Source organism: Pseudomonas sp. 2(2015) (genome assembly GCF_000955865.1).
Taxonomy (GTDB): Bacteria; Pseudomonadota; Gammaproteobacteria; order Pseudomonadales; family Pseudomonadaceae; genus Aquipseudomonas.
In genome coordinates, this window is the sequence record NZ_JYOF01000003.1 from 1,021,504 (window position 1) to 1,079,174 (window position 57,671).

48 protein-coding genes and 2 tRNA genes (2 of these 50 only partly in view) are annotated in these 57,671 nt (G+C 63.8%); 29 read left to right on the forward strand and 21 right to left on the reverse strand.

From position 1 onward, the window contains the following. Positions 1–910: the 3' portion of a beta-1,6-glucan synthase gene (locus UB48_RS07610; RefSeq protein WP_045195443.1), read on the forward strand. 647 nt of this gene lie to the left of the window's left edge; the window shows 910 of its 1,557 coding nt (coding positions 648–1,557); its start codon lies beyond the left edge, outside the window; it ends in the stop codon at positions 908–910. 90 nt (positions 911–1,000) lie between these two features. On the opposite strand, the gene UB48_RS07615 is transcribed toward UB48_RS07610, so the two are convergent. Beyond that, a complete protein-coding gene (locus tag UB48_RS07615; RefSeq protein WP_045195445.1) occupies positions 1,001–1,363 on the reverse strand; it encodes a hypothetical protein in 363 nt (120 codons plus the stop codon). 242 nt (positions 1,364–1,605) lie between these two features. On the opposite strand from UB48_RS07615, the gene UB48_RS07620 reads away from it, so the two are divergent. Both UB48_RS07620 and UB48_RS07625 read left to right on the forward strand, forming a co-directional pair. After that, positions 1,606–2,904, forward strand: coding sequence for a hypothetical protein (locus UB48_RS07620; protein ID WP_045195447.1), 1,299 nt, complete (start codon positions 1,606–1,608; stop codon positions 2,902–2,904). Beyond that, on the forward strand, positions 2,897–3,700 hold the full coding sequence (locus UB48_RS07625; RefSeq protein WP_045195448.1) for a VacJ family lipoprotein: 804 nt from the start codon (positions 2,897–2,899) through the stop codon (positions 3,698–3,700). The genes UB48_RS07620 and UB48_RS07625 overlap by 8 nt, the downstream gene beginning before the upstream one ends. A gap of 6 nt (positions 3,701–3,706) precedes the next feature. On the opposite strand, the gene UB48_RS07630 is transcribed toward UB48_RS07625, so the two are convergent. Further along, positions 3,707–4,864 (reverse strand): patatin-like phospholipase family protein, encoded by a 1,158-nt coding sequence (locus UB48_RS07630; RefSeq protein ID WP_045195450.1) that lies wholly within the window; start codon positions 4,862–4,864, stop codon positions 3,707–3,709. A 103-nt stretch (positions 4,865–4,967) separates the two neighbouring features. Further along, on the reverse strand, positions 4,968–5,900 hold the full coding sequence (locus UB48_RS07635; RefSeq protein ID WP_045195451.1) for a lipid A biosynthesis lauroyl acyltransferase: 933 nt from the start codon (positions 5,898–5,900) through the stop codon (positions 4,968–4,970). A 121-nt stretch (positions 5,901–6,021) separates the two neighbouring features. Between UB48_RS07635 and minC the strand changes: the two genes are divergently transcribed. The 7 genes from minC to UB48_RS07665 all read left to right on the forward strand — a co-directional run bounded on the left by minC (position 6,022) and on the right by UB48_RS07665 (position 12,626). Then, the gene (minC, locus tag UB48_RS07640; RefSeq protein ID WP_093387360.1) at positions 6,022–6,771 is read left to right on the forward strand and encodes a septum site-determining protein MinC; all 750 of its coding nucleotides are present in this window, start codon (positions 6,022–6,024) and stop codon (positions 6,769–6,771) included. Positions 6,772–6,868: 97 nt separating this feature from the next. Then, positions 6,869–7,681: a septum site-determining protein MinD gene (gene minD / locus UB48_RS07645; RefSeq protein ID WP_045195453.1), complete on the forward strand. Its 813-nt coding sequence runs from the start codon at positions 6,869–6,871 to the stop codon at positions 7,679–7,681. A gap of 3 nt (positions 7,682–7,684) precedes the next feature. Next, the gene (minE, locus tag UB48_RS07650) at positions 7,685–7,939 is read left to right on the forward strand and encodes a cell division topological specificity factor MinE (RefSeq protein ID WP_010224188.1); all 255 of its coding nucleotides are present in this window, start codon (positions 7,685–7,687) and stop codon (positions 7,937–7,939) included. A gap of 108 nt (positions 7,940–8,047) precedes the next feature. Beyond that, positions 8,048–8,683: an RluA family pseudouridine synthase gene (locus UB48_RS07655; protein ID WP_045195455.1), complete on the forward strand. Its 636-nt coding sequence runs from the start codon at positions 8,048–8,050 to the stop codon at positions 8,681–8,683. Between the two features lie 121 nt (positions 8,684–8,804). Then, on the forward strand, positions 8,805–10,094 hold the full coding sequence (locus tag UB48_RS07660; RefSeq protein ID WP_045195457.1) for a M18 family aminopeptidase: 1,290 nt from the start codon (positions 8,805–8,807) through the stop codon (positions 10,092–10,094). Between the two features lie 159 nt (positions 10,095–10,253). After that, positions 10,254–10,418 carry a hypothetical protein gene (locus UB48_RS27960; protein ID WP_176794228.1) on the forward strand — a complete coding sequence of 55 codons (165 nt, stop codon included), beginning with the start codon at positions 10,254–10,256 and terminating at the stop codon, positions 10,416–10,418. 48 nt (positions 10,419–10,466) lie between these two features. After that, positions 10,467–12,626 carry a mechanosensitive ion channel family protein gene (locus UB48_RS07665; RefSeq protein ID WP_045195458.1) on the forward strand — a complete coding sequence of 720 codons (2,160 nt, stop codon included), beginning with the start codon at positions 10,467–10,469 and terminating at the stop codon, positions 12,624–12,626. Here the strand turns inward: UB48_RS07665 and phnR are convergent. Then, positions 12,623–13,336: a phosphonate utilization transcriptional regulator PhnR gene (phnR, locus tag UB48_RS07670; RefSeq protein WP_045195459.1), complete on the reverse strand. Its 714-nt coding sequence runs from the start codon at positions 13,334–13,336 to the stop codon at positions 12,623–12,625. The two genes, UB48_RS07665 and phnR, sit on opposite strands and share 4 nt — an antisense overlap. Before the next feature lie 290 nt (positions 13,337–13,626). Between phnR and UB48_RS07675 the strand changes: the two genes are divergently transcribed. From UB48_RS07675 to UB48_RS07700, 6 genes are all read left to right on the forward strand, one after another. Further along, positions 13,627–14,691, forward strand: coding sequence for an ABC transporter substrate-binding protein (locus UB48_RS07675; RefSeq protein WP_045195460.1), 1,065 nt, complete (start codon positions 13,627–13,629; stop codon positions 14,689–14,691). A gap of 97 nt (positions 14,692–14,788) precedes the next feature. Further along, positions 14,789–15,595, forward strand: a complete 807-nt coding sequence (locus UB48_RS07680; protein ID WP_045195462.1) for an alkaline phosphatase family protein — start codon at positions 14,789–14,791, stop codon at positions 15,593–15,595. Between the two features lie 5 nt (positions 15,596–15,600). Then, the gene (locus UB48_RS07685; protein ID WP_176794327.1) at positions 15,601–16,434 is read left to right on the forward strand and encodes an ABC transporter permease subunit; all 834 of its coding nucleotides are present in this window, start codon (positions 15,601–15,603) and stop codon (positions 16,432–16,434) included. Beyond that, complete coding sequence (locus tag UB48_RS07690) at positions 16,421–17,218, forward strand: ABC transporter permease (protein ID WP_045195466.1); 798 nt, start codon at positions 16,421–16,423, stop codon at positions 17,216–17,218. The genes UB48_RS07685 and UB48_RS07690 overlap by 14 nt, the downstream gene beginning before the upstream one ends. Before the next feature lies 1 nt (position 17,219). Beyond that, the gene (locus tag UB48_RS07695) at positions 17,220–18,209 is read left to right on the forward strand and encodes an ABC transporter ATP-binding protein (protein ID WP_045195469.1); all 990 of its coding nucleotides are present in this window, start codon (positions 17,220–17,222) and stop codon (positions 18,207–18,209) included. A 25-nt stretch (positions 18,210–18,234) separates the two neighbouring features. After that, positions 18,235–18,888 carry an HAD family phosphatase gene (locus UB48_RS07700; RefSeq protein ID WP_045195471.1) on the forward strand — a complete coding sequence of 218 codons (654 nt, stop codon included), beginning with the start codon at positions 18,235–18,237 and terminating at the stop codon, positions 18,886–18,888. 80 nt (positions 18,889–18,968) lie between these two features. Here the strand turns inward: UB48_RS07700 and UB48_RS07705 are convergent, their stop codons facing one another. Beyond that, complete coding sequence (locus UB48_RS07705) at positions 18,969–19,931, reverse strand: zinc-binding dehydrogenase (RefSeq protein WP_045195473.1); 963 nt, start codon at positions 19,929–19,931, stop codon at positions 18,969–18,971. A 140-nt stretch (positions 19,932–20,071) separates the two neighbouring features. Between UB48_RS07705 and UB48_RS07710 the strand changes: the two genes are divergently transcribed. Then, positions 20,072–22,159 carry a carboxy terminal-processing peptidase gene (locus UB48_RS07710; RefSeq protein ID WP_177329144.1) on the forward strand — a complete coding sequence of 696 codons (2,088 nt, stop codon included), beginning with the start codon at positions 20,072–20,074 and terminating at the stop codon, positions 22,157–22,159. A gap of 122 nt (positions 22,160–22,281) precedes the next feature. Then, a complete protein-coding gene (locus UB48_RS07715) occupies positions 22,282–24,060 on the forward strand; it encodes a bifunctional diguanylate cyclase/phosphodiesterase (RefSeq protein WP_045195476.1) in 1,779 nt (592 codons plus the stop codon). On the opposite strand, the gene UB48_RS07720 is transcribed toward UB48_RS07715, so the two are convergent. From UB48_RS07720 to UB48_RS07755, 8 genes are all read right to left on the reverse strand, one after another. Beyond that, the gene (locus UB48_RS07720; RefSeq protein WP_010224211.1) at positions 24,036–24,407 is read right to left on the reverse strand and encodes a hypothetical protein; all 372 of its coding nucleotides are present in this window, start codon (positions 24,405–24,407) and stop codon (positions 24,036–24,038) included. The two genes, UB48_RS07715 and UB48_RS07720, sit on opposite strands and share 25 nt — an antisense overlap. Then, positions 24,404–24,742: a helix-turn-helix transcriptional regulator gene (locus tag UB48_RS07725; RefSeq protein ID WP_045195479.1), complete on the reverse strand. Its 339-nt coding sequence runs from the start codon at positions 24,740–24,742 to the stop codon at positions 24,404–24,406. The genes UB48_RS07720 and UB48_RS07725 overlap by 4 nt, the downstream gene beginning before the upstream one ends. 98 nt (positions 24,743–24,840) lie before the next feature. Then, positions 24,841–25,281 (reverse strand): YkvA family protein, encoded by a 441-nt coding sequence (locus UB48_RS07730; protein ID WP_045195481.1) that lies wholly within the window; start codon positions 25,279–25,281, stop codon positions 24,841–24,843. 280 nt (positions 25,282–25,561) lie between these two features. Next, positions 25,562–26,290 carry an FKBP-type peptidyl-prolyl cis-trans isomerase gene (locus UB48_RS07735; RefSeq protein ID WP_045195483.1) on the reverse strand — a complete coding sequence of 243 codons (729 nt, stop codon included), beginning with the start codon at positions 26,288–26,290 and terminating at the stop codon, positions 25,562–25,564. A gap of 220 nt (positions 26,291–26,510) precedes the next feature. Continuing rightward, on the reverse strand, positions 26,511–27,443 hold the full coding sequence (pcaQ, locus tag UB48_RS07740) for a pca operon transcription factor PcaQ (protein WP_045195485.1): 933 nt from the start codon (positions 27,441–27,443) through the stop codon (positions 26,511–26,513). Positions 27,444–27,569: 126 nt separating this feature from the next. Beyond that, entirely contained in the window at positions 27,570–27,935 is a 366-nt protein-coding gene (gene nirD / locus UB48_RS07745; RefSeq protein WP_045195486.1) for a nitrite reductase small subunit NirD, read from the reverse strand. After that, on the reverse strand, positions 27,935–30,493 hold the full coding sequence (gene nirB / locus UB48_RS07750) for a nitrite reductase large subunit NirB (protein WP_045195488.1): 2,559 nt from the start codon (positions 30,491–30,493) through the stop codon (positions 27,935–27,937). Before nirB ends, nirD begins: the two co-directional genes overlap by 1 nt. A 277-nt stretch (positions 30,494–30,770) precedes the next feature. Further along, positions 30,771–34,550 carry a bifunctional nitrate reductase/sulfite reductase flavoprotein subunit alpha gene (locus tag UB48_RS07755; RefSeq protein ID WP_045195489.1) on the reverse strand — a complete coding sequence of 1,260 codons (3,780 nt, stop codon included), beginning with the start codon at positions 34,548–34,550 and terminating at the stop codon, positions 30,771–30,773. Between the two features lie 296 nt (positions 34,551–34,846). Between UB48_RS07755 and map the strand changes: the two genes are divergently transcribed. The 3 genes from map to UB48_RS07770 all read left to right on the forward strand — a co-directional run bounded on the left by map (position 34,847) and on the right by UB48_RS07770 (position 39,117). Beyond that, positions 34,847–35,635 carry a type I methionyl aminopeptidase gene (map, locus tag UB48_RS07760; RefSeq protein ID WP_045195491.1) on the forward strand — a complete coding sequence of 263 codons (789 nt, stop codon included), beginning with the start codon at positions 34,847–34,849 and terminating at the stop codon, positions 35,633–35,635. 90 nt (positions 35,636–35,725) lie between these two features. Then, the gene (locus UB48_RS07765) at positions 35,726–36,421 is read left to right on the forward strand and encodes a DUF1266 domain-containing protein (RefSeq protein ID WP_045195493.1); all 696 of its coding nucleotides are present in this window, start codon (positions 35,726–35,728) and stop codon (positions 36,419–36,421) included. Continuing rightward, positions 36,418–39,117, forward strand: a complete 2,700-nt coding sequence (locus tag UB48_RS07770) for a DUF805 domain-containing protein (RefSeq protein ID WP_045195495.1) — start codon at positions 36,418–36,420, stop codon at positions 39,115–39,117. The genes UB48_RS07765 and UB48_RS07770 overlap by 4 nt, the downstream gene beginning before the upstream one ends. On the opposite strand, the gene UB48_RS07775 is transcribed toward UB48_RS07770, so the two are convergent. From UB48_RS07775 to UB48_RS07785, 3 genes are all read right to left on the reverse strand, one after another. Beyond that, positions 39,111–40,802, reverse strand: coding sequence for a molecular chaperone HscC (locus tag UB48_RS07775; protein ID WP_045195497.1), 1,692 nt, complete (start codon positions 40,800–40,802; stop codon positions 39,111–39,113). The two genes, UB48_RS07770 and UB48_RS07775, sit on opposite strands and share 7 nt — an antisense overlap. Positions 40,803–40,959: 157 nt before the next feature. After that, a tRNA-Asp gene (locus UB48_RS07780) sits at positions 40,960–41,036 on the reverse strand. A gap of 16 nt (positions 41,037–41,052) precedes the next feature. Next, positions 41,053–41,128 (reverse strand) — tRNA-Val (locus tag UB48_RS07785). 160 nt (positions 41,129–41,288) lie between these two features. On the opposite strand from UB48_RS07785, the gene rdgC reads away from it, so the two are divergent. Both rdgC and sugE read left to right on the forward strand, forming a co-directional pair. Then, positions 41,289–42,209: a recombination-associated protein RdgC gene (gene rdgC, locus UB48_RS07790; RefSeq protein ID WP_045195499.1), complete on the forward strand. Its 921-nt coding sequence runs from the start codon at positions 41,289–41,291 to the stop codon at positions 42,207–42,209. Positions 42,210–42,384: 175 nt separating this feature from the next. Then, the gene (sugE, locus tag UB48_RS07795) at positions 42,385–42,702 is read left to right on the forward strand and encodes a quaternary ammonium compound efflux SMR transporter SugE (protein ID WP_038993957.1); all 318 of its coding nucleotides are present in this window, start codon (positions 42,385–42,387) and stop codon (positions 42,700–42,702) included. Between the two features lie 15 nt (positions 42,703–42,717). Here sugE and UB48_RS07800 read toward each other — a convergent pair whose 3' ends face one another. After that, positions 42,718–44,598, reverse strand: a complete 1,881-nt coding sequence (locus UB48_RS07800) for an MFS transporter (RefSeq protein WP_045195504.1) — start codon at positions 44,596–44,598, stop codon at positions 42,718–42,720. Positions 44,599–44,677: 79 nt separating this feature from the next. Then, on the reverse strand, positions 44,678–45,823 hold the full coding sequence (locus UB48_RS07805; protein ID WP_045195506.1) for a TDT family transporter: 1,146 nt from the start codon (positions 45,821–45,823) through the stop codon (positions 44,678–44,680). 164 nt (positions 45,824–45,987) lie between these two features. On the opposite strand from UB48_RS07805, the gene UB48_RS07810 reads away from it, so the two are divergent. Continuing rightward, positions 45,988–47,163: an MFS transporter gene (locus tag UB48_RS07810; protein WP_045195507.1), complete on the forward strand. Its 1,176-nt coding sequence runs from the start codon at positions 45,988–45,990 to the stop codon at positions 47,161–47,163. A 111-nt stretch (positions 47,164–47,274) separates the two neighbouring features. Here UB48_RS07810 and UB48_RS07815 read toward each other — a convergent pair whose 3' ends face one another. After that, the gene (locus tag UB48_RS07815) at positions 47,275–48,465 is read right to left on the reverse strand and encodes an MFS transporter (protein WP_045195762.1); all 1,191 of its coding nucleotides are present in this window, start codon (positions 48,463–48,465) and stop codon (positions 47,275–47,277) included. Positions 48,466–48,556: 91 nt separating this feature from the next. Here UB48_RS07815 and UB48_RS07820 point away from each other — a divergent pair, with 91 nt between their 5' ends. Together UB48_RS07820 and UB48_RS07825 are read left to right on the forward strand one after the other, a co-directional pair. Then, positions 48,557–49,102: a TetR/AcrR family transcriptional regulator gene (locus tag UB48_RS07820; RefSeq protein WP_045195509.1), complete on the forward strand. Its 546-nt coding sequence runs from the start codon at positions 48,557–48,559 to the stop codon at positions 49,100–49,102. A 120-nt stretch (positions 49,103–49,222) separates the two neighbouring features. Continuing rightward, on the forward strand, positions 49,223–52,699 hold the full coding sequence (locus UB48_RS07825; RefSeq protein ID WP_045195511.1) for a PAS domain-containing hybrid sensor histidine kinase/response regulator: 3,477 nt from the start codon (positions 49,223–49,225) through the stop codon (positions 52,697–52,699). Here the strand turns inward: UB48_RS07825 and rmuC are convergent. Together rmuC and UB48_RS07835 are read right to left on the reverse strand one after the other, a co-directional pair. Next, the gene (rmuC, locus tag UB48_RS07830; protein ID WP_176794326.1) at positions 52,671–54,059 is read right to left on the reverse strand and encodes a DNA recombination protein RmuC; all 1,389 of its coding nucleotides are present in this window, start codon (positions 54,057–54,059) and stop codon (positions 52,671–52,673) included. The two genes, UB48_RS07825 and rmuC, sit on opposite strands and share 29 nt — an antisense overlap. Before the next feature lie 183 nt (positions 54,060–54,242). Further along, complete coding sequence (locus UB48_RS07835) at positions 54,243–54,671, reverse strand: tetratricopeptide repeat protein (protein WP_045195764.1); 429 nt, start codon at positions 54,669–54,671, stop codon at positions 54,243–54,245. A gap of 969 nt (positions 54,672–55,640) precedes the next feature. Between UB48_RS07835 and UB48_RS07840 the strand changes: the two genes are divergently transcribed. From UB48_RS07840 to UB48_RS07850, 3 genes are all read left to right on the forward strand, one after another. Next, positions 55,641–55,865 (forward strand): hypothetical protein, encoded by a 225-nt coding sequence (locus tag UB48_RS07840; protein ID WP_045195514.1) that lies wholly within the window; start codon positions 55,641–55,643, stop codon positions 55,863–55,865. A gap of 256 nt (positions 55,866–56,121) precedes the next feature. Beyond that, entirely contained in the window at positions 56,122–56,604 is a 483-nt protein-coding gene (locus tag UB48_RS07845) for a hypothetical protein (protein ID WP_045195516.1), read from the forward strand. A 146-nt stretch (positions 56,605–56,750) separates the two neighbouring features. Continuing rightward, positions 56,751–57,671, forward strand: the 5' portion of a protein-coding gene (locus UB48_RS07850; protein ID WP_045195518.1) for an OmpP1/FadL family transporter. The gene runs 339 nt beyond the window's last position; 921 of the gene's 1,260 nt are visible here — the first part of the coding sequence; its start codon is at positions 56,751–56,753; its stop codon lies beyond the right edge, outside the window.

The window sequence follows — 57,671 nt, forward strand, 5'->3', positions numbered from 1 at the left end:
GCACGTCGGCGAGATCCGCCAGGTGTTCGGCAACCGCTTCGCGCCCAAGGAGATCGTCATTGGCGAAACCGGCTGGCCGAGCGAAGGCCGCCAGCGCGAAACCGCCCTGCCCAGCCGGGTCAACGAGGCACGCTTCATTCGCGGCTTCGTCGCCATGGCCGAACAGCACGGCTGGCAGTACAACCTGATCGAAGCTTTCGACCAGCCCTGGAAACGTGCCAGCGAAGGCGCCGTGGGCGGCTACTGGGGCCTGTATGACGCCGACCGCCAGGACAAGGGCATCCTTGAAGGGCCGGTGAGCAACCTGGCGTTCTGGCCGCAGTGGCTGGGCGCAGGTGTCGTGCTGTTCGCCGCCACCCTGCTGCTGGCCGGGCGCGTACGCGGCACTCGCAGCGCTTTGCTGTTGCCACTGCTGGCGGCCCTGGCTGCGGCCAGCCTGGGCCTGTGGGGCGAGCAGTTGCGCATCAACAGCCGCTTTGTCGGCGAGTGGGTCTGGGCGATTGTGCTGGTGGGCCTGAACCTGCTGGTGCTCGCCCATGCTGCGCTGGCCTTGTCGCAACGCCAGGGCTGGCGCCAGCGGGCCTTCGCCTGGCTCCAAGCGCGTGGCGGCTGGTGGTTGCTGGCGGCGGGTTTTGCCGCGGCGGTGAGCATGCTGGCGCTGGTGTTCGACCCGCGTTATCGCAGCTTCCCCAGCCCCGCCTTGCTGTTGCCGGCAGTGGTGTACCTGCTGCGGCCGGTGGCGGCACGCCGGGGCGAAGCGGCCTTGCTGGCGTTGATCATCGGCGCCGGCATCGCCCCGCAGCTGTACCGTGAAGGGCTGAGCAACCAGCAGGCGCTGGTCTGGGCCGGGGTGAGCGTGCTGATGGTGGCGGCGTTGTGGCGTAGCTTGCGGGTTCGGGTTCAGCAGTAACCGGGGCTGCTTCGCACCCCATCGCTGGCAAGCCAGCTCCCACAAGATCCCTGTGGGAGCTGGCTTGCCAGCGATGGCAGCGCCGCAATGTCAGCTGGAGCGCCGCACCAAGCGCAACCCCGCCAGCACCACTGCAAACACGGCAATGCTCGCGGTGTACAACACCAACGCCGGAATGCCGCACACCAGTGCCGCCACCGCCAGGCGCCAACCCGCGCGCCCTGGCACCAGCATGGCCAGCAGTGCCAGGCCCAGGGCCGACCAGGCCACGATCCTGAAGTGAATCATCAACCCCATCAGCGAACGCGCCTGGCAGCCCCACAGTTGTGCCTGGTCGGCGCAGGTCGCCACCCAGTGGGCATCTTCCATCAGCACATAACGCAGCCCATAGCTTGCCGCCAGCCACAAGGGCAGAAACACCAGCAATGCGATCAGCGGTAAACGGCGGGACATGCGACACTCCAGAAACATGAAAATCGGCGCCCAGCATAATCGTCCGGGGCGTCTATGCAAGGCAAAAGCGCCAGCCTCAGCTACTTTGTCCTGTAGATAAATGGAACCAATTGTTGCGAATCCTCATTGGACGGCGGCAACATCTGGGACGATAAATGCCGGAGCGCCAGGCAACTTTGCCGGGGCCACCATGGTCCTAGCCTGCGTAACGCACTTTGCTGCTGCATTTTTGGGGATCCGTCATGCTTCGTTCTCTGCGCCTCGCTGCCCTGTTGGGTGGCTTTATCTCGAGTGCGTGCGCTTGGGCACAAACCATCGACGCGGCCAGTTACGGCTATCCGTTGACCAACCCGTTCGAGGCGACCATCGCCACGACGCCGCCGGAGCTACGCCCGGAGCTGCCTAGCGACGACGACATCACCCAGTCCGACTACAGCCTGAACATGCGCCCGGAGCGGGCCTTCACCCTGCCCGACAATTTCTGGCCGGTGAAAAAGCTCAAGTATCGCCTGGCCCGCCAGGACCACGAGGCGCCGCTGATTTTCCTGATTGCCGGCACCGGCGCGCCCTACTCCAGCAGCATCAACGAGTACCTGAAAAAGCTCTACTACAAGGCTGGCTACCACGTGGTGCAGTTGTCATCACCGACCAGCTTCGACTTCATCACCGCCGCCTCGCGCTACGCCACCCCCGGGGTGACCAAGGAAGACGCCGAAGACCTTTACCGGGTGATGCAGGGCGTGCGCGCTCAGCACCCGCGCCTGCCGGTCAGCGAGTACTACCTCAGCGGCTACAGCCTCGGCGCCCTGGATGCGGCGTTTGTCAGCCACCTGGATGAAACCCGGCGCAGCTTCAACTTCAAGCGCGTGCTGCTGCTCAACCCGCCGGTCAACCTCTACACCTCGATCAGCAACCTCGACAAGCTGGTGCAGACTGAGGTCAAGGGTGTCAACAACAGCACCACCTTCTATGAGCTGGTGCTCAACAAGCTGACCCGCTACTTCCAGCAGAAGGGCTACATCGACCTCAACGATGCGCTGCTGTACGACTTCCAGCAGTCACGCCAGCACCTGTCCAACGAGCAGATGGCAATGGTCATCGGCACCTCGTTCCGCTTCTCGGCGGCCGATATCGCCTTTACCTCCGACCTGATCAACCGCCGCGGCCTGATCATCCCGCCCAAGTACCCGATCACCGAAGGCAGCAGCCTCACGCCGTTCTTCAAGCGCGCGTTGCAATGCGACTTCGACTGCTACCTGACCGAGCAGGTGATCCCCATGTGGCGTGCCCGCACCGACGGCGGCAGCCTGTTGCAACTGGTCGACCAGGTCAGCCTCTACGCGCTCAAGGACTACCTGCAACAGAGCCCGAAAATCGCCGTGATGCACAACGCCGACGACGTCATCCTCGGCCCTGGCGACCTGGGCTTCCTGCGCAGCGCCTTCGGCGATCGCCTGACCCTGTACCCCCACGGCGGCCATTGCGGCAACCTCAATTATCGCGTCAACAGCGACGCCATGCTGGAGTTCTTCCGTGGTTAAACGCCTACTGATCATTAGCGCGCTGCTGGCCTGCGGCCTGGCCCAGGCGGCTGAAGAAACTGCACCGCGCGCCAGCGTCATCGAAGCCGATCCGGTCGATGCCGATGGCTTCACCGAACCGCTCAAGGCACTCAAGTTCAACCCCGGCCTGGACCAGCGCGAATTCGAACGCTCGACCCTGGCGGCGCTGAACGTCTACGACCCGCTGGAATCGATGAACCGGCGCATCTACCACTTCAACTACCGCTTCGACCAATGGGTGTTCCTGCCGGTGGTCAACGGCTACCGCTACATCACCCCGCACTTTGTGCGCAGCGGCGTGAGCAACTTCTTCAGTAACGTCGGCGATGTGCCGAACCTGCTCAACAGCCTGCTGCAGCTCAAGGGCAAGCGCTCGATGGAAATCACCGCGCGCCTGCTGCTCAACACCACCATCGGCGTCGCCGGCCTGTGGGACCCGGCAAGCAAAATGGGCCTGCCGCACCAGAGCGAGGATTTCGGCCAGACCCTGGGCTTCTACGGCGTGCCGGAAGGCCCATACCTGATGCTGCCGATCATTGGCCCGTCGAACCTGCGCGATACCGGTGGCCTGGCGGTGGACTATGGCGCCGAGAACTGGATCAACTTCCTCAACGTCGCCGAAGTCAGCAGCAACCATCCGGAAGTCTGGGTACTGCGCGCCGTCGACAAGCGCTACACCACCAGCTTCCGCTATGGCCAGCTCAACTCGCCGTTCGAATACGAAAAGGTGCGCTACGTTTACACCGAGGCGCGCAAGCTGCAGATCGCCGAGTAAGCGCCCTCAGCTGGGCGCCGGCAGGCCAAGAAAGCCGCACAGCTCGCGGCGCTTGGCCAGGGCGTCGCGGCGCCCAAGCTCAATCAGTTCGCTGCAATAGCCGGCTTCGAACAGCAGGTAGCTGAGCACCCCGGCGCCGCTGGTTTTGGTCGCCCCCGGGCCACGCAAAAACAGCCGCAGCGCCGCCGGCAACTCACGCCGGTGGCGGGCGGCGATCTCGTCCAGCGGCTGGCTGGGCGCGACCACCAGCACCTCGACCGGTGCCAGGCCCAGGCGCCGGCGTTCCAGGTGCTCGGGCATCAGGTGGCTAAGGTGGTTGAGCCGCTGCAGCAGCTCGATATCGTCTTCCAGGCTGTCAATGAAGGTGCTGTTGAGCATGTGCCCGCCGATCTGTGCCAGGCTCGGCTGCTGGCCGCTGAAGATGCGCTGGCGCATTTCGCCTTCATGGGGCCGCTGCGGGTTGCCGCTGACCCCGACCACCAGTACCCGGCTGGCGCCCAGGTGCAGGGCCGGGCTGATCGGCGCCGACTGGCGCACCGCGCCATCACCGAAAAATTCCTCACCGAGCTTGACCGGAGCGAACAGCAAGGGGATCGCCGAGCTGGCCAGCAGGTGCTCGACGCTCAGGCGGGTCGGCAGGCCGATACGCCGGTGGCGCAGCCAGGGGTCGATGGCGCCCTTGCCCTGGTAGAAGGTCACCGCCTGGCCGGACTCGTAGCCAAAGGCCGTCACCGCCACCGCGCGCAAGTGCTGCTGCTCGATGGCGTGGCCGATGCCGTTGAGGTCCAGGTGCTGGCTGAGCAGTGTGCGCAACGGCGAGCTGTCGAGCAACGCCACCGGAACCGGCGCGCCGAGACCAAGCAGGCTGTGACCGACGAAGCGGCTGGCCTGGCGGATCACCCCGGGCCAGTCGCTGCGCAGCACCTGATGGCTGCGAAAGCCCTGCCAGAAACTGGTCAGGCGGCGGATCGCGTCAGCAAAATGAGTGGCGCCGCTGGCCAGGGTCACGGCATTGATGGCGCCGGCCGAGGTGCCGACGATCACCGGAAAGGGGTTGGCGGCACCGGGCGGCAGCAGATCGGCAATGCCGGCCAGCACACCGACCTGGTAGGCGGCGCGGGCGCCGCCGCCAGAGAGGATCAAGCCGGTGATCGGTTCAGCCATTTTATCTTCCTGGATTTTTGGTGAATTCATCGCGGGTCAAGCCCGCTCCCACAGATAGTTGTGGGAGCGGCGGTGCGACGACTCGACTTGACCCGCGATAGCCTCAACGCCGTTTTTCGTAGAGCTTCGGCGCCCCCGGCGGACGCGACTTGAAGCGCCGATGCGCCCACAGGTACTGCTCCGGGCATTCGCGCAGCGCCGTTTCGATCCACTGGTTGATGCGCAGGCAGTCGGCCTCTTCGGTCTCACCAGGGAAATCCGCAAGCGGCGGATGAATCACCAGCCGGTAACCGCTGCCATCGGCCAGGCGCTGCTGGGTGAAGGGGATCACCCGTGCCTTGCCCAGGCGGGCGAACTTGGTGGTGGCGGTGACGGTCGCCGCTTCGATGCCGAACAGCGGCACGAACAGGCTCTGCTTGGCGCCGTAGTCCTGGTCGGGTGCGTACCAGATGGCACGGCCGGCGCGCAGCAGCTTGAGCATGCCGCGCACGTCCTCGCGCTCTACCGCCAGCGAATCGAGGTTGTGCCGCTCGCGGCCACGGCGCTGGATGAAGTCGAACACCGGGTTGCCGTGCTCGCGGTACATGCCGTCGATGGTGTGTTCCTGCCCCAGCAGCGCGGCGCCGATCTCCAGGGTGGTGAAGTGCAGGGCCATGAGGATGGCACCCTGGCCATCACGCTGGGCGGCCTGCAGGTGCTCGAGCCCTTCGATGTGCGCCAGGCGCGCCAACCGGGCCTTTGGCCACCACCAGCTCATGGCCATTTCGAAGAAGGCGATGCCGGTGGAAGCGAAATTTTCCTTGAGCAGGCGCTGCCGTTCGACGGACGGTAGCTCGGGGAAACACAGTTCCAGGTTGCGCGCCGCGATGTAGCGGCGTTCGCCGGCCACCAGGTACATCAGCGCCCCCAGGGCACGGCCGATCACCAGCAAGGCCCGGTACGGCAGCTGCACGATCAGCCACAGCAGGCCCAGGCCCAGCCACAGCGGCCAGAAGCGCGGGTGCAGAAAGTAACGACGAAAACGCGGGCGATCCATTAAAGATTCCGGAAAGACAAGGGCCGGGCATTCTACAACGGTTCGGCACGGGTTGCGGCCAACCGGTGTTCTCGTTATAAGTCTGGGCACTTTTTCGTAACAAGCCGCCCTAATGCAGACCATGAGCCAAACCCAAACGCCAGACCAAGACCCCGTGTTCCAGCTCAAGGGCAGCATGCTCGCCATTACCGTGCTCGAGCTCGCCAGGAACAACCTCGAAGGCCTCGACCGGCAGTTGGCGGCCAAGGTCGCCCAGGCGCCGAATTTCTTCAGCAATACCCCGCTGGTACTGGCCCTGGACAAGCTCCCGGCCGGCGAAGGCGCGGTCGACCTGCCCGGGCTGATGCGCGTCTGCCGCCATCACGGCCTGCGCACCCTGGCCATCCGCGCCAGCCGTATCGAAGACATTGCCGCGGCGATCGCCATCGACCTGCCGGTGCTGCCGCCCTCCGGTGCCCGTGAGCGGCCGCTGGAGCCGGAGCCGGAAGTGAAGAAGCCCGAGCCTGCGCCCGCCCCCGTGGCGCCGCCGGAGCCGGCCATCCGCCCGACCAAGATCATCACCACCCCGGTACGCGGCGGCCAGCAGATCTACGCTCAGGGTGGCGATCTGGTAGTAGTGTCGTCGGTCAGCCCGGGCGCGGAACTTCTCGCCGATGGCAACATCCATGTGTACGGTGCAATGCGTGGGCGGGCACTGGCCGGGATCAAGGGCAATACCCGGGCGCGGATCTTCTGCCAGCAGCTGACCGCCGAGATGGTCTCGATCGCCGGGCAATACAAGGTCTCCGAAGACCTGCGCCGCGATCCGCTGTGGGGGGCCGGGGTACAGGTCAGCCTGTCCGGTGACGTGTTGAACATCACCCGTCTTTAACGGATACTTGCCGCCATTTTCTGCGCAACTTTTTTCGATGTTGCCGTTTTTTGTATTTTTTGGGACTCGACGTCCTTTTCTTTAGGGGTGAAACACCTTGGCCAAGATTCTCGTGGTTACATCCGGCAAGGGTGGTGTGGGTAAGACCACCACCAGCGCCGCTATTGGTACCGGCCTCGCACTGCGCGGCCACAAGACTGTCATCGTCGACTTCGACGTCGGCCTGCGTAACCTCGACCTGATCATGGGCTGCGAACGCCGCGTGGTGTACGACTTCGTCAACGTCGTCAACGGCGAAGCCAACCTGCAGCAAGCGCTGATCAAGGACAAGCGCCTTGAGAACCTCTACGTGCTGGCCGCCAGCCAGACCCGCGACAAGGACGCGCTGACCCAGGAAGGCGTGGAAAAAGTCCTGATGCAGCTCAAAGAGGACTTCGAATACGTGGTCTGCGACTCGCCGGCCGGTATCGAGAAAGGCGCCCACCTGGCCATGTACTTCGCTGACGAAGCGATCGTCGTGACCAACCCGGAAGTCTCCTCGGTACGTGACTCGGACCGTATGCTGGGCCTGCTGGCGAGCAAATCGCGCCGCGCCGAACGCAACGAAGACCCGATCAAGGAACACCTGCTGATCACCCGCTACCACCCGGAGCGCGTCAGCCAGGGCGAAATGCTCGGCGTCGAAGACGTCAAGGAAATCCTCTCGGTGGCCCTGCTGGGCGTGATCCCTGAATCCCAGGCGGTGCTCAAGGCATCCAACCAGGGCGTACCGGTCATCCTTGACGACCAGAGCGATGCTGGCCAGGCCTATAGCGATACCGTTGACCGCCTGCTGGGCAAAAACGTGGAACATCGGTTCCTTGATGTGAAGAAGAAGGGATTCTTCGAGCGCCTGTTTGGAGGCAACTAACCAATGAACCTTTTTGACTTCTTTCGTGCCAGCAAAAAAGTAAGCACCGCCTCGGTCGCGAAAGAGCGTCTACAGATCATCGTGGCGCACGAGCGCGGTCAGCGCAGTACTCCGGACTACCTGCCAGCCCTGCAGAAGGAACTGGTGGAAGTGATCCGCAAGTACGTCAACATCGGCTCCGATGATGTGCAGGTCGCTCTGGAGAACCAGGGCAGCTGCTCGATCCTCGAACTCAACATCACCCTGCCCGATCGCTGATAGCGTTTTCGGGCACCCTGTGGGAGCGGGCTTGACCCGCGATTGCGATCTGCCAGTCATATCGCGTCGCGGGTCAAGCCCGCTCCCACAGCTATTTTGGAACACGCAATGCCGCTGTCCAACGTACACATCCTGCATGAAGATGACGCCATCCTGGTGGTCAACAAACCGACCCTGCTGCTGTCCGTGCCGGGCCGGGCCGAAGACAACAAGGATTGCCTGATCACCCGCCTGCAGGAAAACGGCTACCCCGATGCCCTGATCGTCCACCGCCTGGACTGGGAAACCTCGGGGATCATCCTCCTGGCCCGCGACGCCGACAGTCATCGCGAACTGTCCCGGCAGTTCCACGACCGCGAAACCGAGAAGGCCTACACCGCACTGTGCTGGGGCCAGCCGCAGCTCGACAGCGGCAGCATCGACCTGCCGCTGCGCTACGACCCGCCGACCAAGCCACGGCACGTGGTCGACCATGAGCAGGGCAAGCATGCCCTGACCTTCTGGCGCATCGTCGAGCGCTGTGGCGATCATTGCCGGGTCGAGCTGACGCCGATCACCGGGCGCTCGCACCAGTTGCGCGTGCACATGCTGTCGATCGGTCATCCGTTGCTGGGTGATCGCCTGTATGCCTGCCCCGAGGCGCTGGCGGCCCATGAGCGGCTGTGCCTGCATGCAAGCATGCTGAGCTTTACCCACCCGGTGTCCGGGGAGCGGTTGCGCTTCGAGTGTCCGGCGCCGTTTTGACGGCGCCAGCGGCAAGCTTCAAGCTTCAAGCAGTCACCCTGCATTGAGTTGCGCCGCCTCTTGCAGCTTGCAGCTTGCAGCTCACCCGCTAAAATGCCGCCACTGCTGTCTGGAGTGACCTATGCGCGATGCACTGAATCAAGGCCTGATCGACTTCCTCAAGGCCTCCCCTACGCCGTTCCATGCCACCGCCGCCCTGGCCCAGCGCCTCGATGCCGCCGGTTACCAGCGCCTGGACGAGCGCGACAGCTGGGCCACCGTGGCCGGCGGTCGCTACTACCTGACCCGCAACGATTCCTCGATCATCGCCTTCAAGCTCGGCCGTCACTCGCCGCTGCTCGACGGCATCCGCCTGGTCGGCGCCCACACCGACAGCCCGTGCCTGCGGGTCAAGCCGCAGCCCGAACTGCAGCGCCAGGGCTTCTGGCAACTGGGCGTGGAAGTCTACGGTGGCGCCCTGCTGGCGCCGTGGTTCGACCGTGACCTGTCGCTGGCCGGGCGGGTAACCTTCCGCCGTGACGGCAAGGTCGAAAGCCAGCTGGTCGATTTCAAGCTGCCGATCGCAGTGATCCCGAACCTGGCTATCCACCTCAATCGCACCGCCAACGAAGGCTGGGCGATCAACCCGCAGACCGAGCTGCCGCCGATCCTGGCCCAGGTGGCTGGTGACGAGCGCGTCGATTTTCGTGCCCTGCTTACCGACCAGCTGGCCCGCGAGCACGGCCTGAACGCCGATGTGGTGCTGGACTACGAACTGAGCTTCTACGACACCCAGAGCGCCGCCCTGATTGGCCTGCATGGCGAGTTCATCGCCGGCGCACGCCTGGACAACCTGCTGTCGTGCTATGCCGGCCTGCAGGCGCTGCTCAACGCCGACAGCGATGAAACCTGCGTGCTGGTGTGCAACGACCACGAAGAGGTGGGTTCCTGCTCGGCCTGTGGCGCCGACGGGCCGATGCTCGAACAGACCCTGCGCCGCCTGCTGCCCGACGGCGACGACTTCGTCCGCGCGATCCAGCGCTCGCTGCTGGTCTCGGCCGACAACGCCCACGGCGTGCACCCCAACTATGCCGAGAAGCACGACGGCAATCACGGGCCCAAGCTCAATGCCGGCCCGGTGATCAAGGTCAACAACAACCAGCGCTACGCCACCAACAGCGAAACCGCCGGCTTCTTCCGCCACCTGTGCATGGCCGAGGAAGTACCGGTGCAAAGCTTCGTGGTGCGCAGCGACATGGGTTGCGGCTCGACCATCGGCCCGATCACCGCCAGCCACCTGGGCGTGCGCACCGTCGACATCGGCCTGCCGACCTTCGCCATGCACTCGATCCGCGAGCTGTGCGGCAGCCAGGACCTGGCGCACCTGGTCAAGGTGCTGACGGCGTTCTATCGCAGTCGCGACCTGCCGTAACTGAGCGGCGCCTGCATCGCTGGCAAGCCAGCTCCCACACGCCGAACCTGTGGGAGCTGGCTTGCCAGCGATGAGGCCCGCCAGCCTGACCCCGATCAACCCCTCGCCGGCGAATCCCGCTATGCTTGAGCCATAACTCTCAAGTAAGGACCTTGCCGCATGTCAGCCTTTGCCTCTCTGTTCCTTCCGGTCATCGCCGGCCTGATCCTGCTGACCGTAGGCTTCAACCTGCGCGATCGCAATATCGGCGTGTTGATGATGTGGGTCGGCACCCTGGGCATGATCGGCATCATGTGCTGGAAGATCCTCGAGAAACTCAACTGACAAATACACTACACTCGGGCGATTGATCGTTTTGAGGTTGATTGTCCGGTGCCTGTCTTTTTCCGCGTTTTTCTCCTGCTCCTGCCCTTGCTCTTCGTTGCGCCCGCGCACGCCGCCGGCCTGCCGGGCCTGCTCGGCGGCGGCAGCAAGGCCCAGCCCGAAGCTAGCGAACCCCTGGGCCAGTCACTGGACGAAGTCATCAAGAGCCTAGAAAACGACCAGCAGCGGGCCAAGCTGCTGGCCGACCTGAAAAAGCTGCGCGACAGCACCAAACAGGCGCAACCCAGCGCCGAACAAGGCGTACTGGGCCTTATCGGCACGACCTTCGGCGAGCTGGAAAAACAGTTCAGCGGTGAGGCCAGCCCGTTCAACCGCTGGACCCGCGAGCTGGAGCTGGCGCAGATCGAGCTCGACGCCCGCCTGGTGCCCTGGCACGAATGGCCACCGATCCTCTTTGGCTTTGCCGCGATCATCGCCCTGTGGAGCCTGCTGGCCTACGCCCTGAACTGGGTCGGCCACCAGGTCCGGCTGCGCTTTGGCCTGACCGAAGAACTGCCGCAACACCCGCGCACCTGGGACCTGGTGCGCTTCGCCCTGCGCAAGCTCGGGCCCTGGCTGGTGGCGCTGGTGATCACCGTGTACCTGAGCTTTGCCCTGCCCTCGTCACTGGGCAAGTCGATGGCCATGGTCCTGGCCTACGCGCTGGTGGTCGGTACCTGCTTCTCGGCAATCTGCGTCATCGCCTTCTCCCTGCTTGACGGCCCGCACCGCCACCGCGCCCTGCACATCCTGCGCCACCAGGCGTTCCGCCCGCTGTGGCTGATTGGCAGCTTCGCCGCCTTCGGCGAGGCCATGAACGACCCGCGCATGGCCAGCGCCCTGGGCGATCACCTCTCGCACACCCTGGCGACCCTGGCCAACATCCTCGCCGGGCTGTCGACCGGGTTGTTCATCCTGCGCTTTCGCCGGCCCATCGCCCACCTGATCCGCAACCAGCCGCTGTCACGACGGCTGACCCGCCGGGCCTTGAGCGACACCATCGAAATCCTTGGCACTTTCTGGTACCTGCCGGCGCTGGTGCTGGTGGCGATTTCGCTGTTTGCCACGTTCATTTCCGCCGGCGACACCAGCACTGCCCTGCGCCAGTCACTGATGTGCACGGTGCTGCTGATCTTGTGCATGGTCATCAACGGCCTGGTCCGTCGCCACGGGCTCAAGCCGCAACGGGCCAACCGCCGCCAGGCGGTGTACTCGGAGCGCTTGCGCAGCTTTGGCTACACCCTGGTGCACCTGGGCATCTGGCTGGTGTTCATCGAACTTGGCTTGCGCGTCTGGGGCTTTTCGCTGATCACCTTCACCGAGGGCGAAGGCCATGAGGTGGCGGTGCGCCTGTTCGGCCTGGCCGGCACCCTGATCGCCGCCTGGCTGGTGTGGATTCTCGCCGACACCGCCGTGCACCACGCCCTCACCCGCTCGCGCAAAGGCCTGGCCAACGCTCGTGCGCAAACCATGATGCCGCTGATCCGCAACGTGCTGTTCGTGACGATCTTCATCATTGCGGTGATCGTCGCCCTGGCCAACATGGGCATGAACGTCACCCCGCTGCTGGCCGGTGCCGGTGTCATCGGCCTGGCCATCGGTTTTGGCGCGCAATCGCTGGTCGCCGACCTGATCACCGGGCTGTTCATCATCATCGAAGACTCCCTGGCCATCGATGATTACGTCGATGTCGGCGGCCACCTGGGCACGGTCGAGGGCCTGACCATCCGTACCGTGCGCCTGCGCGATATCGACGGCATCGTCCACACCATCCCGTTCAGCGAGATCAAGAGCATCAAGAACTACTCCCGCGAGTTCGGCTACGCGATCTTTCGCGTGGCCATCCCGCACAGCATGAACATCGACCAGGCAATCACCCTGATCCGCGATGTCGGGCAGAAGATGCGCAACGACCCGCTGATGCGCCGCAACATCTGGTCGCCGCTGGAGCTGCAAGGGGTGGAGAGCTTCGAGTCGGGCTCGGCGATCCTGCGTGCGCGCTTCAAGACCGCGCCGATCAAGCAGTGGGAAGTGTCGCGGGCCTTCAACCTGGCGCTCAAACGCCAGCTCGACGAATCCGGCCTGGACCTGGCCACCCCGCGCCTGAGCGTGCAGGTGATCACCACCGACGCCAGCACACCGTTCAGCGAAAGCGCGGCCAAGTCCTAACCGGCTTGGGCCTTGATGCGGATTGCGTCATGGCGCCAATACTCAAGGTCACAGTCGATCAGCCGCCCGTGCTGGTCGCTGTTGACCCGGGTAATGTGCAGGCCGGGGCTACCGGCCGAGACCTTGAGCGCCATGGCCGCCGCCACCGGCAAGGCGGTCGGCAGGATCTCGAAGCGCACCCGTCCGTACTCGATGCCGTAGTGGCCGGCATACAACTCGGTCAGCGAGCGGCTCAGGTCGTGCTCAAGAATGCCCGGGAAGTACTCGGGGTTCAGGTAGTGCTCGGCATACAGCACCGCCCGGCCATCGATCCGGCGTAACCGGCAGATCTGGATCACGCTCGACAGCGGCGCCAGTTGCAGCCGCGCGCACACCGCTGCCGCTGCTGGCTGCAGGCGCGCCGACAACAACTCGGTACGCGCCTCGCGGCCCTGCTCGCGGACCATGGCATGAAAGTGGCTGCGCTCGATCAAATCGTAGGTCAGGCGCTCGGGCGCGACGAACCAGCCGCGGCGTTCCTCGCGGTAAATCAATCCCCGCGCCTCCAGTTGCACCAGCGCCTCACGCAGGGTGATGCGCGTGGTGTCGAACACCTCGCTGAGCTTGCGCTCGGCCGGCAGCTTGCAGCCGGGCGACAGGAGGCCATGCTCAATCTGCTCCTGCAGGGCATGACAGATGGCTGTTACTGCTCGCGGTGGCAGTGGCTGCATCAAAGGTTACCTATCTGGACTAGTCCAGCCCCGGTAGCGCCCCAATCTGGCGCCGTAGGGCTATGAGAATAGTGCAAGCCTAGGCACTGCAGATGAATGCCAGATGACAGTGAGGGTGGTCTACGCTTGATTTCCAGGGGCAAAAGCCCGGCCGGGGCAATGCCTGGACATCAAATTGTCATGCAACAGGCCTACCTTGGCTCAGGTATTGCTGACCTAGACCAACCGAACCGCAACAACGTCCAACAACACCTATTGCGTGTTGTACGGCACCCATCAAGGAGCTTCGGATGAAAAAGCTTTTTCTGGCGTCACTGTTAGGCTCGAGTATCGCGATGTGCACAGCGGCCATGGCCGCCGACACTGACCTCAAGGCCCTCGAGGACGCCGCCCGCAAGGAAGGCGTAGTCAACAGCGTGGGCATGCCCGATGCCTGGGCCAACTGGAAAGGCACCTGGGACGACCTGGCGACAAAATACGGCCTCAAGCACATGGACACCGACATGAGCTCGGCCCAGGAAGTGGCCAAGTTCGACGCCGAAAAAGACAACGCCAGCGCCGACATCGGTGACGTCGGCGCCGCCTTCGGCCCGATCGCGGTGGCCAAGGGCGTGACCCAGCCGTACAAGCCAAGCACCTGGGAGCAGGTCCCGGACTGGGCCAAGGACAAAGACGGCCACTGGGCCCTGGCCTATACCGGCACCATTGCCTTCATCATCAACAAGCAACTGGTGAAGGAGGCAGACATACCGAAAACCTGGCATGACCTGGAAAAGGGCAAGTACAAGGTCGCCATCGGTGACGTCGGCACCGCCGCCCAGGCTGCCAACGGCGTACTGGCAGCCGCCATCGCCTACAAGGGCGACGAGACGAACATCGAACCGGGCCTGCAACTGTTCACCAAGCTGGCCCAGCAAAAACGCCTGTCGCTGGCCAACCCGACCATCCAGACCCTGGAAAAGGGCGAGATCGAAGTCGGCGTGGTCTGGGACTTCAACGGCCTGAGCTACCGCCAGCAGATCGACCCGAAACGCTTCGAGGTGCTGATCCCGTCTGACGGTTCGGTGATGTCCGGTTACACCACCATCATCAACAAGTACGCAAAAAACCCCAACGCCGCCAAGCTGACCCGCGAGTACATCTTCAGCGATGCCGGGCAGATCAACCTGGCCAAGGGGCATGCCCGGCCGATCCGTGCCGAGCACCTGAAACTGCCGGCTGAGGTACAGGCCAAACTGCTGCCCAACGAGCAGTACAGCGCCGCGCAGCCGATCAAGAATGCCGAAGCCTGGGAAGCGACCTCCAAGGCCCTGCCGCAGAAGTGGCAGGAGCAAGTGATCATCGAGATGGAGTGAACCTTCAGGGGGTGTCAGGCAATACCTGCTGCCCCCAATCGCTGGCAAGTGGGTGCTGGCTTGCCAGCGATGAGGTCAGCACAATTGCGGAGTTCCTATGAGCCACAACGTCATTCTGGTCCTGCTCGATGGCCTCAACCATCAGGTCGCGCACCACGCCATGGGCCATTTGCATGCCTATGTCGAAGCCGACCGTGCAGCGCTTTACCGGGTCGAATGCGAGCTGCCGTCGTTGTCACGGCCGCTGTACGAATGCATCCTCACCGGGGTCGCGCCGATCGACAGCGGCATCGTCCACAACAACGTCAACCGCCTGTCCAACCAGCGCAGCGTGTTCCACTACGCCCGCGAAGCCGGCCTGGGCACGGCCGCGGCGGCCTATCACTGGATGAGCGAGCTGTACAACCGCTCGCCCTTCGACCCGCTGCGCGACCGCCACACCCACGCCCCCAAGCTGCCGATCCAGCACGGGCTGTTCTATTACGCCGACCACTACCCCGATTCGCACCTGTTCGCCGACGCCGAGTACCTGCGCCGTCGTCATGCACCGAATTTTCTCCTGGTGCACCCGATGAACATCGATGACGCCGGCCACCGCCACGGCCTGGACAGCAGCCAGTACCGCAACAGCGCGCGCAGCGCCGATATCCTTCTGGCCGATTACCTGCGCACCTGGCTCGAAGAGGGCTATCAGGTATTGGTGACCGCCGACCACGGCATGAACAACGACCGCTCGCACAACGGCCTGCTGGCCGAAGAGCGCGAAGTGCCGCTGTTCGTCTTTGGCCAGGCGTTCAGCCTCGACCCGGCGGCCAAGCCGTTGCAGACCGAACTGTGTGGCACCATTTGCGAGTTGCTCGGCGTGCCCCACGACAAACCGGTATGCCGGGAGCTGCTCAAGTGAATTCGATCAAGCGCGGCAAATGGCTGGCCCTGCTCTGCCTGGTGCCTTTCGCGGTGTTTTTCATTATCTTCCAGATCGCCCCGCTGGCCTGGGTCATGCTCCACAGCGTGCAGGTGGAATCTAGCTGGGGCCTGGACAATTTCAGCAAGATATTCAGTTCCAGGTTCTACCGCCAGGCAATCCAGCACAGCCTGGAGATCAGCTTCTGGTCGAGCCTGTTCGGCATCCTCATCGCCATCCTCGGCAGCTACTCGTTGCGCCGGGTCGACTCGCGCCTGCGCGATTTCGTCAACGCCTTCGCCAACATGACCAGCAACTTCTCCGGGGTGCCGCTGGCCTTCGCCTTCATCATCCTGCTCGGCTTCAACGGCGCGCTGACCATGCTGCTGAAGCAGGCCGGGATCATCGAAGACTTCAACCTCTACTCCAAGACCGGGCTGATCATCCTCTACACCTATTTCCAGATCCCCCTCGGCGTGCTGCTGCTCTACCCGGCCTTCGACGCCCTGCGCGAAGACTGGCGCGAGTCCGCCGAGCTGCTCGGCGCCGGCGCCTGGCAATACTGGCGGCACATCGGCCTGCCGGTGCTGACCCCGGCGCTGCTGGGCACCTTCGTGATCCTCCTGGCCAACGCCCTGGGCGCCTATGCCACGGTCTATGCGCTGACCACCGGCAACTTCAACGTGCTGCCGATCCGCATCGCCGCGCTGGTGGCCGGCGACATCTCGCTGGACCCGAACCTGGCCAGCGCCCTGGCGGTCATCCTGGTCGGGCTGATGACCCTGGTGACCTTCGTCCATCAATGGCTATTGAAGCGGAGCTACCATGTCGCGCGCTGAACCGGGCACCTCGTCGCTGTACCACCGCCTGGTGGTCTACCTGCTGTTCATCATCCTCTTGCTGCCGCTGGCCGGCACCCTGCTCTACTCGCTGGCCACCAGCTGGTCGGCGAGCCTGCTGCCCAGCGGCCTGACCTTCAAGTGGTACCTGGCGCTATGGAGCGACCCGCGCTTTCTCGCCGCCTTCGGCCAGTCGCTGCTGGTGTGTATCGGCGCCCTGCTGTTGTCGGTGCTGTTGATATTGCCGCTGCTGTTCGTGGTGCATTACCACTTCCCGCGCCTCGATGCGCTGATGAACATCCTCATCCTGCTGCCCTTCGCGGTGCCGCCGGTGGTGTCGTCGGTGGGCCTGTTGCAGCTCTACGGCTCGGGGCCGATGGCCATGGTCGGCACGCCGTGGATCCTCATCGGTTGCTACTTCACCGTGGCCCTGCCGTTCATGTACCGGGCAATCACCAACAACCTGCAGGCGATCAACCTGCGCGACCTGATGGACGCCGCCCAGTTGCTTGGCGCCAGCACCTTCCAGGCGGCGTTCCTGGTGGTGCTGCCAAACCTGCGCAAGGGCCTGATGGTGGCCTTGCTGCTGTCGTTCTCGTTCCTGTTCGGCGAGTTCGTGTTCGCCAACCTGCTGGTCGGCACTCGCTACGAGACCCTGCAGGTGTACCTCAACAACATGCGTAACAGCAGTGGCCACTTCAACAGTGCCCTGGTGGTTTCCTATTTCCTCTTCGTGCTGGCGCTGACCTGGGCAGCCAACCGCCTGAACAAGGACAAGTCCTGATATGAGCTTTGTCAGCGTACAGAACCTGCAAAAAAGCTATGCCGGCAGCCCGGTGTTCAACGACATCAACTGCCAGATCGAACGCGGCGAATTCGTTACCCTGCTCGGCCCGTCCGGCTGCGGCAAGTCCACCCTGCTGCGCTGCATCGCCGGGCTGACCGCGGTGGACAGCGGGCGCATCTTGCTCGATGGCACCGACCTGGTGCCGCTGAGCCCGCAAAAACGCGGGATCGGCATGGTGTTCCAGAGCTATGCGCTGTTCCCCAACATGACCGTCGAACAGAACGTCGCCTTCGGCCTGCGCATGCAGAAGGTCAACAGCGACGACAGCCAGGCGCGGGTCCGCGAAGTGCTGCAACTGGTCGAGCTGCAGGACTTTGCCCGGCGCTACCCGCACCAGTTGTCCGGCGGCCAGTGCCAGCGCGTGGCCCTGGCCCGCTCGCTGGTCACCCGCCCGCGCCTGCTGCTGCTCGACGAGCCGCTGTCGGCGCTGGATGCGCGGATTCGCAAGCACCTGCGCGAGCAGATCCGCGCGATCCAGCGCGAGCTGGGCCTGACCACCATCTTCGTCACCCACGACCAGGAAGAAGCGCTGACCATGTCCGATCGCATCTTCCTCATGAACCAGGGCCGCATCGTCCAGAGCGGCGATGCCGAAACCCTCTATACCGCGCCGGTGGACGTGTTCGCCGCAGGCTTTATCGGCAACTACAACCTGCTCGACGCCGACAGCGCCAGCCGCCTGCTGCAGCGCCCGGTGAACAGCCGCCTGGCAATTCGCCCGGAAGCCATCGCCCTGAGCCTGAACGGCGAGCTGGAGGGGCTGGTACGCAGCCACAGCCTGCTGGGCAACGTGATCCGCTACCGGGTTGAAGCGCGCGGGGTAGAATTGCTGGTTGATGTGCTCAACCGCTCGTCCGCCGACCTGCACCCGGACGGCCAACGGGTATCCTTGTCGATCGATCCCACCGCCCTCTGCGAAGTCGCCTGAGGGTTGCACAGGAGTTTTTCTGAATATGGCACTCGCGATTTTCGATCTGGACGAAACCCTGATCCACGGTGACTGCGCCACGCTCTGGAGCGAGCAGATGGGCCGTCTGGGCTGGGTCGATCCAGCGTCTTTCATGCGCACCAACAACGAACTGATGGACGCCTACAGCCATGGCAAGCTGCGCATGGAAGACTACATGGCCTTCAGCCTGGAACCTTTGATCGGCCGCACCCCGGAAGAAGTCGAGCACCTTGTAGCGCCCTGGGTGGAAGATTTCATCGAACCGATCATCTTCAGCGACGCCACCAAGACCATCGCCGCCCACCGCAAGGCCGGCGACCGGATCCTGGTGATTTCGGCTTCCGGCACCCACCTGGTCAAGCCGATTGCCGAGCGCCTGGGTATCGATGAAGTTCTTGGCATCGAGCTTGAGGTTGCTCATGGTGTCTATACCGGCAACACCGTCGGTGTGCTGACCTACCGCGAAGGCAAGATCACCCGCTTGCTGGAATGGCTCGACCAGGAAGAAGAGAACCTTGAAGGCGCGAGTTTCTACTCGGATTCACGCAACGATTTGCCGTTGCTGCTGAAGGTGGATTTCCCGCATGTGGTCAATCCGGATCCGGTGTTGCGCGAGCAGGCCGAGAAGAACAGGTGGCCGATTCATACCTGGAAATGAAAAGCATCGCTGGCAAGCCAGCTCCCACAGGTACTGCATACACCTGACCTGTGGGAGCTGGCTTGCCAGCGATTGGCGGACTACACCAGACTCTCGTCGATCACCAGCACCAGCTTGCCCGACACCTGATTGCCGGCAAGCTCGGCAAACGCCGCCTCGGCATCCTTGATCGAGAAGGCCCTGGCCAGTTGCGGCTTGAGCCGGCCTTCGCTGAACAGCGGCCACACTTGCTGGCCGAGGTCGCTGAGCATGTCTGCCTTGAACTGGTCATCGCGGGTGCGCAAGGTCGAACCCAGGACCTGTATGCGCTTGCCCAGCAGTTGCGCCAGGTCCAGCTCGGCTTTGCGCCCGCCCATCAAGCCGATGATCACCCAGCGCCCGTCACGGGCCAGCAGCTTGAGGTTGAGCTCGGCATAGTTGGCGCCGACCGGGTCGAGAATCACGTTGAACGGGGCAAAGTCATTCAGCGCCTCGAGGTCTTCACCGCGAACCACGCCGCCGCTGGCCCCCAGGCCTTCGCAGTAGGCCAGCCGCTCGGCCGAGCCGACGCTGACCCAGCACGGGCTGCCAAAGGCCTTGCACAGCTGGATCGCCGCCGAGCCGACACCGCTGGCCCCGGCATGCAGCAAGACTTTCTCACCGGGCTTGAGCGCGGCCAGCTGGAACACATTGAGCCAGGCCGTGGCATACACCTCGGGGATTGCCGCCGCTTCCTGCAGGCTCAAGCCCTCGGGCACCGGCAGTACGTGGCGGCCATCGACCACCACTTCCTCGGCCATGCCGCCACCGGCGAGCAAGGCACAGACCCGATCGCCGACCTGCCAGGAAGAACCGGCGCCCACTTCGCTGATCACCCCCGAGCACTCCAGGCCGAGAAATTCGCTGGCCCCCGGTGGTGGCGGGTAGAGCCCGGCACGCTGGAGCAGGTCGGCGCGATTGAGGCCGGCGGCGGCCACGCGAATTCGTACTTGACCGATATCGCAAGTTGGACTTGTCGTCGCAACCCACTCCACATGTCCGTCAACGCCTTGCAATGCCTTCACAGTGCCTCCATAGTTGAGTCATGACTGAGCCCGGGAGCTGTAGCCCCGGGCTTTTTGCATTATGCGTCCGGTTTTCATGGAACCGGCGAATTCAAAGACGGCCTAATATGCGTGATCAATTGTCCCTACGTCGAATCAGCATGAAGCATTTTCTGCCAAGCACCACCCTCGCCCTGTTGATCGGTCTGGGCAGTCTGCCATTGGCGGGCAGTGCATGGGCCGCCAACAGCTGGGATAAGCTCCAGCCCGACCGCGATGAAGTGGTCGCCAGCCTGAACGTGGTCGAGCTGCTCAAGCGCCACCACTACAGCAAGCCGCCGCTCAACGATGCGCGCTCGGTGATCATCTACGACAGCTACCTCAAACTCCTTGATCCTGCGCGCAGCTACTTCACTGCCAGCGACATCGCCGAGTTCGACAAGTGGAAGACCCAGTTCGACGATTTCCTCAAAAGCGGCAATCTCGACCCCGGCTTCACCATCTACAAGCGCTACCTGGACCGGGTCAAATCGCGCCTGGACTTCGCCCTCGCCGAGCTGAGCAAGGGCGTCGACAACTTCGACTTCACCACCCATGAGACCTTGCTGATCGATCGCAAGGACGCCCCGTGGATGAAGAACCAGACCGAGCTCGACGACCTCTGGCGCAAACGCGTCAAGGATGAAGTGCTGCGCCTGAAGATCGCCGGCAAAGAACCCAAGGCAATCCAGGAACTGCTGACCAAGCGCTACAAGAACCAGCTCACGCGCCTGGACCAGACCCGCGCCGAAGACATCTTCCAGGCCTATATCAACACCTTCGCCCAGTCCTACGACCCGCACACCAACTACCTGTCGCCCGACAACGCAGAAAACTTCGATATCAACATGAGCCTGTCGCTCGAAGGTATCGGCGCCGTACTGCAAAGCGACAACGACCAGGTCAAGATCGTGCGCCTGGTGCCGGCCGGCCCTGCGGCCAAAACCAAATTGGTAGCTCCGGCCGACAAGATCATCGGCGTGGCCCAGGGCAACAAGGAAATGGTCGACGTGATCGGCTGGCGCCTGGACGAAGTGGTCAAGCTGATCCGCGGGCCGAAAGGTTCGGTGGTGCGCCTGGAAATCATCCCGGCCAGCAACGCCCCTAACGACCAGACCACCAAGATCGTGCCGATCACCCGTGAAGCGGTGAAACTCGAAGAGCAGGCGGCGAAAAAGTCGGTGCTCAAGCTCAAGCAGGACGGCCGTGACTACAAGCTCGGAATCATCGAGATTCCGGCCTTCTACCTCGACTTCAAGGCCTTCCGCGCCGGCGATCCGGAGTACAAGAGCACCACCCGCGACGTTAAAAAACTGCTGACCGAACTGCAGAAGGAAAAAGTCGACGGCGTGGTCATCGACCTGCGCAACAACGGCGGCGGCTCGCTGCAGGAAGCCACCGAGCTGACCAGCCTGTTCATCGACAAGGGCCCGACGGTGCTGGTGCGCAACAGCGACGGCCGCGTCGACGTGCTTGAAGACGAAAACAGCGGCGCCTTCTACAAAGGCCCGCTGGCACTGGTGGTCAACCGCCTGTCGGCCTCGGCTTCGGAGATTTTCGCCGGCGCCATGCAGGACTATCACCGCGCGCTGATCCTCGGCGGGCAGACCTTCGGCAAAGGCACGGTGCAAACCATCCAGCCGCTCAATCATGGCGAGCTGAAGCTGACCCTGGCCAAGTTCTACCGGGTTTCCGGGCAGAGCACCCAGCACCAGGGCGTGCTGCCGGACATCGACTACCCGTCGATCATCGACACCAAGGAAATCGGTGAAAGCGCCCTGCCCGAAGCCATGCCATGGGACACCATCCGCCCGGCGATCAAGCCTGCGGTCGACCCGTTCAAGCCGTTCCTGGCCCAGCTCAAGGCCCGTCACGACAGCCGTACGGCCAAGGATCCGGAGTTCGTCTACATCCGCGACCGCCTGGCCCTGACCCAGAAGCTGATGAACGAGAAAACCGTCAGCCTCAACGAGGCCGAACGCCGTGCCCAGCACGCCGATATCGAAAGCAAACAGCTGGCGCTGGAAAACACCCGACGCAAGGCCAAGGGCGAAGAACCGCTCAAGGAACTGAAGAAGGAAGACGAAGACGCGCTGCCGGTCGAGCCGGACGATACCAAGCCCGAAGACGACGCCTACCTGAAGGAGTCCGGGTTGATCCTGCTGGACTACCTGGGGCTGAATTCGCAGGTGGCGCGCAACAACCCGTAAACCGGTGATGGCAAAATAATGTGACCACGCTTCATTGCGTCATCAAATAGTCATCAGACTGTCGTGAAATAAGGGACTGAGCGCCGCGGGTGCTCAGTCCCTTTTTTCTAGGTAGGCCTGCCATGACCATCAACGAACAGCTCAGCGCGTTGAGCACCATCCTGGCTCAAAGCGGCTTGCACAGCCTGTTCCAACCCATTGTCTGCCTTTCCGAACGGCGCATCCTCGGCTACGAAGCGCTGAGCCGCGGCCCGTCCAACAGCCCGCTGCATTCGCCGATCAACCTGTTTGCCGTGGCCCGCCAGGCCGGGCGCCTGACCGAGCTGGAAGTGGCCTGCCGCGAGAGCGCCTGCCGGCGCTTCAGCCAGCAGAACCTTGAAGGCAAGCTGTTCCTCAACGTCTCGCCCGAGTCCCTGCTCGAACCGCAGTACCAGTCCGGGCGCACCCTGAAGATGCTCCACGAGCTGGGCGTGCCGCCCAGCCGGGTAGTGATCGAACTCACCGAACAGACCCCCACCGACGATTTCCAGCTGCTGTTCAACGCCCTGCACCACTACCGCGACATGGGCTTTTCCATCGCCCTGGATGATCTGGGGGCCGGTTATTCGAGCCTGCGCCTGTGGTCGGAGCTGCGCCCGGACTACGTCAAGATCGACCGTCACTTCATCGACGGCATTCACCTGGATGCGGTCAAGCGCGAGTTCGTCGGCTCGATCCTGCAGATCGCCCGGGCCTCGCGGGCCCAGGTGATTGCCGAAGGCATCGAGCTGGCCGAAGAGCTCAAGGTGCTCACCGAGATGGGCGTCGACCTGGTCCAGGGCTACCTGCTGGGCCGCCCGCAGGAACAGGCGGCGCGCGATGTGCAAAGCATGCTCGGGCAGCCGGTACAGGCGCTGCAGAGCCTCAATGAAGACAGCGGCAACCTCGCCGCGCTACTGATCGAACAACCGGCGGTGAACCGCGAGGCGCCTACCCCGCAGGTGCTGGAACTGTTTCGCAGCCAGGCCAACCTCAATTCCCTGGCGGTACTCGACGCGCATGGGCAGCCGTGCGGCATCGTTCATCGCCATTCGCTCTCCGACGCGCTGCTCAAGCCGTTTGCCACCGACCTGTTCGCGCGCAAGCCGATCAGCCGCTTGATGAGCGATGACTTTCTCGCCGTGGATCTGGGCCAATCGCTGCAACAGGTCAGCCGCCTGCTCACCAGCCGCGCCCGCCAGCGCATCGAGGAAGATTTCATCATCACCCACAACGGCCGCTACCTGGGCCTGGGGCGGGTGATCGACGTGCTCAAGCTGATCACCGAGCAGAAGATCCAACAGGCCCGCTATGCCAACCCGCTGACCCTGCTGCCGGGCAACGTACCGATCCAGCAATGCCTGACCCGCCTGCTGCAACAGCAACGCGCAGCGGCGATCTGTTACGTCGATATCGACAGCTTCAAGCCGTTCAACGATATCTACGGGTATGCCCGTGGCGATGAGGTATTGCTGTGCCTGGCCCAGTGCCTGGGCGAACGGGTCGACCCCAGCCGCGATTTCGTCGGCCATATCGGCGGCGACGATTTCATGCTGGTGCTCGGCTCAGATGATTGGCAACAACGCTTGCAGTTGTTGCTGGAGGACTTTCACAAACAGTGCCGGCGCTTCTACCGGGCCGAGCATCTGCAGGCCGGGTGCTTCATCGCCACCGACCGCCAGGGCCGGCGCCAGGAATTTGCCCTGCTGTCGTTGTCGATCGGCGTGGTGCAGTTGCACCCGCAAGCCTGTGCCGGGCTCGATGCCGGGCAACTGGCGGAGTTGGCCTCACAGGCCAAGCACCAGGCCAAGGATGTGCCTGGGCACAGCCTGTACCTGATCGATACCGCCCCTGGCGCTCAGGCTTCTTCGTGTTCGGGGTAGCTGTACTCGAACACCCGCACCACTTCCGAGGCGTGCCAGGAGGCTGCGGCCATGCCATCGGACGGGCCGGAAAAGCGCCCCAGGCGCTCGACGCATTCGAAGAACCCGGTGCGCGGCAAGCGGCTGGCGCCCTGGCTGATCACCAGCGAGCTGCGCAGCGGCTGCTCGGCGCGGGCGTCGAGCGCAGCCAGGTGCTCCAGCGCCGCGGTCAGCGTTTGCATGGCCGGGCTGGGCAATTGCAGACGCTCGAGCAAGGCCCGGTAGGTCAGCAGGTGGCGCTGGCGGCGGGCGACATCCAGCTCGCCGAGCAGGCCTTCCCAGTGCTGGCGGCTGATGCGCACGCTCACGACGGCTCGCTCCAGCCAGCCACACCCAGCTCCCAGGCCAGGCTGCGGCGAATCGCGGCATCCGGCTGGCGTTCACCGCTTTCGATCAGCGCCAGGTACACCGGGCTGATACCGACGCTGCGCGCCAGTTGCTCCGGCGCCAGGCCCTTGCCCTCACGCAAACGCGCCAGCTCGCTGAAATTCGGCAAGCTGGCGCTGTCGGTGGCGCTTGAAGCTGTGTTTGCGCCGGCAAGTGGCTCGCCTTGCCCGGCAGCTTTAAGCAGTGCCTGGTACTGCTCCCAGGGAACAACCGCGTACTCGGGTTGACCGTCCCGGCTGATGACCTGAATACCCATTACAACCCCCTTGTAGGATTACGATATGTAATCGGTAGGCATAATCCTTATGCCAATTATATTACCAGCCAACAAGGGTGTGCAGGGTCGTGATGTGATCAGCTTTTTTCCTGTTCCAGGCGCAGGGCTTCGGGGGTGTCGGGCAGGCGTTCGACCACCCGCAGTTTTTCCGGTGCCTGGCGGTTGCGCCAGGCGCTGAACGCGGCCAGTTCATCAGACACCGCCTTCATCACCCAGGCCAGCACGGCGATGTCGTCAAGCATGCCGACGCCCAGCAACCAGTCGGGGATCGCATCCAGCGGGCTGACAAAATACAGCAGCCCCGCCACTACGGTGATCAGTGCCTTGGGGCTGATTGCCCGGTACTCGCCGCGCCACCAGGCCAGGCACAGCGCCTGCATCAGGCGCACGTCCTCGCGCAGTTTGCCCAGCCGCGGACCTTTGCGCGCCACGGCAAAAATCAACGCCGGCAAACGCCCGCGGCTGAGCAGGCGCTCGGCCAGGGGCAGAAATCGGGCGAAATTCCACGGTGCTTTCATACGGCCTCCAGGGCCAGTGCCAAGGAAGGTTATCCACAATAATTGTGGATAACCTTGTGAACAGAGCTCATTTTCAGGCTCAAGGCGCCCGCCCGGCAAGGGTCCGGGTTAAATCGGGCGTTTTTTACACACCTGTTTCAATCGCGCAAACGTTTTGCCCGCTGCGCCCTGATTCATCAACAGCTGCAGTGACTAAGACCGTGCATGACCCTATGGGTTCGGTAAAACCCAGAAACGACAACGCCCCGTCGAGACGGGGCGTTGCAGGTATCAGCTGGCCTTACTCGGCAGCTGGATCGGCAGGCTCTTCAGCCTTGGCCGGGTCCTTGATGGCGATCAGTTCCAGATCGAACACCAGCACCGAGTTGGCCGGAATGGTCGGGCTCGGGCTCTGCGCGCCGTAAGCAAGGTCGGACGGGATGTACAGCTTGTACTTCTCGCCGACGTGCATCAGTTGCAGGCCTTCGACCCAACCCGGGATCACGCCGCTGACCGGCAGGTCGATCGGGCTGCCACGCTCGACGGAGCTGTCGAAGACCTTGCCGTCGATCAGCTTGCCTTCGTAGTGGACGGTAACCACGTCAGTCGGCTTTGGCTGGGCGCCGTCGGCCTTCTTGATGACTTCGTACTGCAGGCCCGAAGCGGTGGTGACCACGCCAGCCTTCTTGCCGTTTTCTTCGAGGAATTTCTTGCCGGCGGCAGCCGACTCTTCGCTCATTTTCACCAGGCGCTCTTCAGCGCGCTTCTGCAAGGCCGAGAAGGCTTCAACCAGCTCTTCGTCCTTGATCTTCTGTTCTTTCTTGCCAACGGCGTCTTCGATACCTTGAGCAACAGCTTTCGAATCAAGGTCGTCCATGCCTTCCTGAGCCAGGCTTTTGCCCATGTTCAGGCCAATACCGTAGGAGGCTTTCTGTGCCGGAGTCTTCAGCTCGACGCTGGTCTGCGAATCGCAACCCGCCAGTACCAGGCTAACCAGGGCAACCGCAGCCGCCAACCGATGCTGTTTCATGCTATTTCCTTGTTCATGCGCCAATAGGGCAATCGAGTAAAGCCGCGAGCTTATCAGGCGGCCACGACCAATGGCTACCGGCATGAGAGCAAGAAAACCCGGATAAGTTCAGCCAGATTAAACCTTCTTCATCCTCGGCTGCAGCCAGTGGCCAGTATTGACGGGACCGGGCGGTTGGGCAAATCCGCCGATGAGGTTTTGTAGCAGTTTGTATCGATGCTCAGGGATAACCGCCGTCGCGGTACTGCGCCGCCACTTCGCGCAAAACTTCGCACAGCCACTGTGCCGGCAAGGCCAGCGGCAAGGCGGCATTGCTGCAGATGCCGACCGAGCCGCCCGGTTCGCTGACGCCCAGGTCCAGCTCGCACAATTCACCACGGCTGAGGTCAACGCGCACCGCATCGCGTGGCGCCACCCAGACCGCATCGCTGCCCTGTACATAACGACGGCTGAGGGCCGGCGACAGGGTTTCCAGGCGCTGCGCGGGTTGCTCGATGGCGCACTGCACGAACAGGCTGTCGGCGTGCTTGCGGATGGTCGTGCCGGCCAGCGGCAACACCAGCGGGTAGCGCCCGACCTGGCTGCGCTCGAGCGGCTGGCGGCCAAGCAAAGGATGGCCAGGGCGCACCACCAGCGACATCGACTCGCTGTACAGGTGCTCGAACATCAGCCCCTGGATCTGCGGGCTGTCGGTCATGCGCCCGATCACCAGGTCCAGCTCACCGACGTGCAACTGCCCCAGCAGGTGCGCGCTGGGGCCGGTGGCGACGCTGACCACCAGCGCCTCATGGCGCTGGTGCAGACGGCACAGCACTTCGGGCATCAGCAGGCTTTCGACGGTCGACAGCACGCCGACCCGCACCTGCGGCGGCGCATGCTCTTCACCGCGCAAGGTGCTCACACCTTCGCGCAAGGCCTGCACGCTGGGGCCGGCGTAGCGCATGAAACGCACCCCGGCCGGGGTCAGCTCGGCGCCCTGCTTGCTGCGCTCGAACAGCCGCGTTTCAAGCAGCGCTTCAAGCTCCTTGAGGGTCTTGGAGATCGCTGGCTGACTGATCGCCATGGCATCGGCGGCCTTGGCGAAACTGCCCTGGCGGGCGATTTCGAGAAAGCACAGCAGGTGGCGGAATTTGATCCGGGTGTCGAGGTTCATCCGGGGAGTTTATCGGGGCTCGGCCCGGACTGCGACCGCTTCGCGCTCGATCGCCGGCAAGGCCGGCTCCCGCAGGTACTGCATACCCCAGACACTGTGGGAGCTGGCTTGCCAGCGATGAGGCCATCAATAGCGACCCAACTCTACCTGCTCACCACTGATGCGCACCGGCCACACCTGCAACGCCTGCTGCGGATCCTCCAGGCAGCGCCCATCGCGCAAACAAAAATGCTGCTTGTACAACGGCGCCGCCACCACCAGCTCGCCCTTGAGCTCGCCCACCAATCCACGACCAATCACATTGGCCCCGGACTTGGGGTCATGGTTGTCGACGGCGAACACCGGCGTGGCCTGCCCGGGCAGGTAGAACAGCGCCACCTGGCGCCCTTCGAACCACACCACCACCCCCGACTGGGCGACCAGGTCGGCACGGCTGCAAACCCTCTGCCAGGGTTGCGCTTGAACACTTACTGCTGCATTGGACGGGCTCATCAAAGCACCTCCTCGGTGGTCGGGATCAAGTGAAGTTCGCCGGCGCCGATGGGCCGGCGCTGGCCGCGTTCGCGGACAAAGTGCACACCCGGGTCGGGGCGCTGGTCATTGACGAAGGTGCGAAAGCGCTTGAGCTTTTCAGGGTCTTTCAGGGCGTTGGCCCACTCGCATTCGTAGCGCTCGACCACCAGCTGCATTTGCGCTTCGAGCTCTGCGCCAAGGCCCAGGCTGTCGTCGAGGATCACCTGCTTGAGGTAGTCCAGCCCGCCCTCCAGGCTCTCGCGCCACACCGAGGTGCGCTGCAGCTTGTCAGCGGTGCGGATGTAGAACATCAGCACGCGGTCGATGGTGCGGATCAGGCTGGCGTCGTCCAGGTCGGTGGCGAACAGTTCGGCATGGCGCGGGCGCATGCCGCCGTTGCCGCAGATGTACAGGTTCCAGCCCTTCTCGGTGGCGATCACGCCGATGTCCTTGCTCTGCGCCTCGGCGCATTCACGGGTGCAGCCGGACACCGCGAACTTGAGCTTGTGCGGCGAGCGCAGGCCCTTGTAGCGGTCTTCCAGGGTCAGGGCCATCTGCACGCTGTCCTGCACGCCATAACGGCACCAGGTGCTGCCGACGCAGGATTTCACCGTACGCGTCGACTTGCCGTAGGCATGGCCGGTCTCGAAGCCTGCGCCAATCAGCTCGGCCCAGATCTCGGGCAATTCGTGCAGTTGGGCGCCGAACAGGTCGATGCGCTGGCCGCCGGTGATCTTGGTGTAGAGGTCGTACTTTTTCGCCACTTCGCCGATGACGATCAGCTTCTCGGGGGTGATCTCGCCGCCGGGAATCCGCGGCACCACCGAGTAGGTGCCGTTCTTCTGCATATTGGCCATGAAGGTGTCGTTGGTGTCCTGCAGCGGCACCAGCGACGGCTCCATGATCGGCTGGTTCCAGCACGAGGCGAGGATCGAGCCGACCGTGGGTTTGCAGATATCGCAGCCGACGTGCCCGCGTCCATGCTTGGCGAGCATCTCGTCGAAACTGACAATGCCTTCGACCCGCACCAGCGCGTAGAGCTCCTGGCGGGTGTAGGCGAAGTGTTCGCACAGGCTCTTGTCGACGCTGACGCCGCGGGCGATCAATTCATGCTCGAAGACCTGCTTGAGCAGCGCCGCACAACCACCACAACCGGTGCAGGCCTTGGTCTGCTGCTTGAGCTGGCCAAGCTCGCCGCAGCCACTGTCGATGGCGGCGCAGATCGCGCCCTTGCTGACGTTATGGCAGGAGCAGATAGTCGCGCTGGCGGGCAAGGCATCGGCGCCCAGTGCCGGCGCGCCGGCCGACTGCGGCAGGATCAGCGCGGCCGGATCGGCGGGCAGGGCAATGCTGTTCTGCACGTATTGCAGCAGGGTGTCGTAATAGCTGTTGTCGCCAACCAGCACCGCGCCGATCACCCGTTTGCCACTGCCATCGACCACCAGCCGGCGGTAGGCCGATGCCGCTTCGTCGATAAAGCGATAGCTGCGCGCACCCGGGGTCACGCCGTGGGCATCACCAATGGAGCCGACATCGACGCCGAGCAGTTTGAGCTTGGTCGACATGTCGGCCCCGGTAAAACTGCCCGCGTCTTCACCGGCCAGCGTCGCCGCCACTGTACGCGCCATGCTGTAGCCCGGCGCCACCAGGCCGAACACGCTGCCGTTCCACGACGCGCATTCGCCGATGGCGAAGATCCGTGGGTCGCTGCTGCGGCACGCGCTGTCGATCACCACACCGCCGCGTTGGGCGATTTCCAGGCCACTGCTGCGGCCCAGGGCATCCTGCGGGCGGATACCGGCGGAGAACACGACAAGGTCGGTTTCAAGGAACTCGCCGCCCTCGAAGTTCATCCGGTAGCGATAGTCTTCACCGGCAACGATGGCCTGGGTCGCCCGCGACAGGTGCACGCCAACCCCCAGGGCTTCGATCTGCGCCCGCAAGGCCGCGCCGCCCTCGCCATCCAGTTGCACCGGCATAAGGCGCGGGGCGAACTCCACCACGTGGGCTTCCAGGCCCAGCGACTTCAAGGCATTGGCCGCTTCCAGGCCGAGCAGGCCGCCACCGACCACCACCCCACGGCGAGCGCTGGCGGCCGCGGTGCGGATCGCATCGAGATCATCAAGGGTGCGATATACCAGCCGCGCCGCCCCTTGCGAGCCTTCAATGGGTGGCACGAACGGATAGGAGCCGGTGGCCAGCACCAGTTGATCGTAAGGGTAGCGCCCGGCGCAGGTGACCACCTCGCAGCGTTCGCGGTCGATCTCCAGCACCGGCTCGCCCAGGTGCAAGTCAATGCCGTGCCGGGTGTACAAGCCTGCCTCGCCCAGGGCCAGGGTTTCGGCATCGCTGCCACTGAAGTATTCCGACAGGTGCACGCGGTCGTAGGCGCGCTGGCGCTCTTCACCGAACACCCGCACCTGGAAACGGCCCAGGGCACCGCGTTCGATCAGTTGCTCGACGCAGTGATGACCGACCATGCCGTTGCCGACGATGATCAGCTGTTGCCGCGCTTCGATGCTGGTAAACCCATTCATACCCGTTCCTCACTCAAGGCCAATCACGCTGGCTTTGCTGCTGGGGGCCAACCCCGAAAAACAAAAAAAGGCGCCTGGAGCCGAAGCTCCAGGCGCCTTTGCCTGGTCGTTTTTTGTAGTCCCGGTTGCGAATCGCCATTGACCCGCGAGGACGTTGTAAATCTGTAAAAGCAGGGAGCGTGCCAACTGCCAAAGCCTTTGAAACCGGGGCTTGCGCGCGATCCACTGGCGCCGTTATCGACCCAGGCTGGTGCAGCGCTCCCCCTTATGGGGCACTTCAGTACACGTCACGCAGGTAACGCTTGGCGCGATTCAGTTCGCTGACATAAGCCTCGGCCCGTTCCACACTCATGCCACCGTGCTGCTGCACCAGTTTTTTGAGCGCCGTATCAACATCGCGGGCCATGCGCCCGGCATCGCCACAGATATAGAAGTGCGCGCCCTCCTCCAGCCAGCGCCACAGCTCGGCACCCTGCTCAAGCATGCGCTGCTGCACGTAGATCTTCTGCGCCTGGTCGCGGGAGAAGGCGGTGTCCAGGCGGGTCAGGTGACCGTCGCGCTGCCAGGCCAGCAACTCGTCGCGGTAGTAGAAATCGGTGGCCGCCTGCTGCTCGCCGAACAGCAGCCAGTTGCGACCGCGGGCCCCTTCGGCCTGACGTTCCTGCAGGAACGCGCGAAACGGCGCCACACCGGTGCCGGGGCCGACCATGATCACCGGCGCCGTGCTGTCGCCAGGCAGGCGAAAGTGTGTGGTCGGCTGCGCGAATATCTCGACCCGGCCAGGCTCGCTGCGGTCGGCCAGGTAGGTCGAGCACACGCCCTTGCGCTGGCCGTAACGGACAGTGGAAACCGTCAGGTGCACTTGATCCGGATGCAGCTTCTGGCTTGAGCTGATCGAGTACAGCCGCGGCTGCATGGGTTTGAGCAGGTCGAGCCAAGCCTGCAGGCTCAGTTGGGGCTTGCACGCATGCACCAGGTCGATCAGTTGTTTGCCCCACAGCCAGTCCTTGAGCGCAGCCTTGTTGTGCGGCTCAAGCAATGCGCGCAGTTGCGCATCACCCGGGGCGAAAGCCTCAAGCAACTGCGGGGTAATGCGGGCGATCTCCAGGTGCTCAAGCAATGCCTCGGCCAAGGGCATGTCGGCCTGGCCCTTGAGGCTGACGCAGTGCCCGCCATCGAAGCGGGTGGCGGTCAGTAGCTCATCGACCAGCGCCGGACAGTTGCGCGGCCATACACCCAAGGCGTCGCCGGCGTGATAGGTGAACCCGCTGTCGCCCAGATCGAACACCAGTTGCCGGGTTTCCTTGACCGCGCCGGGGCCGTTAAGCAGGCGGTTGCCGACCAGGGTGGCTGGCAACGGCCGGGTCTTGCTGAAACCGCTGGCCGTTGGCGTTGGCGCTTCGAGCAGCAGTTCGCCGTGGCCCAGTTTGCCCAGCAGTGCCTGCAGCCATTGCCCCGTCGATTCATGTAAATCGCCCTCGCAATCGACCCGTTCCAGCAAGCGCTTGGCGCCCAGTTCGGCCAGGCGCTGATCGAGCTTGCGACCAAAGCCGCAGAACTGCTCGTAGCTGGAATCCCCCAGGGCCAATACCGCATAAGGCACGCCGACGCAGCGTTGGGCATGCTCGCCATGCAGGCCGCGCCAGAACGCCGCGCCGCTGTCCGGTGCATCGCCGTCGCCGAAGGTACTGGCGATCAGCAGCAGGCTGGCGGGGCGGTCCAGTTGCTCCAGGGCCAGGTCTTGCATGCAACTCAACTGCACCGGCAAGCCGACCTGGCGCAGGCGTGCGGCGCACTGCTCGGCCAGGGCCTGACTGTTGCCAGTCTGCGAAGCCCAGAGCAGCAGGTGCTGGTCCTGCACTGTAATGGCTTGATGATCGATCTGGGTGGCGTTGATGCGCTCGCCGGCAACCCGGCTCAGGGCCACCGCGCAGTACTTGAAGGCCGGTTGCAGCGACAGCGGATCGACCGCGTCGCTGGTGACGGCATTGATCGCCAGGTTCTCGCCATAAACATCGTTCCAGTGAAACGGCGCAAAGCAGTTGCCCGGCAGCACCCGAGCGGTAATCCGTGCCGGCAGCAGCGCCTGCCCGCGTCGGGAGCGGATCTGCACCTGATCCTTGTCAGCGATGCCCAGGCGCTCGGCATCATCCGGGTGAATCTCTACGAACGGCCCGGGGTCGAGCTTGTTCAGCGCCGCCACCTTGCCGGTCTTGGTCAGGGTGTGCCACTGGTGCTGGACCCGACCAGTGTTGAGCACCAGCGGAAATTCGGCGTCCGGCAGCTCGGCGGCGGGCAGCCAGGGCCGGGCGAAAAAGCGTGCCTTGCCGCTGCGAGTGGGGAAGGCAATGGCCGGTACTTCGCCTTGGCCGTCGTGGCGCAGGGCCTGGCTGACGCCGTCGTTGCAATAGCGCAACGGGCTGCGGTCATTGTTGCGCCCAGGCTCACACGGCCACTGCCGCGGCGCCTCACGCAAACCGGCGTAGCTGACGCCGCGCACATCGTAACCGGTGGCCGGGTTCCAGGCCTGGCGCAGCTCGTCGAACACCGCTTCGGCATTGGCGTAACTGAAGGCCTCGGCATAACCCATCGCGCAAGCAATTCGGGCGATGATCTGCCAGTCGGGCAGGCTCTCCCCCGGCGCCTCGACGGCCTGGTTCATCAAGGTCAGGTTGCGCTCGGAATTGACCATCACCCCCTCGCCCTCGGCCCACAGCGCGGCGGGCAGGAGGATATCGGCGTAACGGTTGGTCTCGGTGTCGAGAAAGGCGTCCTGGGTGATCACCAGCTCAGCCGCCTGCAACCCTTCGATCACCTGCCGGCGGTTGGCGACGCTGGCCACCGGGTTGCTGCAGATGATCCAGCAGGCCTTGACCTGCCCGGCGGCGAGGTTTTCGAACAGCGCCACCGTGCCGTCACCGGCTTCGCTGCGCAGGCTGCCAGCGGGAATCTGCCACAGTTGCTCGACAAAGGCGCGATCGCGATCGACCAATGCCGAACGCTGCCCCGGCAAGCCCGGGCCCATATAGCCCATTTCTCGCCCGCCCATGGCGTTGGGCTGGCCGGTCAGCGAGAACGGCCCGCTGCCCGGCCGACAGATGGCGCCAGTGGCCAGGTGCAGGTTGCACAGGGCGTTGCTGTGCCAGGTGCCATGGATGCTCTGGTTCAGGCCCATGGTCCAGCAACTCATCCACTCCGGGGCCTGGCCGATCCACTTGGCGGCCTGGCGGATATCGGCCTCGCTCAGCCCGGTGAGGGCGGCAACTCGCTCAGGTGTGTAGTCCTGCAAAAAGGCCGGCATGTCCTCCCAGCCTTCGGTGTAGCGCTGGATGAACTCGGCGTCGCACTGGCCGTTTTCCAGCAGCAGGTAGAGCAGGCCGTTGAGCAGCGCCAGGTCGCTGCCCGGTTTGATCTGCAGGAACAAATCGGCCTTGTCGGCGGTGGCGCTGCGCCGCGGGTCAACGACGATCAACCGGGCCCCGGCCTTGAGCCGGTCGAGCAGGCGCAAAAACAGGATCGGGTGACAATCGGCCATGTTCGCGCCGATCACCAGGAACACCTCGGCGCGGTCGAAATCCTGGTAGCTGCCGGGCGGCCCGTCGGCGCCCAGCGACAGCTTGTAGCCGCTGCTGGCGCTGGCCATGCACAGGCGCGAGTTGGACTCGACATGGCGGCTGCGGACAAAGCCCTTGGCCAGTTTGTTGATCAGGTACTGGGCCTCCAGCGACATCTGCCCGGAGACATAAAAGCCCAGGGCGTCCGGGCCATACTTATCAATGATCGCCCGCAGGCGCCGGGCCGCCTGTTCTATAGCGGTGTCGATGGCGCGCTGCACCGGGTCGCGCTGGCGCTGCTCGCGCACATAGGCATGCGTCATGCGCCCGGACGCACTCAACGGTTGATGGGCGGTGAGGCCCTTGGTGCACAGGCGGCCAAAGTTGCTGGGGTGCTGTTTGTCGCCACTGATCTTGGTCACCCGCCCGCCTTCGACGTTCATGACGATGCCACAACCGACGCCACAATACGGGCACACGCTGCGCACGCTGGTGCTGCTCATCGGCCTACCTCCTGATTGCGCAAACAAAAAGGCGCCCTGCTGCCCCGGCCTGAATGAACCAGCGGGGGCAACACGGCGCCTTTGTCGTGAACGGGGCAATCTGCGTTGATTGCCGGATGCTCAGGCTGTAGCAAGGGTCGCGCCACAATTGGCAGCGCCTTGTGCGGCGCGGTTCAGGCGTTCAGGGCGCCTGCCCGGCCGCACTGCATTGGGCCGGCCTGCACCATCGGATGGCACAGCCAGCGGGCCAGGCCTTATCATGGGCAGACATTCCGAGAGATGAAAAACCTCCTCCCATGAACCAAGTGGTTTTGAAAAACGCCGAACAACTGGCCCTGATGCGCAATGCCGGGCAATTGCTCAGCCAGGTGTTCGCCCACCTCGACAGCTTCATTGCTCCCGGGGTCAGCACCCTGCAGATCAACGACCGGGCCGAGGCATTTATCGTCGATGTGCTCAAGGCGCGCCCGGCGAGCAAGGGCCAGTACGGTTTTGCCTATTCGCTCAATACCTCGGTCGACCATGTGGTGTGCCACGGCGTGCCGCATGCCGATGAGGTGCTCAAGGCCGGCTCGATCGTCAACGTCGACATTACCCTGGAACAAGGCGGCTACATTGCCGACTCGTCGAAGATGTACTGCCTGGGGCAGATCGATGCAGCCGCCCAGCGACTGGTCGACACCACCTATGCCGCGCTCTGGCAAGGCATTCGCCAGGTGCGTCCGGGCGCGACCCTGGGCGATATCGGCCACGCCATCCAGCGCCATGCCGAGGCAGCGGGCTACAACGTGGTGCGCGAATACTGCGGCCACGGCATCGGCCGGCAGATGCACGAGGCGCCCGAGGTTCTGCATTACGGGCACAAGGGCAGCGGCCTGCAGCTCAAGCCGGGGATGGTGTTTACCATCGAACCGATGATCAACCAGGGCGGGCGCGGGGTGCGCACGCTCAAGGACGGCTGGACGGTGATCACCCGCGACCGCAGCCTGTCCGCGCAATGGGAGCACACCATCGCCGTCACCGCCGAAGGTTTCGAAGTGCTGACCCTGCGCGAAGAAGAGCGCGCCATGCTGGTCCACGCTTAAGTCAGTTTGCCGCGCACCGCGCGGCTCTCTACAATCCGCGCCATTACGGCCGGCACCCGCACATTTTCCTACCGGCCCCGGAGCTTTTTCATGGAAGAAATCGAGCAGCACTGGCTGTACGCCCTTTCCGCCCCCATGGCCGCCCTCAACGGCGCCAGCTACACCGCCGCGACCTACTACGAGACTTACGACGAAGACGAGACCGACCTCAAGAAGTGGTGGGGCATCCACAATCGCCAGGAGCTGCTGAACATGCTCAGCATGGCCGACACCGGCCATGCCCTGGAGCTCAAGGACGCCTATTGGCAAGCCGCCCGCTGCCTGCCCAGCGAATGGCCGCAGGTGCTCGAAGCGCTGACCCCGCGCCAGCGCATCCAGTACGAATTCGCCCGGCGCACCCTCGGCGACTGCGGCCAGGGTGGCGTGCGCGCCTGGGACCTGGGACGCATGGGCTACCTGCTGCGTGCCGGGTTGCGCAAAGGCTACCTGAGCATTCATGAAAGCCACTATCTGCAAGGCCGCCTGGCCGTGCGCGCCCGCCACTACTACAACGGCTGGGACCGCTACCTGGCCGGCTACCTGTTCGGCAAGGCGCTGTGGAACTGCTCCAGCGCCAGCGACGAAGAACTGGCGCAATGCCTGGAGCGCCAGGGCAGCGAACACTGGAACCGCTGCATCATGATGAACCTGAGCCACGACGCCCTGGGCTTTTTCGCCAGCATCCCCTGGGACCTGCCGCTGAACCTGCCGGAACGCCCTGACACCCTGCAAGGAGGCTGGTCATGAGTTGCTGGATTCACCTGGGCATCGAGCCGACCAACGATCCCGATGTCATCCGCGGCGCCTACCGCGCACTGCTGCCGCAGCACCACCCGGAAACCGACCCGCAGGGTTTCCAGGCCTTGCGCGAGGCTTACGAGCACGCCCTGCGCCTGGCCCGCGACGAGCCGGATGAGGCCGCTGAGGATGCACAGCACGACGATTCGGCGCCGATGCGCAATGCCCTGATCGAACAGACCATGAGCGACTTTTCCAAGTTGCTCGGCGACCCTGCCCGCCGCTTCGATCCCCCGGCCTGGCAGGCCTTCATCGATGGTTTCAGCGGCCTGACCCTGGGTGACCAGGAGCAGGTCAGCTGGCACTTGCTGTACCGGCTGATGGAAACCGGGCCGTTGTCGCACGCCTGCGTGCAACTGATGGCCCGGCACCTGGGCTGGGAAAACGAAGTGCTGCGCCTGGAAGATCCGCGCCAGGCTGACGAATTCCTCGAGCGCATCAGCGAACCGGACCCGTTCGACACCAGCTTGATGAAGCACTGGTCGATGCCAGTGCAAGTCGAAACCCTGTGGTATGCCCGGAACCTGGATTTCCTCTACCACACCCGGCCGCTGTTCGAGTTCGAAAGCTTCGTCAGCCTGCACACCTGCCAGCCGTTCCCGGATGACCCGGCCTATATCCAGCGCCTGCTGGTCAAGCTGTGCCAGGCCGGCATCGGCAGCAGCAGCTTCTTTGCCCTGATCGTCGAGCAGCAACGCCAGGCGCCGGACGATATCGACCTGCTGTACCTGCTCGCCTGCCAGGCCAGCGACACCGGCCAGGAAGAACTCGCCCGCCAGTGCTGGACCCGCCTGTGGCGCGAGCACCAGCATCCGGAAGCCGCACGCTGGCTGCTCAACCTGTGCGCCAAGCATCAACCGCAGCGCTTGGCGCTGTTGATCCAGGCCCTCGACCGCCTGGAGCCGGTGTATGAATGGCCGCAAGACCTCAACGATCCGGCACAGATCTGGGGCAGCCCGTCGCAGCGCCCGGAAACCCTGACGCGCTGGTTCGACGCCGCCCGTGACGAACAGGAAGGTATCGCCGGCGAGTTCATCAAGTGGCGCCTGGACGGCAAGGACGAACTGCCGCTGCTGGCCTGGCTGCTCGACGACCAACTGGATCGCCAGCTGCAGCGCCTGTACCGCCACGCGTGGGCCCTGCACCGCGGTGACAGTGGCCTGCTGCGACAGATCATGGCCGAGCCGCTGGGCGACGATCCGCTCGACCAGCTGATTATCGAAGGCTTCAAGTACCAGGCCGAACAGCAGTTGCGCTGGCTCGAACAGTCACCGCTGGCCCTGGCCCTGACCGCCTTTATCAACAGCCCGGCGGCGCAGCCGCAACTGCCCGAGGTGCTGCTGGAAGGCCCATGCCAGACGGTCGCCCGCGACTGGCTGCGGCGCATGCGCAGCTACCCGGCCGCGACCCTGCCAAAGCTGACCGCGCTGATCAAGCCGGCCAACCTGATGCCGACGCCTTTTGCCCTGCAGCTGCTGTCCGACCTCGCCGAAGCCGGCATCGAACTGCCGCGCCCGCCTGCCGACGACGGCCTGTGGACCTGGCACCGGCAGAACCTGTTCATGCTCGCCCTGGTCGAACAGCCCGAGCGTTGGCTGGCGATGGTGCCGGCGCAGTTGCTGGCCAGCCTGCCCTACCCGGCGGAGCATCCGTTCGCCCGCCTGCAGCAACTGTTGCTGCGCCTGCAAAGCCAGCAAGGCAATGTCGATGGCCTGCTCGGCTGGCTGGATGACAACGATCCGCTGCAGTGCTTTATCGGCCAGCGCCTGTCGACGGTGCAACAAGCCCTGGACAGCGCCAAGCTGCCCAGCAACCTGAAACTCTACGCCTGCCTTGAGAACGACCCGCGCGCCTTTGATGAAGACGTGCTGGGCATGATGGTGCTGTGCGCCGTCCTCTATCACGACCCGACCCTGAACGCCGAACAGCATGGCTGCCTGCTGCGACGCATCTCTACCCTGACCTGCCCGGATGACTGGTTCGAGCCGTTTCGCAACGGCCTGATCAAGGGCGAGCCGGTGCGCCCGCCACGCAAGGTGCTGGAAGAAGACGAGCTGATCAACAGCACGCTGTTCTACAGCATGCTCGACAGCCTCAAGGACCTGGCCCGCTACGGCCGCGCCGGAGTACCGCGGGCCAAAGTGCTCAAAGAGCTGCAGCGCGGCAAGGATTACCCGGGCATGGACGCCGGCATTCGCGCAGCGCTCACCGCCTTGCTGTCGTGGTCCGAACGCCTGCTGCTGGAAAACTCCGGCAGCCAGCCGGTACCGGCCTCGCACCTGTGGAAACTGGGCAGCCGCCTGGGCCGCAAGGGTTATGGTGTGCAGGTGGCCGTGAGTGTCCTTCTCGGGCCGATCCTGACCTTGATGGCCGGCAGCACGATCGAGCAGATATTCTTCGGCCTGCTGTTCGTCGGTGTGCTTGGCAGCGCCACCCTGCGCCGCCTGCACGACATTGGCCGGGGCATCCCGATGATGATCATCTTCGTGATGCTGATCCCGTTCCTGCAGTTCTTGCCGCTGGTGCTGTTGCTGCTACCGGGCGAACCGCTGCCCAACCGCTACGGCGTGCCGCCCGGCAATCAGCCGCAGGACACCTTGGAAGGTGGCCTGCAGGCCGCCTTGCGGCGGCTCAACGGTCAGTAACGCATGTCGTCCAGCGCCTCGATCAGGCGCTGGCGGGCCCCGGCGATCTCGCTTGACTCCTGGCCGGCCAGGATCGCGCTGAACTCTTTGAGCCAGTCGCCGATCGCATCGCGCTCAGGCCCCAGGCTCTGCGCCCAGGCCCGCTCCAGGCGGGCCAGCAAGGTGCGGTTGGGCAAGGCGTCGCGCGGGTGGATCTTCAGCCCGGCCAGGCGCTCATGGCTGGCCTGGCGCGCCTCGTCGTCAAGCCCGGTGGGGCTGCGATCGATCACGTGGCTGAATTGCTCGCGCGTCTGCGGCAAGGTCACATCGACTTCCAGCAGGCCGTTGATGTCATAGCTGAAGCGCACATCCAGGCGCTGGATCTTGCCGTTGGGGGTCAGCGGGATCGTGAAGGCGTCGACAAAGATGTTGTCTTCGACCCACGGCCGTTCACCTTGGTAGACACGGATGCTGATGGCTTTTTGCTCAACATGGGTGCTGTAGAACGGCTTGATCCGTGAGGTCGGGATCACCGTATTGCGGTCGATGATCGGCGCAAAGATCTCGGTCTGGTAGTCGCCATCCATTGCCGCAATTCCCAGGGTGTAGGGGCAGACATCGGTGAGGATCAGCTCTTCGATCGCCGAATCGCGCGCCTTGCATGCCGCCTGGGTGGCAGCGCCGAGGGCAACGATGGTGTCCGGGTCGAGGTGGCGGTAAGGCAGGCGGCCAAACAGGGTCGAGACCATCTGCTGGACCACCGGCATGCGCGTGGCGCCGCCGACCAGCACCAGGCTGTCGAGGTCACTGGCACGCAGCCGCGCATCGCGCAGGGCCTGCTCGATCGGCGCGCGAATCCGCGCCAGCAACGGCGCCCAGATCTTCTGCGCGCGGGCTTCATCCAGCAGCCACTGGCGGCTGACGCCATCACCGTTCCAGCTCAGGTGCTGCTCGCCTTCGCCCAGCTTGCACTTGAGCTGCTCGATGGCGTCGGCAAGGCTGGCCAGGGCCTGGGGCGCGAGCATCGTCGGCTTGAGCTGCCAGTCTTGCAGGCAGGCCTGAAGCAAAGCGCCGGTAAAGTCTTCGCCACCGAGGAAGTTGTCGCCGGTCGAGGCATGCACCTCAATCAACGGCAGCGCGTATTCCAGCACCGTGACGTCGAAGGTGCCGCCACCGAGGTCGAAAATCAGCGTGCGTTCGAACTTCTGCTCGTGCAGGCCGTAGGCCATGGCCGCGGCGGTCGGTTCGTTGATCAGGCGCTGGACTTTCAGCCCGGCAAGCTCGGCGGCAAAGCTGGTGCGCTTGCGCTGCTCGTCGCTGAAATAGGCCGGTACGGAAATCACCGCTTCGCTGATCGGGCAGCCGAGGAAGGCTTCGGCATCGGCCTTGAGCGCACCGAGCACCAGCGCCGAGAGCTCTTCCGGGCTGAAGGCCTGCTCGCCGAGGCTGATCTTTTTTTCGCTGCCCATGAAACGCTTGAAGGCAGCAGCCGTGCGTTGCGGGTGGGTGGTCAGGCGTGAACGCGCGGCCTTGCCAACCAGGATGCTGCCGTCTTCGTCGAGGCTGACCACTGAAGGCGTGAGCACGTCGCCCAGGGCGTTGGGGATCAGTTGTGCCCGGCCGTCCTGCCAGACCGCCACCAGGCTGTTGGTGGTACCCAGGTCGATACCCAGCATTGGCGCCGGGGAGGTGCTTGCATCCTGCATGTGTGATCTCTTGCTCAGAAGTGGGGCTGGCACGGAGAAAAACAGTAGCGTCCCAGCGTACTGGTGGATTCTGGACGAATTCCAGAAACAAAAAAAGCGACCCTAAGGTCGCTTTCTTTGTGGCTTCAGGGTGTTCAGTGGGCCCTGAAGCTAAATATGGCGCAGCGGACGGGACTCGAACCCGCGACCCCCGGCGTGACAGGCCGGTATTCTAACCGACTGAACTACCGCTGCGCGATACACTGAGAAGTGGTGGGTGATGACGGGATCGAACCGCCGACCCTCTGCTTGTAAGGCAGATGCTCTCCCAGCTGAGCTAATCACCCTTCGTCTCGGTGTGGCGCGCATTCTACGGAGCACCGAACACTCTGGCAAGCACTTTTTTAAAAAAATTTTTCAGGCGTTCCAAAGACTTAGCGGTGCTTGGCCTGAAGCGCCCGCTCGGAGTTTAATGCCCTCCTTATGTGTTGAGGAGAGATTCACCCCATGTGGTTCAAAAACCTGCTGACCTACCGCCTGACCCAGGACATCCCGTTCGACCCCGAGGCACTGGAAACCGCTCTGGCCAGCAAGCCGGCTCGCCCCTGCGCCAGCCAGGAGTTGACCACGTACGGCTTCGTCGCCCCGTTCGGCAAAGGTGAAGACGCGCCCCTGGTGCATGTCAGCGGTGACTTCCTGCTGATCGCCGCGCGTAAAGAAGAACGCATTTTGCCCGGCAGCGTCGTGCGCGATGCGGTTAAAGAGAAGATCGACGAGATCGAAGCCGAGCAGATGCGCAAGGTCTATAAGAAGGAGCGTGACCAGATCAAGGACGAGATCATCCAGGCCTTCCTGCCGCGTGCCTTTATCCGCCGCTCGATGATCTTCGCCGCCATCGCCCCCAAGCAAGGCCTGATCCTGGTCAACTCGGCCAGCGCCAAGCGTGCCGAAGACCTGCTGTCGACCCTGCGTGAAGTCATCGGCTCGCTGCCGGTGCGCCCGGTGACCGTCAAGATCGCCCCGAGCGCGACCATGACCGACTGGGTCAAAACCCAGCAAGCGGCGCCGGACTTCTATGTACTGGACGAGTGCGAGCTGCGCGACACCCATGAAGACGGCGGCATCGTCCGCTGCAAGCGCCAGGATTTGACCAGCGACGAGATCCAGCTGCACCTGGGTACCGGCAAGGTGGTCACGCAACTGTCGCTGGCCTGGCAGGACAAACTGTCGTTCGTGCTCGACGACAAGATGGTCATCAAGCGCCTGCGCTTTGAAGAACTGCTGCAGGACCAGGCCGAAGAAGACGGCGGCGACGAGGCCCTGGGCCAGCTCGATGCCAGCTTCACCCTGATGATGCTGACCTTTGGCGAATTCCTGCCGGCGCTGTTCGAGGCGTTGGGCGGGGAAGAGATCCCACAGGGGATCTGACTTTAAGCTGCAAGCTTCAAGCTTCAAGCTGCAAGAGAGAGCAACAGCCACCCGCGCTGCCTTTGCTTGCAGCTTGTCGCTTGCAGCTGATAGCTTATGCCCCCTGTGAGGACGGCCTCACGACGCAGCGCGTGACCATTCCGGGGACGGCCCCATCACTTGATGGAGACTCTGCATGTCCTGGATCATCCTGTTTTTCGCCGGCCTGTTCGAAGTCGGCTGGGCTGTCGGCCTGAAATACACCGACGGCTTTTCCCGCCCGCTACCCACCGTACTCACCGTCGGCGCCATGGTCATCAGCCTCGGCCTGCTGGGCCTGGCCATGAAGGAATTGCCGCTGGGCACCGCCTATGCCATCTGGACCGGGGTCGGCGCCGTCGGCACGGTGATCGCCGGGATCATCCTGTTCGGCGAATCCATGGCCCTGGTGCGCCTGGTCAGCGTGGCGCTGATCATCTGTGGCCTGGTCGGGCTCAAGGTCAGCGCCAGCTGACCCCGCCCGGCCCTGTCAGCGTGAGTCGCCGCGCAAGGCGCTGACCCGCTCACGCAGCAACGCCGGCTCTGCCGCTTCCACCGGGACGGCAGAACCGGCCACCAGGGTCACCCGCGACCACAAGCGGCGAAAGAAGCCCTTGGCCGGATCGCGGCTGAAGAAACTCCCCCACAAGCCCTGCAATGCCATCGGGATCACCGGCACCGGCGTCTGCTCGATGATCCGCCGCAGGCCGCCCTTGAACTCGTCGATTTCACCGTCACTGGTCAGCTTGCCTTCAGGGAAGATACACACCAGCTCGCCATCGGCCAGGTACGCGGCAATCTGCTTGAAGGCCCGCTCGTAGGTCTGGGCATCTTCATTGCGCCCGGCAATCGGGATCGCCCCGGCGGTGCGGAAAATGAAGTTGAGCACCGGCAAGCGGTAGATCTTGTAGTACATGACGAAGCGGATCGGCCGGCGCACCGCGCCACCGATCAGCAACGCATCGACGAACGACACATGGTTGCACACCAGCAGCGCTGCACCCTGGTCCGGAATCTGCTGCAGGTCGCGGTGCTCGACGCGGTACATGGAATGGCTGAGCAGCCAGATCATGAAGCGCATGGTGAATTCGGGCACGATGCGGAAGATGTAGAAGTTCACCGCAATATTGAGCAGTGACACCACCAGGAACAACTGCGGGATGCTCAGCTTGAGGACACTCAGCAGCACCACGCTGAAGATCGCCGAGACCACCATGAACAGCGCGTTGAGGATGTTGTTGGCAGCAATTACCCGCGAGCGTTGATCCTCGGGGGTGCGCGACTGGATCAGCGCATACAGCGGCACGATATAGAAGCCGCCGAACACACCCAGGCCGAGAATCGACCCCAGCACCCACCAGGCCTGGCCAATACCCAGCACCGCCAGCCAGTCATACGGCGCGGCCGCCGGCTGGATCTCGCCGGAGTGCCACCACCAGAGCAGGCCGAACAGGCTCAGGCCAAAGGAGCCGAACGGCACCAGGCCGATTTCCACCTTGTGCCCGCTCATGCGCTCGCACAGCAGCGAGCCGACAGCGATGCCCACCGAGAACAGGGTCAGGATCAGGGTCACCACGGTCTCGTCGCCATGCAGCCATTGCTGGGCGTAACCGGGAATTTGCGTCAGGTACACCGCACCGACGAACCAGAACCACGAGTTGCCGACAATCGAGCGCGACACCGCTGGCGTCTGCTTGAGGCCCATGCGCAAGGTGGCGATCGTCTGGCTGGCGATGTTCCAGTTGATTTTCAGCGCCGGCGTGGACGCAGCGGCGCGCGGGATGGCGCGGCTGGACAGGTAGCCGAGCACCGCCACCAGCAGCACTGCCGACGACGCCCAGACGCCGTAATGGGCGCTGGACATCAGCACCCCGGCACAAATGGTGCCGGCCAGAATCGCCAGGAAGGTGCCCATTTCCACCAGGCCATTGCCGCCGACCAGCTCTTCTTCGCGCAAGGCCTGGGGCATGATCGAGTACTTCACCGGGCCGAACAGCGCCGAGTGGGTGCCCATGCCGAACAACGCCAGGAGCATCAGCCCCGGCATCTGGGTCATGATGCCGATGGCCCCGACTGCCATGATGGCGATCTCGGCCAGCTTGATCACGCGGATCAAAGCGTCCTTGGCGTACTTCTCGCCAAACTGCCCGGCCAGCGCCGAGAACAGGAAGAACGGCAGGATGAACATCAAGGCGCAGGCATTGACCCAGATGGCAGTGTCCTGACCGTGGGGGCTGGCGATCTTGTAGAGAAACAGCAGGATGACCGACTGCTTGAACAGGTTGTCATTGAACGCACCCAGCGACTGGGTGACGAAGAACGGCAAGAAGCGCCGTTTGCCAAGCAGGCTGAATTGTGAAGATTGACTCATCGTCCGTGTACCTGAGTGGGGCTTTGTTATTGGATACGCGCAGGCCGCACAAAGCCACAAACACTCAGGTAAATGCAATCTACTTGTTCAACCCGGCAATACACGGCGACACAAACAGCTCACCGCGCCAGGCGCCGCGCAGGGTCAGGGCCGTGACCAGCAACCACATTGCCGCCAGCGCCAGCACCAGTAGCATGCCCATGTGCTGGAAGAAACCGAGGCCCAGCCAGGCCGCCAGCTTCAGGGTGGCCAGGGTGTACACCCCGAGCGGGAAGGTAAAGCCCCACCAGCCGAGGTTGAACGGCATGCCATGGCGGATGTAGCGCAGGGTGATCAGCACGGCGGTCAGCAACCACCAGAGCCCGGCGCCCCACAGCACGATACCGGCGATCAGGCCCAGGCCACGGGCGATTTCACCCAGGCTGCCGAGGCCGTTGGCAGCGAAAATCGCCGGGGCATCGGCGCCCAGCAGCAGCATGCCCAGCGCACCGGTACCGATCGGCCCCAAGGCCAGCCAGCTCGATGCGGCCATGTTGGCATGCGGCAATTTGTGCAGGGCCATGCGCAGCATGAGGATGGTGAGGATGCTGAACGCCACCGGCAACGACACCGCCCACAGCACGTAGCTGGTGATCAGCACCTGGAACTGCGCATGGGTATCCACCAGGTGCGGCGCCAGCAGGCCGCCGCTGGCAGCGGCGACTTCCGCGGCCACCACCGGCAGCAACCACACCGCGGTCATCTGATCGATGCTGTGTTCCTGGCGGGTGAACATCAGGTAGGGAATGGCCACCCCGCACAGCAGCGCCAGGCCGACGTCGAACCACCACAAGGCTTCGACCCACGGCAAGATCCCTTCGCCCCAGCGGTTGATGCCGAACACCAGGCAGCCGTTGAGGATGGTCGCCAGGCCCATGGGGATGGTGCCGAAGAACATCGATACGGTGGAATGGGCGAAGATCCGCCGCGCTTCGTCGAAGAACATGACCCACCGCGCGGTGTACAGCAGGGTAAACAGCACGAACAGGCCGATGGTCAACAACCACAGCGATTCGGCCAGGCCACGCAGGCCGGGTACATCGACCTGTGCCAGGGCCAGGGCGAGCACGCCGGTGCCCATGGTCGCGGCGAACCAGTTGGGGGTGAACTGACGGATCACTTCACGCGGGTGCGCCAGCTGGCTCAGCGGGCGTAACGGCGAGGTGCGGGTTTGGCTGCAAGACATGATGAATTCTCCTGTCCTCCGGTGAGGTTGTATCCATCTTAGGCCGGAAAAATATATCTATATAACGGGTATTTTCTCTATCTGTTATCGGTTTTACAGATATACAGATTTCACTGCCCGCGGCGTATGCTCGGCAGCGATAACAACAAGGACGTGGTCACTCAATGCTCACCGCTATCAAAGGTTACTCGGCGCAGGTACGCCTGCTGCTGGCAACTACCTTCATCCTCACCCTCGCCCGTGCAATCACCCTGCCCTACCTGGTGGTCTACCTGGCGCAGAACTTCGCCCTGGATATCAGCGGCATCGGCCTGATGATCGGCGGCGCGCTGATAGTCGCCTCGTTGCTGAGCCTGTATGGCGGCTACCTGATCGACACCCTGCGCAGCTACACGGTGATCATCGCCGCGACCCTGACCTTTACTTTGGCCTTTGTCGGTGCGGTGGTCAGCCGCGAACTGAGCCTGTTCTTCACCTGCCTGGTGCTGATCAACCTGGCCCTGGCGGTGGTGGACATCGCCGCCAAAGCCGGCTTCTGTGCACTGCTGCCGCTGGAAGAACGCAGCGAGGTGTTCTCGATCAAGTACACCCTGAGCAACGTCGCCTACGCGGTCGGGCCCTTTGTCGGCGTGGCGCTGGTGCTGCTGGACGATCACCTGCCGTTCCTGCTCTCGGCGCTGCTGGGCCTGGCCATGTGCCTGAGCTACCAGCGCTGGGGCGAGCGAGCGGCGCGGGCGCGGGTCGAAGGCGGCGAACAGGCCGGTTTCTTTAGCGTTGGCGGGCAACTGGTCAAAGATCGCCGGCTGATCTGCTTCACCCTCGGTGGCGCCTTGAGCGCGGTGGTGTTCGGCCAGTTCACCGCCTACCTGTCGCAGTACCTGGTGGTGACCAGCAGCGCCAGCGAGGCGGCGCGCTACATCAGCTACCTGGTGGCCACCAACGCGGTGACGGTGATTGCCCTGCAGTACGTGATTGGCCGGCGCATCAGCAGCCGCCAGTTGATGCCCTGGCTGATCGCCGGCATGGCGCTGTTTCTGGTTGGCCTGCTGGGTTTCTCGCTGGCGCAAACGTTGCTGGTCTGGTGTTTGGCGATGCTGGTGTTCACCCTTGGCGAGATCATCGTCATCCCCGCCGAGTACATGTTCATCGACAGCATCGCCCCGGAGCATCTGCGCGGGGTGTATTACGGCGCGCAAAACCTGTCCAACCTCGGCGCGGCGCTGGGCCCGGTGATCTGCGGCTTTGCCCTGGCGCACCTGGTGCCGGTGGCGACCTTTTACCTTCTGATTCTTTCGGTGTTGCTGGCGGCGCTGTTCTATTACCTGGGAGCTCGGCGCTGAGGGGATTGCGACCGCTACGCGCTCGATCGCTGGCAAGGCCAGCTCCCACAGGGTCCGGTACAAGCAGATCTATTGTGGGAGCCGGCGTTGCCGGCGATGACGCCAGTACCGTCAGCCGCGGGACAAGGCCCGCACCGGCAAGCTCAGAACCGCCGCCACGGCGCACAAAATGATCACTGCCAAGGCATACACCTCGCCGGTCGGCACCAGGCCGAAGCTGCGCACCATCCACCCGGCCAGCATGGCCGGCACGCAGAACGCCAGGTAGCTCAGCACATAGAACGTCGCCATCAGCCCGGCGCGTTCGTGGGCCTCGGCCAGCGGCATGATGGTACGCAACGCCCCAAGGAAGCTGGCGCCAAAGCCGATGCCGGTGACTACAGTGGCGAGGAAAAACAGCCCCAGCTCACCGCGATGCAACGCCAGCAGGATCAACAGCATCCCGACCGGCAACACCCCTGTGCCCAGGCGCAGGATCTGCCCGGCCGGACGCAGCCGCAGGTGGTAGATCGCCACGGCGCCGGTCACCGTCAACGCCGCCACCAGGCCGCCGCCCACCAAATTCGAGGTCGCCCCGGTGGCCTCGCGCGCCAGTGATGGCGCCAGCGACAGGAAGAACCCGCCCAGCGCCCAACCGGCGACGTTCACCGGCAACATCCGCCACACCGCAGCCCGCGCCCGGGGCGGTACATGCAGGGCCGGGCGCAACGATGCCAGGGCGCCGGGCTGGCGGCTGACGCTCTCGGGCAGATGCCACACCAGCAACGCCAGCGTGACGAACAAGCCGAGCAACAGCCAGTAGGCCAAACGCAGCGGCCATGGCGCAAATTCCACCAGCAGGCTGGTACCCAGGGCGCCGCTGGCCATGCCGAGCAAGGGCGTCAGGCTGTTGAGCAACGGCCCCTGCTCGCGATCGATATCCAGCAACGCAGCACCCAGCACGCTGGTGGCCATGCCGGTGGCGAAGCCTTGCACAATCCGCGCAGCAATCAACCAGCCGACACTGTCGGCCTGCAGGAACAACAGCATGGAAACGCTTTGCAGCACCAACGCAAGGAAGATCAGCGGCCGCCGCCCCAGGTAGTCCGACAACGAACCGACTGTCAGCAGCGCCGCCAGCAAGCTGACGGCATACACGGCAAAAATCAGCGTCAGGGTTACCGCCGAGAACTGCCAGGCTTGCTGGTACAGGTGATACAAAGGCGTCGGGGTGCTCGAGGCGGCGAGAAAGCCGAGCAAGGCAAGCGCCAGGAACACCAGACGAAAACGCCGTGAGGCCGGGGCTTTGAACAACATGAACATGATCAGCACTCCGCTAAAGCAATTATTTAGCTTTTGCGCAGTCTGCTCGCCTTCATTCCTTAACGCAAACCCTTTGTGTTAAGGTCGACCGATGGCGATTAAAGAAGGTATCCGCACGGGTGGGCGCAGCGCCCGTGTGCAGGCATCGGTACATGCGGCGGTACGCGAACTGCTCAAGGAGCAGGACCGCGCGAGCCTGACCGTGCCGCAAATTGCCGCTCGCGCCGGCGTCACCCCGTCAACTATCTATAGGCGCTGGGGCGAATTGGCCGCCCTGCTCGCCGATGTCGCCGTCGAGCGCGTGCTGCCTGACGTGGCGCCGCTGGACACCGGCGAGCTGCGCACCGACCTGCGCGCCTGGACCGAACAGTACCTTGACGAAATCACCTCCGAACCAGGCCGCAACCTGATGCGCGACGTGCTCAGCAGCGCCTGCCCGGGTTACTGCACCAACATCCTGCGCGGGCAACTGCAGGTCATCCTCGACCGCGCCCAGGTGCGCGGCGAGGCCCTGCCAGACATCGAACGCCTGCTGGATCTGCTGGTCGCACCGACCGTCTACCGCACCTTGTTCGCCGAAGCCCCGCCGACCCTGGAACAGCTCTACAGCCTGCTTGACCTGGCCTTGCCTGGCTAAGCCCCTGCGACGCTCTGCCACTGCGACCATCGTCGGCGCTGACGAAGCCTTTGCGGCGTGCCAGACTGATTGATCGAGGTTCGCTGTCAGGCTGAATCACCCTTTTGTTTCGGAGTTGTCATGTCGCTGTCCAGTGGGCTGATCGCCGTGGTCGCCCTGGCCTATATGGCCATCATGTTCGCCATCGCCTTTTACGGCGACCGCCGCAGCACACCGCTGCCGCCGCGCCTGCGTGCCTGGGTGTACAGCCTGTCGCTGGCGGTGTACTGCACCAGCTGGACCTTCTTCGGCGCCGTCGGCCAGGCCGCCGAACAACTCTGGGCGTTCCTGCCGATCTACCTGGGCCCTGTGCTACTGCTGCTGTTCGCGCCCTGGGTGCTGCAGAAGATGGTGCTGATCAGCAAACAGGAAAACATCACCTCGATCGCCGACTTCATCGCCGCCCGCTACGGTAAATCCCAGAGCCTGGCGGTGGTGGTGGCGCTGATCTGCCTGATCGGCGTGCTGCCGTACATCGCCTTGCAGCTCAAGGGCATCGTGCTTGGCGTCAACCTGCTGATCGGCGCAGGCGCCGATGCTACTGGCAGCCGTGTGCAGGACACCGCGCTGGTGGTATCGCTGGTGCTGGCACTGTTCTCGATTGTCTTCGGTACCCGAAGCCTGGACGTCACCGAACACCACCGTGGCATGGTCCTGGCGATTGCCTTCGAATCGCTGGTAAAACTGCTGGCGTTCCTCGCCGTCGGCGCCTTCGTCACCTTCGGCCTGTTCAACGGTTTCGAAGACCTGTTCAGCAAGGCGCAACTGGCGCCACGCCTGGAAGGCTTCTGGAACGAGACCATCAACTGGCCGTCGATGATCGTGCAGACCGGTGTGGCGATGATGGCGATCATCTGCCTGCCGCGCCAATTCCACGTCACTGTGGTGGAGAACATCGAGCCCCAGGACCTGCGCCTGGCGCGCTGGGTGTTCCCGATGTACCTGATCCTCGCCGCGCTGTTCGTGGTACCGATTGCCCTGGCCGGGCAGATGCTGCTGCCCGACTCGGTACTGCCCGACTCCTTCGTGATCAGCCTGCCGCTGGCCGAGGCGCATCCGGCGCTGGCCCTGCTGGCCTTTATCGGCGGCGCGTCGGCGGCCACCGGCATGGTCATCGTCGAGGCCGTGGCGCTGTCGACCATGGTTTCCAACGACATGCTGCTGCCCTGGCTGCTGCGCCGCAACAACGCCGAGCGCCCGTTCGAAGCCTTCCGCCACTGGATGCTCTCGGTACGCCGGGTGACCATCGTCGTCATCCTTTTGCTGGCCTATGTCAGCTACCGCCTGCTCGGCTCTACCGCAAGCCTTGCGACCATCGGCCAGGTGGCGTTTGCCGCCGTGACCCAGCTGACCCCGGCCATGCTCGGCGCCCTGTACTGGAAGCAGGCCAACCGCCGCGGAGTGTTCGCCGGCCTGGCCGCCGGGGTGTTCCTGTGGTTCTACACCCTGGTGCTGCCGATTGCCGCCCATAGCCTGGGCTGGTCGCTGGAGCTATTCCCGGGCCTGGCCTGGCTGCACGGCAACCCGCTGAACCTGCCGATCACACCACTGACCCAAGGCGTGGTGCTGTCGCTGGCGGGTAACTTCACCCTGTTCGCCTGGGTGTCGATCCTCTCGCGCACACGGGTGTCCGAGCACTGGCAGGCCGGACGATTCATCGGCCAGCAGACCAGCGCCCGCCCTAGCAGCCGTTCGCTGCTGGCGGTGCAGATCGACGACCTGCTGCACCTGGCTGCGCGCTTTGTGGGTGAAGAGCGCGCACGACAGAGCTTCATCCGTTTTGCCTATCGCCAGGGCAAGGGTTTCAACCCCAACCAGAATGCCGACGGCGAATGGATCGAACACACCGAGCGCCTGCTCGCCGGCGTGCTCGGCACCTCCTCGACCCGCGCGGTGGTCAAGGCCGCGATCGAAGGCCGCGACATGCAGCTTGAGGACGTGGTGCGCATCGCTGACGAAGCCTCGGAAGTGCTGCAGTTCAACCGCGCCCTGCTGCAAGGGGCAATCGAGAACATCAGCCAGGGCATCAGCGTGGTCGACCAGTCGCTGCGCCTGGTGGCCTGGAACCGCCGCTACCTGGAGCTGTTCAACTACCCCGACGGGCTGATCAGCGTCGGCCGGCCGATTGCCGACATTATCCGCTACAACGCCGAGCGCGGCCTGTGCGGCCCGGGCGAGGCCCAGGTGCACGTGGCCAGGCGCCTGCACTGGATGCGCCAGGGCCGTGCGCATACCTCCGAGCGCTTGTTCCCCAACGGCCGGGTGATCGAGCTGATCGGCAACCCGATGCCCGGCGGCGGCTTTGTCATGAGCTTTACCGACATCACCCCGTTCCGCGAAGCCGAACAGGCGCTCAAGGGCGCCAACGAAAGCCTTGAGCAACGGGTCGCCGAACGCACCTACGAGCTGTCGCAACTGAACCAGGCACTGAGCGAAGCCAAGAGCCACGCCGAGGCCGCCAACCAGTCCAAAACCCGCTTCCTCGCAGCGGTCAGCCACGACCTGATGCAGCCGCTGAACGCCGCGCGGCTGTTCTCGGCGGCGCTGTCGCATCAGGGCGATGGCTTGTCGGCCGATGCCCAGCAACTGGTCCAGCACATGGACAGCTCGCTGCGTTCGGCCGAAGAGCTGATCAGCGACCTGCTGGACATCTCGCGCCTGGAAAACGGCAAGATCACCCCGGACGTCAAACCCTTCGCCCTCAACGAACTGTTCGACACCCTCGGCGCCGAATTCAAGGTCCTGGCCCAGCAGCAAGGCCTGGATTTCCGCCTGCGCGGCAGCCGCCTGCGGGTGCAGAGCGACATGAAACTGCTGCGCCGGATTCTGCAGAACTTCCTCACCAACGCCTTCCGCTATGGCAAGAGCCCGATTCTGCTCGGCGTGCGCCGCCAGCAGGGGCGCTTGTGGCTGGAGGTCTGGGACCGCGGCAGCGGCATCGCCGACGACAAGCTGCAGGTGATCTTCGAGGAATTCAAACGCCTGGACAGCCACCAGACCCGCGCGGAAAAAGGCCTGGGCCTGGGCCTGGCGATCGCCGATGGCCTGTGCAAGGTGCTTGGCCATCCGCTTGAGGTGCAGTCGTGGCCGGGCAAGGGCAGCGTGTTCCGCGTCAGCGTGCCGCTGGCCACGGCGCCGGCGGCCCCGGTGGCCAGCCCTGCCGAACAGGCCGGGCAGCCATTGGCAGGCCTGCAGGTGCTGTGCGTCGACAACGAAGACAGCATCCTCATCGGCATGAACAGCCTGCTCAGCCGCTGGGGCTGCCAGGTATCCATCGCGCGCAATCGCGCCGAGTGTGAAGCCTTGCTGGCAAGCGGCCTGCGCCCGCACCTGGCGCTGGTGGACTACCACCTTGACGACGGCGAGGTCGGCACCGAGCTGATGGCCTGGTTACGCACACGCCTGGGCGAGCCGGTCCCCGGCGTGGTGATCAGTGCTGACGGGCGCAGCGAGATGGTCGCCCAGGTGCATGCCGCAGGGCTCGACTACCTGGCCAAGCCGGTCAAGCCGGCGGCCTTGCGCGCCCTGCTCAATCGGCATCTGAGCCTGGTCCAGTAAGGGCGCTGGCAGCCAGCGGGTCGCCTTCGCTCATGGCCCGCTCGAGCAGGTCGGCCGGCAGGCTCTTGCTGGCCCGGGCACCGAGCAGCTTGAGCTGTTCGCTGCGGCTGATCAGGTTGCCGCGCCCTTCGCAGAGCTTGTTGCGCGCCGCGCTATAGGCTTTGTCGACCTGCTGCAGGCGGCTGCCAAGCTCGTCCAGGTCCTGGATGAACAGCACGAACTTGTCGTACAGCCAACCGGCACGCTCGGCGATCTCCCGGGCATTCTGGCTCTGGCGCTCCTGCTTCCAAAGGCTGTCGATAACCCGCAAGGTGGCCAGCAAGGTGGTCGGGCTGACGATCACGATCTGGCGGTCGAAGGCTTCCTGGAACAGGTTCGGCTCTGCCTGCAAGGCGGCCGAAAACGCCGCCTCGATAGGCACGAAGAGCAGGACGAAATCCAGGCTGTGCAGGCCTTCGAGGCGGTTGTAGTCCTTGCCGGACAAGCCTTTGACATGGTTGCGCAGCGACAGCACGTGTTGCTTGAGCGCGGCCTGGGCAATCTCGCTGTCGTCGGCGCCAACGTACTGCTGGTAGGCGGTGAGGCTGACCTTGGAGTCGACCACCACCTGTTTGTCGCCCGGCAGCATGATCAGCACGTCGGGCTGAAAGCGCTCACCGTCGGCGCTCTTGAGGCTGACCTGGGTCTGGTACTCGCGGCCCTTCTCAAGCCCGGCGTGCTCCAGCACCCGCTCCAGAATCAGCTCGCCCCAGTTGCCCTGGGTCTTCTGGCCCTTGAGCGCCTGGGTCAGGTTGGTGGCCTCATCGCTCAGGCGCAGGTTGAGCTGCTGCAGGCGCTCAAGCTCCTTGGCCAGCGAGAAGCGCTCGCGGGCCTCTTGCTGATAGCTGTCTTCGACGCGCTTTTCAAAGGCCTGGATGCGCTCCTTGAGCGGGTCGAGCAACTGCCCCAGGTGCTGTTGGCTGGTCTGGGCGAAGCGCTGTTCGCGCTCATCGAAAATCTTCGTGGCCATTTCGGCGAACTGCGCCCGCAGCTCGTCGCGCGAGCCCTGCAGGTCGTCGAGGCGTTGCTGATGGCTTTCCTGCTGTTCGCGCAGCTCGGCGCTCAGGGCTGCGCTCTGGGCGTCCAGGCGACGCAATTCGGCTTCGCGGCTGGCGCGTTCGAGCTGCCAGGCATGGGCGGCATCGCGCGCTTCGTCGCGATCGATCTGGAGCAATTCAAGCTCACGGGCCTGAGCGGCCAGCGTCGCCTGCTTGGCGGCATTGGCCTGGCTCAGGTCGCTGATTTCGTCGCGGCTGGCATCGAGCTGGGCGAGCAAGCCTTCCTGGGCCAGCTGCACACTGCTCAGGCGCTCCTCAAGCAAGGCCGCATCGGCCTGGCGCGCACTCAGGCGCCGTTGCACCTGCAGCACCAGCGCCAGCGACGGCACGGCCGCCACCACAATACCCAGCACAATGCTGGTCAGATCCACTGCCATAGCCACCCCGATCTCCCTCGGCCAACGATCAACGGCTCAGCTTATCAGCCTTGGGCGCACGCGCCGCATTCAGGCTTCAGGCAATTGCCTGAGCAGGCGCAAGGCCTCCTGCGAACCCTGGGCAGCGGCCTGTTCGAGCCAGTAGCGGCCCTGGGCGGGTTCGTTCAGTTGCCCCAAGGCGCACAGCCGGCCGTACTCGAGCTGGGCCCGGCGATCACCGGCGCGCGCCGCCTGGCGCAGCAGTTCGTGGCCGATCCGGCGGTCGCGGGCATTGCCGCAATCACGGCAGAGCATCTGCCCCAGGCGGCTCTGGGCCACCACCACGCCCTGGCGCGCTGGCTGCTTGAGCAAGCGCCCGGCAAAGTGCTTGACGTTGGGGTTGTCACCCAGGCGCGGGCTGTCGAGCAACCACAAGGCCACTTTCAAGGAGAAGCGCTTGGGCTCGGACAGAGGCGACTGGGCAGTGGGGGCAACGAGGTTTTTGGAGCGAAACTTCATAAAAAACAGCGAAGGCAACTCGAGAGGCGCGCCACTCTACTCCATTTTTCTGACAATGGCCCGGTGCTTTTCTGCACTTTTTTCAAAATATTTCAGTGTTTTTTTCTTGACGTCAGGACGGGTATTTTGTCCCTGACGGAAGACTGTCGAAGGATTGTCGGACACCGGCCAAAAAGCTGGCACGCCCGTCCTAGAGCAAGCGCTCGGGACAATCCACAGAAGCTGTGGATAACTCGGTGGACAACCCCCTAAACCTCCCCGCAAACCCCTATGGAATGGGGCTTTCAGTCAAACTGTCGATTTTTTCACCAGCTAAAATAAGTGTTTTTTTTCATTGACTTAAGGCAACGGCCAAGTCATTGGCGGCCACTTGCCGCCTTGTTGCAGCGCTGTAACAAGGGCTGCCCCAAGTGTGCACAACCGCCCTTTAGCGAGGCATTTCCCTGCACGAAATTGGCACGTTCCCTGCCTTGTTGCACTGCAAAGCCGGCGAATTAGCCCTTCACAGACAGCCTGGAACGCGACATACTGATCGGCTCGCCAGACGAAAAGCCAAAAAGCTTGCCAGCAACGAAAAACTGCGGTAGTCTTGCCGCCGTTAGTACCAAGCTGAAAGTCAATTCTGGCCAAAGCAGTCCTTACAGTGCCCTGCCCCCTCACATCGGACAGGCCTGTTGAAACCAGGACCGGCCCACTCGATGGTTCCCCAGGTAAATCACTTCTTACTCTGACCGAACCAACCTGCAGATTGATCAGGATCTTCACCCAGCGGCATTGAACCCGACCCTGGCTGTTGCCTGTCCTCTGACGTACCTACCAGTCAGCCCCAGCGCCACATGATAAATGCGCCCAAAACTGGCTGCCCTGTTCCAGTCAGGTTCTTCGCACCGGCTTAAATGCTCGCGTTACTGGAACGTTTTATATGTGCACGGATCGAAACCGTGTCTATTGCAGGAACATCTAATAACTATGAATCACTCTACTCATACTCAGGCTGCCATTCGCACCCTTTCCCAGGCATTTGCCCCTCTGAACTGCTTGATCCTGGCGTCGCGCAAAGGCGGCTTCAGCTTCACCCTGGTCAACGAGCACGGCATTGCCCGGCACAGCGAGCGCCTGTACCCGGAGCAATACTCCGAAGCCGAGCCGCTGCAGGCCGTTATCGAGCGCACCCGTCAGGCCCTGGTGGCCTGATCCGCACGACGCTGCAAACGCTCAAGCCCCGCCCTCTGGCGGGGCTTTTTTATGCCTGGCGCCCAGCAATCACTAATTGCCGCACGGCATATGATTTATAACTAAAAGCCGCAAATGTTTTAAAAACAGGCCTTTACAGCGCGAATATGACACTACACTTCAACTCAAGCGGCAAAGGCCGCTTCCGGCGGGCCTGACCGACTCTCCAGCTGCCAAGCTCCAGCGTCCGCCGGCCAATTTCAAGTTCGAGGGCATCATGGGTATCGCCGCGAGCGAGTTGAGCCAGTTTGTCATTCGTCCGACCCTGATCTACCTGGGTCGCCACTGCGCCAGCGCCGAAGCCCTGCTGCTCGGCGTCGCCGCCAGCCAGTCAGCACTCGGCTCAGCATTGCACGACCGCCGCGGCCACGGCCTGTACCGCATTGGCGAACTGCGCCACCAAAGCCTCTGGGACCAGTTCCTGGCCCGCGACCCGGATCTCGCCAGCCTGGTCCGTGGCCTTGCCAGCCAGCATGCCTTCCTCAGCGGCCCACACCTGGAACTGACCGTAAACCTGCGCTATGCCACCGCCATCGCCTGGATGTTGATCGAAGAACAAGCCCCCGAACTGCCCGCCGCCGACGATCTGCTCGGGCTTGCACGTATCTGGCGACAAACCTTCCAGCCTCAGGGGCGCCTGCGCGATTTCACCTGCGCCTGGCAAACCTGCATCGCCCCTGTGACTCTTCAGGCCTGCTGAGAGTCACTGCTTTCCATAATCGGAAAATTCCCGCCATTTTGGTCGGATTGTCCTACAAAACCGCTCTATCTCCTGCGATACAGCCTATAGCGCTGCGGGCGAACTGATGGTAATTTTCGCCCCGGAGATCCCAAGGAGTTCTAATAATGAAAAAAGTAATGCTCAAAACCTCTCTCAGCCTCGCCGTCACTCTCGCCTCGACTCAACTGTTCGCCAGTGGCTTTGCCCTCAACGAACAAAGCGTCAGTGGCATGGGCACAGGTTTCGCGGGTCGTTCTTCTTCTGCCGATGATGCCAGCACCGTATTCGGCAACCCTGCCGGTATGTCGCGCCTGAAACGCGAGCAGATCACCGTTGGCGGCGCAGCCGTCATCGCCAAGTCCGATATTTCCGGCGGCGGGCGCCCAGGTGGCACCACCGACGGCGACATGGTGCCGTTCGTCGGCGTGCCCATGGGCTACTACGTCAAGCCTCTGGATGATCACTGGACCGTCGGTTTCGGTGTCTACGCGCCGTTCGGCCTGGTCACCGACTACGAGAGCACTGCCGCCAGCCGTTACTGGGGCAAGAAAAGCCACGTTGAAGTGGTCACCTTCCAGCCAACCATCAGCTACGCCTTCAATGACAAGGTGTCGATCGGTTTCGGCCCGACCATCAACAAGATCAAGGGTGAGCTCAGCGCCAACACCCTCAACCCGCGCACCCCGGGTTTCAACGATGGCGAAGTGAAAATCAAGGGTGACGACACTGCCGTCGGCTACAACATCGGCGTGCTGGTCCAGGCCACCGACAAGACCCGCCTGGGCCTGACCTACCACTCGATGGTCGACTACAAGCTCGAAGGCAACACCAAGATCAACAACGCCCTGATCGGCCCGTTCAGCGGCAGCAAGTTCGACGCTGAACTGAAGATCAAGACCCCTGAATCGGTCGACTTCTCGGTTACCCACGAGCTGGATGACCAGTGGACTATCTATGCTGGTAGCACCTGGACCCGCTGGAGCCGCCTGGAAGCCATCACCGTCACCAACAAGGTTCCTGCCCCGCTGGCCGGCCAGTTCGGCACC

Bases quoted from the DNA above. Each gene is read 5' to 3' on its own strand.
- UB48_RS07730 (WP_045195481.1), bottom strand. From the start codon at position 25,281: ATGAAAGCACCGTGGAATTTCGCCCGATTTCTGCCCCTGGCCGAGCGC.
- UB48_RS07770 (WP_045195495.1), top strand. From the start codon at position 36,418: ATGAGTTGCTGGATTCACCTGGGCATCGAGCCGACCAACGATCCCGAT.
- UB48_RS07655 (WP_045195455.1), top strand. From the start codon at position 8,048: ATGCCGCTGTCCAACGTACACATCCTGCATGAAGATGACGCCATCCTG.
- UB48_RS07820 (WP_045195509.1), top strand. From the start codon at position 48,557: ATGGCGATTAAAGAAGGTATCCGCACGGGTGGGCGCAGCGCCCGTGTG.
- UB48_RS07840 (WP_045195514.1), top strand. From the start codon at position 55,641: ATGAATCACTCTACTCATACTCAGGCTGCCATTCGCACCCTTTCCCAG.
- UB48_RS07695 (WP_045195469.1), top strand. From the start codon at position 17,220: ATGAGCTTTGTCAGCGTACAGAACCTGCAAAAAAGCTATGCCGGCAGC.
- UB48_RS07805 (WP_045195506.1), bottom strand. From the start codon at position 45,823: ATGTCTTGCAGCCAAACCCGCACCTCGCCGTTACGCCCGCTGAGCCAG.
- minC (WP_093387360.1), top strand. From the start codon at position 6,022: ATGAGCCAAACCCAAACGCCAGACCAAGACCCCGTGTTCCAGCTCAAG.
- pcaQ (WP_045195485.1), bottom strand. From the start codon at position 27,443: ATGAACCTCGACACCCGGATCAAATTCCGCCACCTGCTGTGCTTTCTC.
- UB48_RS07690 (WP_045195466.1), top strand. From the start codon at position 16,421: ATGTCGCGCGCTGAACCGGGCACCTCGTCGCTGTACCACCGCCTGGTG.
- UB48_RS07710 (WP_177329144.1), top strand. From the start codon at position 20,072: ATGAAGCATTTTCTGCCAAGCACCACCCTCGCCCTGTTGATCGGTCTG.
- UB48_RS07735 (WP_045195483.1), bottom strand. From the start codon at position 26,290: ATGAAACAGCATCGGTTGGCGGCTGCGGTTGCCCTGGTTAGCCTGGTA.
- UB48_RS07765 (WP_045195493.1), top strand. From the start codon at position 35,726: ATGGAAGAAATCGAGCAGCACTGGCTGTACGCCCTTTCCGCCCCCATG.
- UB48_RS07700 (WP_045195471.1), top strand. From the start codon at position 18,235: ATGGCACTCGCGATTTTCGATCTGGACGAAACCCTGATCCACGGTGAC.
- phnR (WP_045195459.1), bottom strand. From the start codon at position 13,336: ATGCAGCCACTGCCACCGCGAGCAGTAACAGCCATCTGTCATGCCCTG.
- UB48_RS07725 (WP_045195479.1), bottom strand. From the start codon at position 24,742: ATGGGTATTCAGGTCATCAGCCGGGACGGTCAACCCGAGTACGCGGTT.
- nirB (WP_045195488.1), bottom strand. From the start codon at position 30,493: ATGAATGGGTTTACCAGCATCGAAGCGCGGCAACAGCTGATCATCGTC.
- UB48_RS07835 (WP_045195764.1), bottom strand. From the start codon at position 54,671: ATGAAGTTTCGCTCCAAAAACCTCGTTGCCCCCACTGCCCAGTCGCCT.
- rdgC (WP_045195499.1), top strand. From the start codon at position 41,289: ATGTGGTTCAAAAACCTGCTGACCTACCGCCTGACCCAGGACATCCCG.
- UB48_RS07615 (WP_045195445.1), bottom strand. From the start codon at position 1,363: ATGTCCCGCCGTTTACCGCTGATCGCATTGCTGGTGTTTCTGCCCTTG.
- UB48_RS07755 (WP_045195489.1), bottom strand. From the start codon at position 34,550: ATGAGCAGCACCAGCGTGCGCAGCGTGTGCCCGTATTGTGGCGTCGGT.
- UB48_RS07620 (WP_045195447.1), top strand. From the start codon at position 1,606: ATGCTTCGTTCTCTGCGCCTCGCTGCCCTGTTGGGTGGCTTTATCTCG.
- UB48_RS07825 (WP_045195511.1), top strand. From the start codon at position 49,223: ATGTCGCTGTCCAGTGGGCTGATCGCCGTGGTCGCCCTGGCCTATATG.
- UB48_RS07845 (WP_045195516.1), top strand. From the start codon at position 56,122: ATGGGTATCGCCGCGAGCGAGTTGAGCCAGTTTGTCATTCGTCCGACC.
- UB48_RS27960 (WP_176794228.1), top strand. From the start codon at position 10,254: ATGTCAGCCTTTGCCTCTCTGTTCCTTCCGGTCATCGCCGGCCTGATC.
- map (WP_045195491.1), top strand. From the start codon at position 34,847: ATGAACCAAGTGGTTTTGAAAAACGCCGAACAACTGGCCCTGATGCGC.
- minE (WP_010224188.1), top strand. From the start codon at position 7,685: ATGAACCTTTTTGACTTCTTTCGTGCCAGCAAAAAAGTAAGCACCGCC.
- UB48_RS07635 (WP_045195451.1), bottom strand. From the start codon at position 5,900: ATGGATCGCCCGCGTTTTCGTCGTTACTTTCTGCACCCGCGCTTCTGG.
- UB48_RS07715 (WP_045195476.1), top strand. From the start codon at position 22,282: ATGACCATCAACGAACAGCTCAGCGCGTTGAGCACCATCCTGGCTCAA.
- UB48_RS07800 (WP_045195504.1), bottom strand. From the start codon at position 44,598: ATGAGTCAATCTTCACAATTCAGCCTGCTTGGCAAACGGCGCTTCTTG.
- nirD (WP_045195486.1), bottom strand. From the start codon at position 27,935: ATGAGCCCGTCCAATGCAGCAGTAAGTGTTCAAGCGCAACCCTGGCAG.
- sugE (WP_038993957.1), top strand. From the start codon at position 42,385: ATGTCCTGGATCATCCTGTTTTTCGCCGGCCTGTTCGAAGTCGGCTGG.
- UB48_RS07775 (WP_045195497.1), bottom strand. From the start codon at position 40,802: ATGCAGGATGCAAGCACCTCCCCGGCGCCAATGCTGGGTATCGACCTG.
- UB48_RS07680 (WP_045195462.1), top strand. From the start codon at position 14,789: ATGAGCCACAACGTCATTCTGGTCCTGCTCGATGGCCTCAACCATCAG.
- UB48_RS07815 (WP_045195762.1), bottom strand. From the start codon at position 48,465: ATGTTCATGTTGTTCAAAGCCCCGGCCTCACGGCGTTTTCGTCTGGTG.
- UB48_RS07630 (WP_045195450.1), bottom strand. From the start codon at position 4,864: ATGGCTGAACCGATCACCGGCTTGATCCTCTCTGGCGGCGGCGCCCGC.
- UB48_RS07675 (WP_045195460.1), top strand. From the start codon at position 13,627: ATGAAAAAGCTTTTTCTGGCGTCACTGTTAGGCTCGAGTATCGCGATG.
- UB48_RS07810 (WP_045195507.1), top strand. From the start codon at position 45,988: ATGCTCACCGCTATCAAAGGTTACTCGGCGCAGGTACGCCTGCTGCTG.
- UB48_RS07660 (WP_045195457.1), top strand. From the start codon at position 8,805: ATGCGCGATGCACTGAATCAAGGCCTGATCGACTTCCTCAAGGCCTCC.